General features: G+C 59.5%; 46 protein-coding genes and 1 pseudogene (2 of these 47 cut by a window edge). 21 read left to right on the plus strand and 26 right to left on the minus strand.

What is annotated here, in order from left to right; all coding sequences use genetic code 11:
• The 4 genes from R3C19_02420 to R3C19_02435 form a co-directional block, all read left to right on the plus strand.
• Nucleotides 1–1,091, plus strand: the 3' portion of a protein-coding gene (locus tag R3C19_02420) for a PQQ-dependent sugar dehydrogenase (GenBank protein ID MEZ6059195.1). The gene continues 130 nt to the left of window position 1, outside the view; 1,091 of the gene's 1,221 nt are visible here — the last part of the coding sequence; its start codon lies beyond the left edge, outside the window; the stop codon is at nt 1,089–1,091.
• A 21-nt stretch (nt 1,092–1,112) separates the two neighbouring features.
• Nucleotides 1,113–1,802 (plus strand): ABC transporter ATP-binding protein, encoded by a 690-nt coding sequence (locus R3C19_02425; GenBank protein ID MEZ6059196.1) that lies wholly within the window; start codon nt 1,113–1,115, stop codon nt 1,800–1,802.
• Complete coding sequence (locus R3C19_02430) at nt 1,799–3,142, plus strand: FtsX-like permease family protein (protein MEZ6059197.1); 1,344 nt, start codon at nt 1,799–1,801, stop codon at nt 3,140–3,142. The genes R3C19_02425 and R3C19_02430 overlap by 4 nt, the downstream gene beginning before the upstream one ends.
• Before the next feature lie 323 nt (nt 3,143–3,465).
• The gene (locus R3C19_02435) at nt 3,466–6,444 is read left to right on the plus strand and encodes a hypothetical protein (GenBank protein MEZ6059198.1); all 2,979 of its coding nucleotides are present in this window, start codon (nt 3,466–3,468) and stop codon (nt 6,442–6,444) included.
• Between the two features lie 49 nt (nt 6,445–6,493).
• Here R3C19_02435 and sufD read toward each other — a convergent pair whose 3' ends face one another.
• The 5 genes from sufD to R3C19_02460 form a co-directional block, all read right to left on the minus strand.
• The gene (gene sufD / locus R3C19_02440) at nt 6,494–7,828 is read right to left on the minus strand and encodes a Fe-S cluster assembly protein SufD (GenBank protein MEZ6059199.1); all 1,335 of its coding nucleotides are present in this window, start codon (nt 7,826–7,828) and stop codon (nt 6,494–6,496) included.
• 2 nt (nt 7,829–7,830) lie between these two features.
• Entirely contained in the window at nt 7,831–9,246 is a 1,416-nt protein-coding gene (gene sufB, locus R3C19_02445) for a Fe-S cluster assembly protein SufB (GenBank protein MEZ6059200.1), read from the minus strand.
• 81 nt (nt 9,247–9,327) lie between these two features.
• Entirely contained in the window at nt 9,328–10,137 is an 810-nt protein-coding gene (sufC, locus tag R3C19_02450) for a Fe-S cluster assembly ATPase SufC (GenBank protein MEZ6059201.1), read from the minus strand.
• Nucleotides 10,138–10,191: 54 nt separating this feature from the next.
• A complete protein-coding gene (gene nuoB / locus R3C19_02455) occupies nt 10,192–10,728 on the minus strand; it encodes an NADH-quinone oxidoreductase subunit NuoB (GenBank protein ID MEZ6059202.1) in 537 nt (178 codons plus the stop codon).
• 232 nt (nt 10,729–10,960) lie between these two features.
• Nucleotides 10,961–11,593, minus strand: a complete 633-nt coding sequence (locus tag R3C19_02460) for a MarR family transcriptional regulator (protein ID MEZ6059203.1) — start codon at nt 11,591–11,593, stop codon at nt 10,961–10,963.
• A gap of 682 nt (nt 11,594–12,275) precedes the next feature.
• Between R3C19_02460 and fhcD the strand changes: the two genes are divergently transcribed.
• The gene (gene fhcD, locus R3C19_02465; GenBank protein MEZ6059204.1) at nt 12,276–13,196 is read left to right on the plus strand and encodes a formylmethanofuran--tetrahydromethanopterin N-formyltransferase; all 921 of its coding nucleotides are present in this window, start codon (nt 12,276–12,278) and stop codon (nt 13,194–13,196) included.
• Between the two features lie 13 nt (nt 13,197–13,209).
• Here fhcD and R3C19_02470 read toward each other — a convergent pair whose 3' ends face one another.
• The 4 genes from R3C19_02470 to R3C19_02485 form a co-directional block, all read right to left on the minus strand.
• Nucleotides 13,210–14,178 carry a ThuA domain-containing protein gene (locus R3C19_02470; protein ID MEZ6059205.1) on the minus strand — a complete coding sequence of 323 codons (969 nt, stop codon included), beginning with the start codon at nt 14,176–14,178 and terminating at the stop codon, nt 13,210–13,212.
• A gap of 102 nt (nt 14,179–14,280) precedes the next feature.
• Nucleotides 14,281–14,427, minus strand: a complete 147-nt coding sequence (locus R3C19_02475) for a diacylglycerol kinase family protein (GenBank protein MEZ6059206.1) — start codon at nt 14,425–14,427, stop codon at nt 14,281–14,283.
• A gap of 67 nt (nt 14,428–14,494) precedes the next feature.
• A complete protein-coding gene (locus tag R3C19_02480) occupies nt 14,495–17,266 on the minus strand; it encodes a c-type cytochrome (protein ID MEZ6059207.1) in 2,772 nt (923 codons plus the stop codon).
• Between the two features lie 145 nt (nt 17,267–17,411).
• Nucleotides 17,412–18,353: a sugar phosphate isomerase/epimerase family protein gene (locus R3C19_02485; protein MEZ6059208.1), complete on the minus strand. Its 942-nt coding sequence runs from the start codon at nt 18,351–18,353 to the stop codon at nt 17,412–17,414.
• Between the two features lie 355 nt (nt 18,354–18,708).
• Between R3C19_02485 and R3C19_02490 the strand changes: the two genes are divergently transcribed.
• Nucleotides 18,709–19,413 (plus strand): hypothetical protein, encoded by a 705-nt coding sequence (locus R3C19_02490; GenBank protein MEZ6059209.1) that lies wholly within the window; start codon nt 18,709–18,711, stop codon nt 19,411–19,413.
• Between the two features lie 37 nt (nt 19,414–19,450).
• On the opposite strand, the gene R3C19_02495 is transcribed toward R3C19_02490, so the two are convergent.
• From R3C19_02495 to R3C19_02505, 3 genes are read right to left on the minus strand one after another with little or no spacing between them, the layout of a single operon-like run.
• Nucleotides 19,451–19,756 (minus strand): type II toxin-antitoxin system RelE/ParE family toxin, encoded by a 306-nt coding sequence (locus R3C19_02495; GenBank protein ID MEZ6059210.1) that lies wholly within the window; start codon nt 19,754–19,756, stop codon nt 19,451–19,453.
• Nucleotides 19,740–19,979 (minus strand): addiction module protein, encoded by a 240-nt coding sequence (locus tag R3C19_02500; GenBank protein ID MEZ6059211.1) that lies wholly within the window; start codon nt 19,977–19,979, stop codon nt 19,740–19,742. The genes R3C19_02495 and R3C19_02500 overlap by 17 nt, the downstream gene beginning before the upstream one ends.
• Nucleotides 19,980–20,034: 55 nt before the next feature.
• On the minus strand, nt 20,035–20,793 hold the full coding sequence (locus R3C19_02505; protein MEZ6059212.1) for an ion transporter: 759 nt from the start codon (nt 20,791–20,793) through the stop codon (nt 20,035–20,037).
• A gap of 121 nt (nt 20,794–20,914) precedes the next feature.
• Between R3C19_02505 and R3C19_02510 the strand changes: the two genes are divergently transcribed.
• The gene (locus R3C19_02510) at nt 20,915–21,418 is read left to right on the plus strand and encodes a tetratricopeptide repeat protein (GenBank protein ID MEZ6059213.1); all 504 of its coding nucleotides are present in this window, start codon (nt 20,915–20,917) and stop codon (nt 21,416–21,418) included.
• A gap of 66 nt (nt 21,419–21,484) precedes the next feature.
• On the opposite strand, the gene R3C19_02515 is transcribed toward R3C19_02510, so the two are convergent.
• Complete coding sequence (locus R3C19_02515) at nt 21,485–25,894, minus strand: DUF3418 domain-containing protein (GenBank protein ID MEZ6059214.1); 4,410 nt, start codon at nt 25,892–25,894, stop codon at nt 21,485–21,487.
• Between the two features lie 382 nt (nt 25,895–26,276).
• Between R3C19_02515 and R3C19_02520 the strand changes: the two genes are divergently transcribed.
• The 6 genes from R3C19_02520 (at nt 26,277) to R3C19_02545 (ending at nt 33,909) form a co-directional block, all read left to right on the plus strand.
• A complete protein-coding gene (locus R3C19_02520) occupies nt 26,277–27,194 on the plus strand; it encodes an NAD(P)-dependent oxidoreductase (protein MEZ6059215.1) in 918 nt (305 codons plus the stop codon).
• A gap of 319 nt (nt 27,195–27,513) precedes the next feature.
• Nucleotides 27,514–28,410: a 4-hydroxy-tetrahydrodipicolinate synthase gene (dapA, locus tag R3C19_02525; protein MEZ6059216.1), complete on the plus strand. Its 897-nt coding sequence runs from the start codon at nt 27,514–27,516 to the stop codon at nt 28,408–28,410.
• A gap of 268 nt (nt 28,411–28,678) precedes the next feature.
• The gene (locus R3C19_02530; protein MEZ6059217.1) at nt 28,679–29,452 is read left to right on the plus strand and encodes a sigma-70 family RNA polymerase sigma factor; all 774 of its coding nucleotides are present in this window, start codon (nt 28,679–28,681) and stop codon (nt 29,450–29,452) included.
• A gap of 200 nt (nt 29,453–29,652) precedes the next feature.
• Nucleotides 29,653–31,878, plus strand: coding sequence for a serine/threonine-protein kinase (locus R3C19_02535; GenBank protein ID MEZ6059218.1), 2,226 nt, complete (start codon nt 29,653–29,655; stop codon nt 31,876–31,878).
• Between the two features lie 90 nt (nt 31,879–31,968).
• Nucleotides 31,969–33,402: a sulfatase-like hydrolase/transferase gene (locus tag R3C19_02540; GenBank protein MEZ6059219.1), complete on the plus strand. Its 1,434-nt coding sequence runs from the start codon at nt 31,969–31,971 to the stop codon at nt 33,400–33,402.
• Between the two features lie 75 nt (nt 33,403–33,477).
• Nucleotides 33,478–33,909: a hypothetical protein gene (locus R3C19_02545; protein MEZ6059220.1), complete on the plus strand. Its 432-nt coding sequence runs from the start codon at nt 33,478–33,480 to the stop codon at nt 33,907–33,909.
• A 62-nt stretch (nt 33,910–33,971) separates the two neighbouring features.
• Here the strand turns inward: R3C19_02545 and R3C19_02550 are convergent, their stop codons facing one another.
• From R3C19_02550 to R3C19_02560, 3 genes are all read right to left on the minus strand, one after another.
• Nucleotides 33,972–34,805, minus strand: a complete 834-nt coding sequence (locus tag R3C19_02550; protein ID MEZ6059221.1) for a hypothetical protein — start codon at nt 34,803–34,805, stop codon at nt 33,972–33,974.
• Between the two features lie 70 nt (nt 34,806–34,875).
• The gene (locus R3C19_02555; GenBank protein ID MEZ6059222.1) at nt 34,876–35,754 is read right to left on the minus strand and encodes a hypothetical protein; all 879 of its coding nucleotides are present in this window, start codon (nt 35,752–35,754) and stop codon (nt 34,876–34,878) included.
• Nucleotides 35,755–35,930: 176 nt separating this feature from the next.
• Nucleotides 35,931–36,500: a hypothetical protein gene (locus R3C19_02560; GenBank protein ID MEZ6059223.1), complete on the minus strand. Its 570-nt coding sequence runs from the start codon at nt 36,498–36,500 to the stop codon at nt 35,931–35,933.
• A 271-nt stretch (nt 36,501–36,771) separates the two neighbouring features.
• On the opposite strand from R3C19_02560, the gene sppA reads away from it, so the two are divergent.
• Nucleotides 36,772–38,661: a signal peptide peptidase SppA gene (gene sppA, locus R3C19_02565; GenBank protein ID MEZ6059224.1), complete on the plus strand. Its 1,890-nt coding sequence runs from the start codon at nt 36,772–36,774 to the stop codon at nt 38,659–38,661.
• An 89-nt stretch (nt 38,662–38,750) separates the two neighbouring features.
• A complete protein-coding gene (locus R3C19_02570; protein ID MEZ6059225.1) occupies nt 38,751–39,896 on the plus strand; it encodes a glycosyltransferase family 2 protein in 1,146 nt (381 codons plus the stop codon).
• A 4-nt stretch (nt 39,897–39,900) separates the two neighbouring features.
• Here the strand turns inward: R3C19_02570 and R3C19_02575 are convergent.
• The 3 genes and pseudogenes from R3C19_02575 to R3C19_02585 all read right to left on the minus strand — a co-directional run bounded on the left by R3C19_02575 (nt 39,901) and on the right by R3C19_02585 (nt 41,984).
• A pseudogene (locus tag R3C19_02575) lies at nt 39,901–40,961 on the minus strand (membrane dipeptidase).
• Nucleotides 40,948–41,412: a DUF423 domain-containing protein gene (locus R3C19_02580; protein ID MEZ6059226.1), complete on the minus strand. Its 465-nt coding sequence runs from the start codon at nt 41,410–41,412 to the stop codon at nt 40,948–40,950. The pseudogene R3C19_02575 and the gene R3C19_02580 overlap by 14 nt, the downstream one beginning before the upstream one ends.
• Nucleotides 41,412–41,984 (minus strand): DJ-1/PfpI family protein, encoded by a 573-nt coding sequence (locus R3C19_02585; protein ID MEZ6059227.1) that lies wholly within the window; start codon nt 41,982–41,984, stop codon nt 41,412–41,414. The genes R3C19_02580 and R3C19_02585 overlap by 1 nt, the downstream gene beginning before the upstream one ends.
• A gap of 421 nt (nt 41,985–42,405) precedes the next feature.
• Here R3C19_02585 and R3C19_02590 point away from each other — a divergent pair, with 421 nt between their 5' ends.
• From R3C19_02590 to R3C19_02605, 4 genes are all read left to right on the plus strand, one after another.
• Nucleotides 42,406–43,518, plus strand: coding sequence for a peptidyl-prolyl cis-trans isomerase (locus tag R3C19_02590; GenBank protein MEZ6059228.1), 1,113 nt, complete (start codon nt 42,406–42,408; stop codon nt 43,516–43,518).
• A gap of 204 nt (nt 43,519–43,722) precedes the next feature.
• On the plus strand, nt 43,723–45,081 hold the full coding sequence (locus tag R3C19_02595; protein ID MEZ6059229.1) for an MFS transporter: 1,359 nt from the start codon (nt 43,723–43,725) through the stop codon (nt 45,079–45,081).
• A gap of 124 nt (nt 45,082–45,205) precedes the next feature.
• The gene (locus tag R3C19_02600) at nt 45,206–46,576 is read left to right on the plus strand and encodes a hypothetical protein (protein MEZ6059230.1); all 1,371 of its coding nucleotides are present in this window, start codon (nt 45,206–45,208) and stop codon (nt 46,574–46,576) included.
• A 184-nt stretch (nt 46,577–46,760) separates the two neighbouring features.
• Complete coding sequence (locus tag R3C19_02605; GenBank protein ID MEZ6059231.1) at nt 46,761–47,267, plus strand: hypothetical protein; 507 nt, start codon at nt 46,761–46,763, stop codon at nt 47,265–47,267.
• A gap of 6 nt (nt 47,268–47,273) precedes the next feature.
• Here R3C19_02605 and R3C19_02610 read toward each other — a convergent pair whose 3' ends face one another.
• Nucleotides 47,274–47,741, minus strand: a complete 468-nt coding sequence (locus R3C19_02610; GenBank protein ID MEZ6059232.1) for a hypothetical protein — start codon at nt 47,739–47,741, stop codon at nt 47,274–47,276.
• A gap of 175 nt (nt 47,742–47,916) precedes the next feature.
• On the minus strand, nt 47,917–49,536 hold the full coding sequence (gene ggt, locus R3C19_02615) for a gamma-glutamyltransferase (GenBank protein MEZ6059233.1): 1,620 nt from the start codon (nt 49,534–49,536) through the stop codon (nt 47,917–47,919).
• Nucleotides 49,537–49,720: 184 nt separating this feature from the next.
• On the opposite strand from ggt, the gene R3C19_02620 reads away from it, so the two are divergent.
• Nucleotides 49,721–50,500 (plus strand): DUF4058 family protein, encoded by a 780-nt coding sequence (locus R3C19_02620; GenBank protein ID MEZ6059234.1) that lies wholly within the window; start codon nt 49,721–49,723, stop codon nt 50,498–50,500.
• A gap of 175 nt (nt 50,501–50,675) precedes the next feature.
• Here the strand turns inward: R3C19_02620 and R3C19_02625 are convergent, their stop codons facing one another.
• The 5 genes from R3C19_02625 to R3C19_02645 form a co-directional block, all read right to left on the minus strand.
• Nucleotides 50,676–51,710, minus strand: coding sequence for a Gfo/Idh/MocA family oxidoreductase (locus R3C19_02625; protein ID MEZ6059235.1), 1,035 nt, complete (start codon nt 51,708–51,710; stop codon nt 50,676–50,678).
• Nucleotides 51,711–51,831: 121 nt separating this feature from the next.
• Entirely contained in the window at nt 51,832–52,662 is an 831-nt protein-coding gene (locus R3C19_02630) for an HAD-IIA family hydrolase (GenBank protein MEZ6059236.1), read from the minus strand.
• 297 nt (nt 52,663–52,959) lie between these two features.
• Entirely contained in the window at nt 52,960–54,396 is a 1,437-nt protein-coding gene (locus R3C19_02635) for an MFS transporter (GenBank protein ID MEZ6059237.1), read from the minus strand.
• Nucleotides 54,397–54,863: 467 nt separating this feature from the next.
• On the minus strand, nt 54,864–57,221 hold the full coding sequence (locus R3C19_02640) for a calcium-binding protein (GenBank protein MEZ6059238.1): 2,358 nt from the start codon (nt 57,219–57,221) through the stop codon (nt 54,864–54,866).
• 66 nt (nt 57,222–57,287) lie between these two features.
• Nucleotides 57,288–57,506: a hypothetical protein gene (locus tag R3C19_02645; GenBank protein ID MEZ6059239.1), complete on the minus strand. Its 219-nt coding sequence runs from the start codon at nt 57,504–57,506 to the stop codon at nt 57,288–57,290.
• 164 nt (nt 57,507–57,670) lie between these two features.
• On the opposite strand from R3C19_02645, the gene R3C19_02650 reads away from it, so the two are divergent.
• Nucleotide 57,671, plus strand: a 1-nt sliver of a protein-coding gene (locus R3C19_02650; GenBank protein ID MEZ6059240.1) for an AAA family ATPase. 3,170 nt of this gene lie beyond the right edge of the window; only 1 of the gene's 3,171 nt is visible here; the start codon is cut by the window's right edge — 1 of its three bases falls inside, at nt 57,671; the stop codon falls past the right edge of the window.

Below are 57,671 nucleotides of genomic sequence, written 5' to 3' on the forward strand. Positions count from 1 at the left end.
GTCCGATCGTCGTGACTCACGCCGGCGATGGTACCAATCGACTGTTTGTCGCCGAACAGGAAGGCACCATCAAAGTCATTCCCGGCGATCAGGATGTCGAGGAAGCAGACGTGTTCCTCAATATCCGAAAGAAGGTCGTCTACAAGGACAACCAGAACGAAGAAGGCCTGCTGGGTTTTGCATTCCATCCGAAATACAGCCAGAACGGCGAGTTCTTCCTGTACTACACAACCACGGACGCGGAACACACCTCCGTGATCTCGCGATTCCGAGTCTCAAAGGATGACCCCAATAAAGCCGACCCTGCCTCCGAAGAAGAAATCATGAGAATCCCGCAGCCGTTCTGGAATCACAACGGCGGCACCATCGTCTTTGGACCTGACGGGTACCTGTACGTGGGTCTCGGCGACGGCGGACTCGCCAACGATCCACAGGGCAACGGACAGAATCTGCTCACGCTGCTCGGTTCCATCCTGCGGATCGATGTTGACCACAAAGCCGATGGCAAAAACTACGCCATCCCCAAAGACAATCCGTTCATCGGAAAGCAGGTGCCCGCCGGACGTCAGGGGGAAACCAGACCTGCGCGACCGGAAATCTATGCCTATGGCCTGCGAAATGTCTGGCGAATGGCGTTCGACCGTGAAACCGGCAGGCTGTGGGCCGGCGATGTGGGACAAAACCTGTGGGAAGAAATCAACATCATCGAAAAGGGCGGCAACTACGGCTGGAATACCAGGGAAGCCACTCACTGGTTCCATCCCGACGGCAATGATGTCAATCGCACCGACCTGATTGATCCGATCTGGGAATACCACCACGATGTTGGCAAGTCCATCACCGGAGGCACCGTCTATCGCGGGCAGCGGGTCCCGGAACTATCGGGAAAGTATGTCTACGCCGACTATGTCACCGGCCGGTTCTGGGCACTGGAATATGATGAAAAGAGCGGGAAGGCAGTTGCCAATTATTCGCTGAAATCGCCGGGTGATCCGCTGCCTGTGATGAGTTTCGGCGAAGATGAAAAAGGTGACGTCTACTTCACAACGCCGTTCGGACAGTTGTACCGGTTCAAGTCGGGCAACGAATGATTCCTCACACCACGGTTCACGATGTCGCTGCTCCTTGAAAATGTCCGCAAGGCCTACCGCGAACCGGACGGCAACCGACTGCCGGTACTGGGTATCGAGCGGTACGAACTGACCCGCGGCGAACAGGCCGCGCTGGTGGGTTCCAGCGGTGGCGGCAAGACAACTCTGCTGAACGTGATCTCCGGGATTCTGCTGCCGGATGCAGGAAAGGTTGTTGTGGACGGCAGAGACATTTCTCGCCTGCCCGAAGTTGTCAGAGATCGCTTTCGGGCGGCGAAGATCGGATTTGTGTTCCAGACTTTTAACCTGCTGCCGGCGTTTTCCGCGCTGGAGAATGTTCTGCTGGGAATGTCTTTTTCCGGCCGCGGCGTCGACAGGGCGTTCGCGGTTTCCCTGCTGGAACGAGTCGGCCTGAAGAATCGTCTGCACCATCTTCCGCAGAGAATGTCCGTCGGCGAACAGCAGCGGGTTTCCGTCGCGCGGGCCATGGCAAACAAGCCCGTCCTGCTGCTGGCAGACGAACCGACCGCGAATGTCGATCCGGCCAATCAGGAACTGATCCTGAATCTGATCCGGGACACCTGCCGCGAAAACAGCGTTTCTCTGCTGATGGTAACGCATGCCATGGAAGTCGCCACCACCTTCGACCGGGTCGACCGCCTGGCCGACTTCAATAAGCCGGAAACGTCAGTTCCGGGAGTCACCGCATGAACCTGCTGACGATTGCCTGGAAAAGTGTGAAGCAAAGAAAGCTGGCGTCGCTGCTGACCGCGCTTAGCGTTGCACTGGGCGTCATGGCGATGGTGATCGTGCTGGTGTTCGCCAGCGCTGTTGACGGCAGCTTCAATCAGCGCGCGATCGGCTGGGACCTGATTATCGGGCCGCAGGGCAGTGAGCAGCAACTTGTGCTCAGCGCCGTGTATCGGATCCAGGGAGCAATCGGCAACCTGCCGTATGCCTACTGGGACGAAATCAAATCCGATCGACGCGTTGTCGCAGCCGTGCCGCTGGCATTCGGCGACGCGACGGAGCAGGGAGCGTTCCCGATTGTCGGCACGACGGGCGAGTATTTTCAGCATGACTACATGCCCGACACTCCCTTTCAGATCCGCGGCAAGCGAATCAACGGCCTGTACGATGCGATCATTGGCTCGGAAGTTGCGCGCGTCAATAACTGGGACGTCGGCACACAGTTTCAGATCCAGCATGGCGGCGGTGACAAGCATATTCACGATGACAAATTCACCGTCGTGGCGGTCATCAGACAGACGGGCACGCCGAATGATCGAACTGTCTTCATCAACCTGGAAGGTTTTCTGGCTCTGGACGGACATTCCAAACCGGTCGACGAGGTCCGTGACCGGATCCAGAAGTTCTATGCCGAAGATCCGACGCGCCGGGATGCGCTGCTCGCGCAACTGGACGACTATCGCGAGCATCTCGCGGAGGACGAAGCTGCCGGAGTCGACCACGGCCATGCTCATCATCACGAAACGCCCGAAGCCATGAAGGAAGTAACGGCGATTCTGGTAAAGATGCGGTCTCAGTTTGATACGGTCAGCTTCAACGCACAAATCAACGACGGATTCCGCGCGATGTCCGTCAACCCCATCATTCCCATCAGGCGGCTGATGGTGAATCTAGTGGGACCGATTCGAAACATTCTGATGGCGCTTACGGCGATGATCATCCTTGTCTCCGGGGTCAGTATCTTCGTGAGCATCTACAACAGCATGTCCGATCGTCGTCGAGAGATCGGCATCATGCGCGCTCTGGGTGCTCGCCGAGGCAGCGTGTTCGGAATCGTGCTGGCGGAATCCGCTGTGTTGTGCGTCTTCGGCGGTGTTGCCGGCTGGCTCGCTGGTCACGGGCTGGCGGTCGTGCTGGCTCCGTATGCCAGCACGCGTACCGGATTGCTGCTAAATCGATGGGCCGTCAATCCCTGGGAAGCCGTGCTGTTTCCGGTGTTGCTGGTGCTGGCGGTGTTGGTTGGCTTTCTGCCAGCGATGACCGCATACCGCACGAATGTCGCCGACGCACTGGGCAGTTGACTTCAGAAAAACCGGCAAAGACTGCCGCGGCGGGGCTCGTGTTGTCGTAAGTGCCTTTACTCAAAGCCGTTACAGCCAGCACCGACCCCCGACACGCTATTGACCATAAGTCGCCCGCGGACCTACACTGCCGCGCGTCGAAATCGGCCGGCAGCGCCGCCGTTTCGCGTCCCTTTCATCCTGCCAAAGACAGCCGTCTGTCGCTCCTGCGTCGGCTGCCAGCGCAAGTTCCCCTCTCCAATCCCTCCGCACGCTCCCGCCGCTTCTCTCAACCGTTCGGTCTTCAAATGCTGTTTGCGTCTCGCGTTCGGCGGTCCGCATGCATGGTGGTCATTTGGCTGGCCATCGTCTGTGGGTTTCTGCGCGCGGAAGATCCTGCAGTACTGCCGGTGCAGACCAACACGCAGTCGCCGGTGCGAATTACCGCTTATGTCGAAGAAGTCTGGGACTGGGGTGATGCAACCGTCCATGCATTTCGCGGCGGTGCGGACCTGGTTCACGGCGAAACAGCCCTGAGCGCTCAGAGCATTGTCGTCGTCGATGACAGCACAGCCGCGGGTCACCGGCTGCTGGTTTATGCCGAAGACAGCAGTTCACGGGCGGTACGATATCAGGACGCCGACGGTGTACAGAATTCCGCGATGCGACTGATCGAACTGCAGTCCCGGCAGGCTCCGGAAACGGTCTCACGGCAGCGTTCGTCCATTCGGCAGCCGAACGAACTGATGCGGCGGGCGCTCGAACGGCTTTATCCCGAGAGATTCCCGAAAACGTCGACGGTCAGCCTGCAGGTTGGGCAGGAACTATTCGTTCCTCCGCAGCAGCCCAGCAGCGGTTTTCAAACGCCCGGCTCGGCAACCCGCCGAATTCAGGTACGACCGCGATCCGCGACACCGCTGCAGTTCCAGACGTTTCCCTCGCGCGACACGATTCCGGAAGAGCAGGTTTACGTGATCACCGGCGGAGTCAATCTGCTGATCGATGATGTCACTCTTGACGTCGAAGGGCAGACGGTTCGGCTGGGAGTCATTGATCTGTCAGCAGACCGCATTGTGATCTGGACGCCGGCTCGCGAAGCCGACGGACTCGAATCAGGCGTGTCCGTGGTTCAGCCCTCCGGCACCCGGTTTCAGGTCTATCTGGAAGGCAACATCCTGATTCGGCAGAACGCGAACACAGTCACTGCTACTCACGCATTCTTTGACGCAACCAGCGACCGGGCACTGCTGCTGAATGCCGAACTGCGTGCCCAGGTACCGGAAACCGGGGCAGAGTTCCGAGTAAAGGCGGAGCGGCTGCGGCAGCTTTCCGCCGATCGCTTTCACGCTCAGAATGCCTGGACGACGACAAGTCCGTATGGAAAACCTGGGTACCGAATTCAGGCGTCCGACATCTTTGTCGAACCCGGCGCTTCGACTCCGTGGACCTGGACGAATCCGACAACCGGTCGTGTCGATGTCGGACAGCCGACCTGGATCACAGCGCTGAACACGAAATTCATGGTGGGTGATGTACCACTGCTGTACCTGCCGAAGGTCAGCGGACCGGCCGAAGATCCCAACATCCCGATTCGACGCGCGGCGGTTCGTCATGACCGCATCTTCGGCTACCAGATCAAGACCGTCTGGAATCTGACAAAGATCCTGGGCTCGAACGCACCACAGGGCATGCAGTGGGATCTGCTGGCTGACTATCTGTCCAGGCGCGGACCGGGAGTCGGCACGGCTGCCCGCTACAACGTGGCCACAATCACTGGCTCCATACTGGGTGACGGCACAATCTACTACCAATACGACGACGGTTTCGACAACCTGGGTCTCGACCGGCGGAAGCTGGCTCCGGCGGACAGGAACCGGGGCGAGATCACGTGGAAGCACCGCCAGCGATTCGCAGACAATGCTTCACTGTTCGGAGAAATCGGATTTCTGTCCGATCGAAACTACCTGGAACAGTATCACGAGATCCGCTTCGATGAAGAAAAGGACGTTGAGACAATCCTTGGAGTGCGAAAGGACAACGGCGCATTCAGCGGAACCGCGTGGCTGCAGCCTTCGCTGTATGACTTCGACACAGTCACGGAATGGCTGCCGCGAGCCGACCTGTACAGCTTTTCGCAGCCCGTCCTGGGCGGACTGGCATATTGGAGTTCCCACTCCAGTGCCGGCTATGCTCACCTGAACCCCGCCACGCCACCCACCGACCTGACCGATCCATTTACGGCGCTGGGCATGCCCTACGTTCGCGACGCCGAGGGAATTGTCGCGATGACGCGCCACCGGATCGACGCGCCGTTCATGCTGGGACCGATCAACATCAATCCATATGTGATGGGCGAAGCCGCTTTCTGGGACGAAGGGCTGACTGCTCAGGACGTTGACCGGTACGTCGTCAACGCCGGCGCAAAGGCTCAGATTTCCGCAACAAAACTGATGCCGTTTGTACGCAGCGATGTCTTCAACCTTAACGGACTGGCTCACAAGACCGAAAACTCCGTCGAATACTCCTTCGTCGATGCGTCGCGGAACCTGTCGGAAATCGCGCAGTACAATCAGATCGACGAAAACGCACAGGAGCGATTTCGGTACCGCTACACGACGCAGATATTTCCCGGACTGATTCCCGCGGAATTCGATCCCCGGTTTTACGCTGTTCGAACCGGTGCAGGGCTGTGGACCAGCGCTCCGTATCATGAACTTGTCGAGGATCAGCAGGTCATCCGGCTTCGGTCGCGCAACCGCCTGCAGACCAAAGTCGGACCGCCCGACAATCCGCGGATTCGTGACTGGATGATCTGGGAGGCCGGACTGTCGTACTTCCTGGACCCGAACCAGAGCAACTTCGGCGAGGACATCGGACTGCTGTATGGCAACTATCGATGGAACGTCAACGACCGCACAAGCCTGCTGACCGATGGAGTGTTCGACCTGTTCGAGAATGCACAGAACTACTGGAACGTAGGTGTCCTGAGCCAGAGAAGTACACGCGGCAGCGCATATGTGTCCTACCGCCACGTGGAGGCGCAGAACTATTTCAGAAGTGAAATCCTGACCGCCAGCTACAGCTATCAAATGAGTCCCAAGTGGGTTTCCACAGCGACCTACGCCTATGATGTGGCCGAATCACGTTCGCGAGGGTCGTCACTGACGCTCAGCCGTGTGGGGCTGGACTTCATTCTGCACTTCGGCCTGGGCTTCGACACGAGCAAGAACAATGTCGGCGTCGCGGTTTCGCTGGAACCGCGATTCGGCCCGCCGTCGCCGACGAATCTGAGCTACCTGCTGGGGCTGCAGGGACCATACTGACGGAACGGCACAGCGTGATTCGGAACGCAGCGATCGCGTTCAACATCGCTCACAGCGCGGTGACAGTTTCAATCCCCAGCTTGCCCTGCACGGTGCGGCTGAGCGTTTCCCGGACGACTTCGATTGGAATGCGGTCATAGATCTGCTGGAAGAAGCCTTCCACGATCATGTGCATCGCTTCCTTCTCGCGGATGCCGCGACTTTCGGCGTAGAAGATCTGTTCTCTGTCGACTCGCCCGGTGGTGGCACCGTGAGTGCATCGCACATCATCGGCCTCGATCTGCAGACCGGGAATGCTGTCGCAGCGGGCATCCCGGCTGAGCATCAGTGCGTCACTGCGCTGGTAGCCGTCAGTTTTCTGTGCCGCCGGATCGACTTTGATCATTCCCCTCCAGATTACGCGGGATTCGTCCCGCAGCACTTCCTTATACAGCAGGTCACTGTGCGTCCCCTGTTGTCGATGGTGCTGCTGTGTGTAATAGCTGATCTTCTGCCGATCGCTGGTGAATGTTACTCCGTTGACTTCCGCACTGGCTGCCCGGCCGTTCAGATTCACGTCCTGGTGGATGTGGCTGAGTCTGCTGCCGAGGCCAACGACGGTCCACTGCAGCGAACCGTTGCTGTCCACGTTGCCAGCCTGGTGAGCGAGATGCCAGGTCTTTTGATTCCAGTTCTGCAGCTGAACATAGCGCAGGTTGGCGTTTTTCCCGACAATCAGTTCCACACATCCGACATGCAGGCCGGCAGTGCTGTCACTGGCCGACGTTGTCTCTTCCAGCAATGTCGCCCGGGAATCGTCCTCCAGAATAACAAGCGTGTGGCTGAACTCCGCGACTCCATTCGTACCGTGAGCGATCAGGCTGTGCAGCGGCAGCAGCAGTTCGACGCCGGCAGGAACGTACAACAGCGTACCACTGGTCCAGAAGGCGGCGTGCCACGCGGAAAAGCGGTCGCAGTCCGGCCGGACGGCCTGCTTCATAAAGTAAGGCTCAAGAAGTTCACGATGCTCCGTCAATAGTGTCTGCAGATCACCAAACAGCACACCGCTGGCCGCGATTTCTTCGGACGCACCGGATCGCACAAATTCACCGTCCATATGAACGATGCTGCCGCCGTACTCAGTCTCATCCGCCAGAAGCGTATTAATTCCGGATTCATCGGCGACAGTCCTGACCGGCCGAAACTTCGACGCATTGAACGTCCGCAGATCCACGCGTTTGAATTCTTCCGGATCCAGTTCCCGTTCCAGCATTTCCTGATAGACGGTGAACGCTTCCCGACGGGCATCCGTGATCCACCCCGCTTCATCGCGCGCCGCCAGAAACTCCTCGAATACTTCGCGGCTGAACCCGACACGGTCGAAATTAACTGCTGCGACTGCCATGACTATCCCACCGACCCTTCCATCTGCAGTTCGATCAGCCGGTTCATTTCCACCGCGTATTCCATGGGAAGTTCCTTGACCAGCGGTTCAATGAAACCGGTCACAATCATGGCACTCGCTTCGGCTTCCGTCAGACCGCGACTCATCAGGTAGAACAACTGCTCCTCCGCGATCTTGCTGACGCTGGCTTCGTGTTCGATGGCCACGTCCTGTTCTTCCACTTCGATGTAGGGATACGTGTCGCTCTTGCTGGCCGGATCCAGAATCAGGGCATCGCAAACCACGTTGCTTTTGCTGTGGTGGGCACCGTCTTCCACTTTCACAAGCCCGCGATAACTGCTGCGGCCGCCGTCCTTGCTGATGCTCTTGCTGATAATGCGGCTGCTGGTATACGGAGCACAATGGACCATTTTCGCTCCGGCGTCCTGGTGCTGATTCCTGCCGGCAAACGCGATTGAAAGTGTCTCACCGCGAGCCCCCGGTTCCATCAGATAGATCGCGGGATACTTCATCGTCAGCTTGCTGCCCAGATTCCCGTCGACCCACTCCATCAGAGAATCGCCGTAGGCCATCGCCCGTTTGGTAACGAGGTTGTAGACGTTGGCGGACCAGTTCTGAATGGTCGTATAGCGGAACCGTCCGCCGCGTTTGACAATGATCTCGACAACGGCACTGTGGAGACTGTCGCTGCTGTAAGTCGGAGCCGTGCAGCCTTCGACGTAGTGAGCCGAAGCGCCTTCATCGACAATGATCAGTGTCCGTTCAAACTGCCCCATGTTCTGGCTGTTGATACGGAAATAGGCCTGCAGCGGAAACTCAATGCTGACGCCCGGCGGCACGTAGATGAATGACCCGCCGGACCAGACCGCGCTGTTCAGTGCGGCGAACTTGTTGTCTTCCGGGGGAATGATCGTCGCGAAGTATTCGCGAAAGATCTCGGGATGGTCGCGCAGTGCGGAGTCAGTGTCGGTAAACAAGACACCCTGTTTCGACAATTCCTCCAGCAGGCTGCCGTACACGACCTCCGATTCGTACTGAGCCTTAACGCCGGCCAGGTACTTCTTTTCAGCTTCCGGAATTCCCAGACGGTCATAAGTCTTGCGAATATCTTCGGGAACGTCATCCCAGCTTCGGCCCTGTTCCCTGGCGGCCTTCATGTAGTAATAGATGTCGTCAAACTTCAGATCACTCATGTCACCGCCCCACGTCGGCATCGGGCGGGATTCGAAGATCTCCAGAGAACGCAGCCGGAATTGGCGCATCCACGCCGGCTCGTTTTTCATCTCGGAAATCTGGCCGACGATTTCTGCATCAAGTCCTTTGCGGCTTTTGAACGCGTAGTTGTCGGTGGAATCGTGAAAGCCGTATTGGTATTCACCAACTCCCACGTCGCCTTTTGATGGTGCGTCAACAGACATGGCGGTGCTCAGTTTCGTCAGGGCGTAGGTTCAGAAGACGGCGGATCGCAGTGAGACGATCTCCGGAGAATGCGTCACCGGTCACACGGCAGCGGCGGCAGTTTTCGCCGTCTCGGCGGCAGCATCCGGATGTCGCTCCCGAACGGTTGCGTAACCGTTGGCATGAAGTTCATGGGCAAGGTCTGCGCCGCCGGTTTCCACAATGCGGCCACCCAGCATGACGTGAGTGAACTTCGGCGGATTAAATTCCAGCAGGCGTTCATGATGCGTAATAATCAACACGCCCATGTCCGGCCCGGACAGCTTGGATAGTCCTTCGCTGACAACCCGCACGGCGTCGCTGTCCAGACCACTGTCGGTTTCATCCAGAATGGCAAACTTCGGTTTCAGCATTGCCATCTGCAGGATTTCCATCCGCTTCTTTTCTCCTCCGGAGAATCCGTCGTTCAGATAGCGGCGGGCGAATTCCCTGTCCATGTTCAGTTCGTCCATGCGGTCGCGAATTTCTTTGCGGAACTCCCGCATGGGAATCAGCCCCTCACCTTCGCGGCGATCCGGATTGCGAACATTGCTGACGGCATGGCGAATGAAGTCAGCCACCTTGACGCCGGGAATCACGACCGGATACTGAAACGCCAGAAACAGCCCCATACGCGCACGTTCGTCGGCGGAGAACTCGGTGATGTTCGTTCCGTCGATTTCGACGGATCCGCCTGTAACCGCGTAGTTCGGATGTCCCGCCAGAGCGTAGGCCAGAGTGCTCTTGCCGGACCCGTTGGGCCCCATCAGCGCGTGAATTTCTCCGGGCCGGATTTCCATGTTCACGCCCTTCAGAATCGGCGTGTCAGCCACGGAAACATGCAGATCAGTGATTTTGAGCAGGCTGCTCATACAAACCGGTTCCCTTCCATCAGACTTGTCACAACGACCGTTGGCGCTTGCGAATCAGACGTTCAGCGCCGAGTAGCCCGTGTGATGTGGTACGGGCAACTGAGTTTCCCCGCGAGTCACCCTGCGGGCCTTGATCTTGTCCTGAATTCTCATCAGGCCTTCCAGCAGTGCTTCCGGCCGCGGAGGACATCCGGGGACGTAAACATCAACAGGAACCACCAGATCGACTCCCTTCACGACGTGATACCCGTACTTGAAATACGGCCCGCCGCCGACGGTGCAGGCTCCCATAGCAATCACGTACTTGGGATCCGGCATCTGTTCGTACAAACGTCGGACGCGACTGGCCATTTTGAATGTCACTGTTCCGGCGACGATCATCAGGTCGGCCTGACGAGGCGTCGCACGGAACGCACCGGCACCGAATCGATCGATGTCGTATTTACTGGCCCCTGTCGCCATCATTTCAATGGCACAGCACGCGAGCCCGAACGTCATTGGCCAAATGCTGGACTGCTGGCCCCAGTTCATGGCCTGCTCAATCGTTGTGGTAATGACGTTTTCTTCGAATCGTCCTTCAACCCATGTCATGCCGTTGGATCCTTGAGCGGAATGCGAATTCTGCGAAACCGGGCGGAACGCGCGAACCCAGTGACGAAAAGGCTGGCAGACGTCGCTGTCGCAGAAAAAATCGAACCGCAAACTCTATCAACACAACAACTTGTTTCAATCTTACCGCCCCGGTTCCGGTCGCTGGGGATCGCGGCCCGGAAGACGGGAAAGTCTCGTTCGACGTCAGCACGACGCCACTCCGTCAACCGCACTACACGGCCTCCGTCTGCACCTCGAACTCACAACAGTGATGGCCGTCACGGCACCGATGTTTGAATCGCACCGGAGCCCCCAGGACCTGTTCCAGCACCTGCCTCTCCACCTGGCAGATGGCCTCATCCACATCCGCCAGCAAAGGAAATGGGCAGTTGGTTTCCCGAAGGATGGGCAGAGATGTCGAATGGTCACTCTCCACGTTGAAACCGCTGGATTTCATCTCACCCGCAAGCTCGTCCAGGCGAACATCGATGGATTCTGTGTCTGTTAAACGCCGCCGAAACCGGTCGGCGAGCCTGTCTCTGACTTCTGAAAACAGCTGCTGCCGAATGGCTGAATCGTCGATTCCCGCAATCGTCTTCCACAGGACAACCGCAAGCTCCCGGTAGTCTTCACCCAGCGAATGCAGGCCCTTCGCCGTGACCTGATAGATATTTCTGGGGCGCCCGCGACGCTGTGACTGAACTCCGGATTCCAGAAGCCCGCTGCTTTCCAGCCGGGAAATTCGCTGGCGAATCGCTGTCCGTGTCACGCCCAGAACATCGCACAATTGCTGGACGTCCGCCTCACCATTGCGATGCAGCGTCTCCAGGATTGTGCGATCTCGCATGTCGAGCGACGGAACCATGACGCACCTGCCAAACGGACGTGTCCTCTGGAATTCACAACACCAGCGGTCGCCAACGCATGAATTCGACCGGAATCATACGGGGACAGACAATTTTGGCAAATCACAATGCCAAATATGTCCAAAAGTGAGACACCGACTCCAGCAAGGCGGAAACCGGCTGGCCCATACCAACACAACAGGCACCGACCGGTTCAAACCGACGGGCGGCGATTCCGCCAATGTACCGGAATTTCGTCCGGCGACACGGCGCACGGCGTGGAACCTGGGAATGCAGCGCCGTCGTTGCTCGACGCGAGCCGGAAGGAAAGCCATGCAGTGTTGCTTCGCGCGGCCGCATTGGCCGACATCTGGATTCAGAGCGGAACGCGTCCAACGTGAGTTATCGCGCTGTTCGCAGCGCATGTGCTCCTCCGCACGCCGAGCATTCGCACAACGATGGTTGTCGTCGACGTCACCTGCACACTTGCGATCCGGCGACCAATCTGCGAAATGATCCCTTCGCGGAAATCTCACAGATTGCAGGACTGCTCCCCTGGCACCAACTCCGTTGCTCACGTGGCGGCCTCATGGCAGGGAAAATCCCAGACTTGCTCCCGAAAACCCGGGTTCTGCGTGACCAAACGGAACCAACTCCTTCTTCCTTCTGAAAAGAAATAGCGTCGCAGGGAGACTTCGCGGCATGAGCGTTTCGGAACCCAGCACTGCAGCAACCTTGGACGCGGCACCTGTGATCGATGACACGTTTGCGGAAGCCTTCCCAATGACGGCCACGCGACTGGTCATCACGGCCGTCGATCACGAACTTGCTGCAACTGCCGCCCGGGAATTCTGCGGGAACGCGTCGAGCGTGATTGGTTGCGATGCCGAAGCGGGCATTGAGTGTCCGGTCGGGCCGGACGAAACACCCGATGGTCGCCCGGGAGTCAGCGTGCTGGCGTTCGCCTTCAATCGCAAGTCGCTGGAAAAAGCCGTTACCGCCCGTGTCGGTCAAAACGTGCTCACGTGTCCGACAACCGCCTGCTTTTCGGGACTTGTCGGTGAATCGAAGGAAGAACGCATCAAGGTCGGTGCCAATCTGCGATTCTTTGGTGACGGTTTCCAGATCTCCAAGAGACTCGGCGATCGGCGCTATTGGCGAATTCCGGTGATGGACGGTGAGTTCCTGTGTGATGACGTCTTCGGCACAGTGAAGGGCATTGGCGGAGGCAACCTGATCGTCTGCGGAAGGTCGCCTGCAGGAACACTGGCCGCGATGCGATCGGCCGTCAGCGACATCGCCGCGATTCCGGATGTCATTCTGCCGTTTCCGGCGGGAATCGTCCGCAGTGGGTCCAAGGTCGGGTCGAAATACGCCGCGCTGCGGGCCAGCACGAACCATGCGTTCTGCCCGACACTTCGCGGGCAGGTGGAGTCCGGACTGGCGGATGACGAGGCCGTCGTTTACGAACTCGTCATCGACGGACTTTCGGAAAGCGCTGTCGCCGCCGCCATGAAAACCGGACTGCAGCGTCTGTCGTCCTGTCCCGACATCGTGCGCGTGACCGCCGGGAATTACGGCGGAAAACTCGGGCCGCACCACTTTCATCTGCACCGGCTATAGCACAAATCGGAGACTACTTCTCAAACGTCCGGCTGCTGTTCCTGTCCGACGTCGGGAAGTCAGCCGGAATCGGTATCGTGACCTTTCCGGTCGCCGCCCATTCGGTACCGCGCAGCAGCGTCGTGATGAAGCCGACATCTTGCATCGAATAGTCGGCGTGTCCCATCGGCGTGTGGAAGACTCGTCCTCTGCCGAAGGTCACGGTCAGCATCATGGGTTCATGCCGGCCGGTACCGCCTTTTTCAGGATCACTGTAGGCTGTTGCCAGCAGATTCATGTTCGCAGCGGGGCCTCGCAGGGAGTCATAGAGTTCGTCCTTTGCGTGCAGCCATTCCGCAGGCATGCCCTTCGTGACGGGATGCTGACGATCGCGGACGACGATCGCAAACTCATGCTGGACTCCGTGATGCCCGCCGTTTCCGGCAGACGTATCCCGAATGAGATCACCGCGGTCATTTGTGTAGATATAAGGGCCGTCCTTTTCCGTTCTTCCGCCCCAGCCGCCGAGGCCGATCATCCGGTTGTACGCGGGCCAGTCGGGAAACGCGTTGTCTGCCGCATGGACGACAACGAATCCGCCGCCGTCACCGACAAATGTTTCGAAGGCTTCCTGTGTCGACTTTGGCCAGGCCGCCGCGCTATGGCCGAAGTTGGAAATCACGACGTCGTACTTCGAAAAGTCGGGGCGGTAGTCGGGGTCCGTCTGAGGTTTCTCTGTTGATGTGCCTGTCACGCCCTCCAGTGGATACTGTTCAACCAGGTCACCGCCGTTCCAGGTATACGCCGTACGAGCCACGTCAACGGTGAACAGCCCTGTTTGCTCAAGATACCGCTTCATCATGAACGTGGTCTTTGGCCACATGTCGTGATTGTTCTGTCCGTCGACGATCAGGGCTCTGATCGGATCGGCGGCGGTCGCGCACGGCATCGCGGTCGCAGTTATTGCGAATGTCAGAAACGTCAGAATTGTTTGCAGTTTCATGATTGCCTCCGAAGCAGATGAAGGAAACGAATGAAGAAAAACAGGACGGTCAACAGTACTGAATGAAGCATTCGCTGGCAAAGGGCCGGTCGAGTACCGCCTTCACTGGAAATACGGCACAAGCACGATCGCTCCGACAATGGCTGCCGTGACCGACGCCAGCAGGACGGCTCCGGCAGCAATATCCTTGGCTCTTCCCGCCAGAGTGTGGTGCTCGGGCGAAATCAAGAGCAGTCGATGAAGTCTCATGTTGAGCACACCCAACAGGACCTGAATGCACCGCCAACGGCCAGGCTTCCGTGCAATCTTTGCCGAGTTATTCCGACTTCAGAAACTCCAGCAGGTCTGCCATCTGCTGCACGGACACATCTTTCTCAATGCCTTCCGGCATCAAAGACTTGTTGGTTGCCTGAAGCTCATCGATGTCGCTCCGCAGAATTGTCTGTTCGCGGCCTTCCGGCTGACGCAGGACGATGGCCGATTCGGTGTCACCGACCAGCAGGCCGCTGAATGTCAGGCCGTCGGATGTCACAACGACGTACTCACTGAACTGCGGGTCGACGCGGCGGTTGGGATCCAGAATGTCGTACAGCAGGGCGTCGCGAGTCCGGTTTCGAGTGTCGCTGATGTCCGGGCCGACGTTGCTTCCGCGTCCGTTGATGCGATGGCACTTGATGCAGGTTTTCTCGAACACAGCGGCGCCTCGCTCGGCGGACGCGTCCATTGTCAGCGCGGTGGAGTATTCCTCGGCAACGGCCTTCCGATTGGCGGAAACGACGTCGCCGAAGACTTCAACGGCCAGCCGACGAATCGTGTCATCCCGATGCTGAAGCAACTGGACTCGCCGGTCGATATCGATGAATGATGACGAGATCGTTCCGGCGGCCATCGCTTTCAGCAAATCCAGCGTGGAATCGGTCCGCGCCATCAGCAGCGACAGCGCTTCCGACTTCACGGCCGGACCAGGCCCGTTCCAGTTCTCCAGCAGGACCGCGGCCGTTTCGGAGCTGAATCTTTCACGTGCCGCCTGGACGGCTGCGAGCTGAACGGCGGTCGGTTCGCCGGGCTGCAGAAGCTTTTTCAGCGCGGACGTCAGGACGTCGGGCGACTGGCTGGACAGCAGTGCGATCGCGGCAATGCGGTCACTCGCTGAACGCTGCCGGTCGGTCGCACATTCCGCCGCGGCATCGAGTGTAGCCAGGATATCCGGAACTGCGGCCGCTGCGCCATCCGGAGGATTCTCCAGCAATTTTGCCAGCGACTTCGCTGTCGCGTCGCCACGATTGCGAGGCAGCCCGCGGGCGAGCCCGGTCAGGATGGCAGTTCGTGCGGAAAGCTGGTCTTCGCTGCAGGATGCGGCAGCGTTCAGCGTTGTAGCAAGTTCGCCTGCATCGCCTCGCTGACCGACGACCGATGCCAGGTCGTGCAACAGTCCCGTACGATGGTCTTCCGGATCGGTCGGCGTAGTCTGTGGCGAACCCGATGATGCTGCAGGACCATTGTGCGAATCGCCGCTGACGAGAAACGCGATCAGTTCACCCGAACAGTCCTTCGCGGCGAGCAGCACTGATTGCCGCAGCCAGTGGTCCATTGGTTTCGAGACGATGGCTTTCAGCGCGTCGACAACTTCGGGCGTAACAGGTCCGCAGCATGCCAGGGCGGCCGCGTAACGAACAGCGGCGTTGTCGCTGGCAGCCCGGTCCAGCAGCGTGTCTGTAAGATGGGACTCCGATCCCATCGCATTCTTCTGCTCAGAATCTGTCACGCGGCCGGAATCTCGCCGCACGTCAGTCGGAACGATCCGCCAGATGCGGCCCTTGTCCTCGCCGGCTCGCCAGTCGATTCGAGCCGCGATGTCCGGGGGCAGGAACTTCGGGTGCTCGACCCACATGCGGTACATGTCGGCCACGTAGAGTGCTCCGTCGGGGCCGGTGCGCAGGCTGCCTGGCCGGAACCACGTATCCGTCGACGCCAGAAAATCGGCGTCGGGGCGAGCTCGGCGTGCGGTCAGAGCCGGGCTGTTCGGGATCGGTTCAATGATCGATCGCGTGACCAGATGCCCGACCGGTTCGCAGACGAACACGCTCCGCTGGAATTCGTCGTCCCAGAGCTCGCCGACGTAAGCAGTGACTCCGCAGGCCGATGTGTGGGTTCCCGCGTGAGACAAATAGTTGCTTTTCATCGCCACCAGCGGAAACACCTTCGTGTCGCCTCCCGACGGACCGACGTCAGTGTGCAGTGTGCCGATCGTGACATACGGATTCGATTTCGCGGCGGCCTGAGGAATCATCTCCATCATGATCGGATTGCGGTTCGTGCAGAAGAAGCGGTGACCGAAACGATCGACCGTGTTGCCGAACTGACCCAACCCGCTGACCGTTTCGAATTCCATCGTCGCCGGATTGAACTTCATGTCCTGGCGAGGCATCTTCACCGGTTCATCCGTTTCGAACCCCGGCCGGCGGCAGCGCACGTTTCCCGGAGCGTACGTGAGATAGATCCAGTTGTCGGATCCCCTCACGGGACAGCCGATCTGCATCTGCGGATGAGCGGGTTCGAAGCCGTCGAACCAGACTTCGCGCACGTCAGCCACGTTGTCGCCGTCGGTGTCCTTCAGAAACAGGATTTCCGTTTGTGCTCCCGCCAGAATCCCGTCCATCAGCGGCATGAAGCTGTGACAGAACTGCAACTTGTCGGCGAAGACGATGCGCTTGTCCATGCGGCCATCGCCGTCCGTGTCGTCCAGCATCACAATCTGCGAAAGCGGTTCGGCGCCTTCGATGGCGTTGCCGTCTTCATCGACCGGCCCGATCGGATAGTCGCCGTATTCGGCCACGAACATCCTTCCCCGCGGATCAAATTCGATCCAGACAGGATCCTTCACCAGCGGTTCGGCGGCGACGAGTTCGATGCGCGAACCCGGTTCGATCTGAAAGCAGGCCAGCGATTCTTCGGGCGACTTCGGCGGGTCCGGCTGCTGGTCAATCCAGTGCCGTCCGCCGCGTTCGGCGTTAACGGCATTCAGCAGGTCGGATGCGTCAGATTGCGGCAAAAGGCAGGCAAGCAGGAAAACAAGCGTCTGGATCATTGTCGGAACCGTTTCGCCAGGTCGTGAGATGTCGCCGGACTCAATCCTCTGGTTCTCGGAAGGCTGTCAGCATTCGGCGTCGCCCCACGGCTCTTCCTTCATAAACCCGAAACGTGGCACCGTACACTTCAACGGCCCGCGCGCCTTACGCAAACGCATTGCGCAGCATCGCCAGACTTTTTGGAATCGCCGTGCGCGGATCCTCGTGACCTTCAAATTCCAGCGACACATACCCGTGGTAATTGTGCTTCGCCAAGAGTTTGGCGATTCGCGGATAGTCCAGATCCAGAGAATACCACAGGCCTCCGCCGTAGTAGGTTTTCGCCTGCACCAGCACGGCGTCGTCGGCCATCATCTCCAGCCGATCGTACGGATCTTCCAGAAAGTTGCCGGTGTCCAAAGTCGTCTTCAGCCACGGTGATTCAATGGCTTTCACGATCCGCATCACGCCTTCCGGAGTGCGTCCGAGTCCCCAGTGATTTTCCAGACCCAGCGTGACTCCACATTTTTCGGCCGTCGCCAGGCAGTCCGTCAGTCCCTGAATCACCCAGCCGAACGCTTCTTCTTCGGTATGTCCTTCCAGCACCGGCTCGATGCCGCGATTGGCCATCAGTTCGTCGAAACTGCCGCTGGTGCCCCATCGACCGGTGTTGACTCGCATCGTCGGGATGCCCAGCTTGTAGGCCAGCTCGATACTGTTAATCGTCTTCACTGTGTTCTTCTTTCGCTCTTCCGGATCGGGACTAACCCAGCCCTGGTGAGTCGAAAAGCCGCACAGATCCATGCCGTTGACAAATGCCCGCTGCTTTAGCCGCTGCAGCGCTGAGTTATCCTTTTCCAGCATCTGCATCTCCAGGATTTCGACGCCGTCGAAGCCCCATTCGGCCGCCAGGTCAATGCACTTTTCGATCGGCCGCAGCTCTTCGTTTTCAAACTGCCAGAACGAATAGCTGGAAACGGCGAAGCGAGTCGCCCGCTTTGGAGCAGACGGTTTGCCTTCATCCGCTGCTGAAATGGCCGGACAACGAGACGCAACGAACCCGGCGGCGATCGATCCCAACGCAGTACGACGATTCAGACGTAACACTGTGGCGGCTCCCGGAATGAGTATGGTGCTGTTCAAACGACAGATTACCACGTGCCGTCTGCCGAACAAGCCGAGCGCCGCCGCTCCCCCGTCATTCCCGCGCACGCGGGAATGACGGAGCGCGTGGCGGCGCACTGGGTTCCTGCCGGCGCGGGACTGACGGGGAGAACGCGCATAGTGACAATGCCGCGGGAATAACAGGACGAACTTCGACGCAAAAATCACTCTGCCCATGACAGCGGTCTCCACCCGCGCCCGCGTCGCTGGATTGGTGTTGACCCCTCGCTTCGAATCGCCGTACTCTTTCTCGCGCCCTTGAAATTCCCGCCTTCGATCCCGCGACCGGACCGCGCAAATGCATCGCGTCGCACAGCTTTGTTTCATCGTCATCGTCCCGTTGCTGTGCGGTTGCACGGGAATCGGAACGTCTCGCTGGGCCATGGACGATCCGGTCTACGCCGAAAAATACGGGCAACCGTACTCCTCGAATGATGCGCAGAAAGTCACACGGATGATGAAGCAGTCCCTGGACGCTCGCTTCATTTCGGGCCGCAACGGAGGCTACGCGGGGCTCGGCGTGCTGGGAGCGGAACTCGGCGTGCTCCGGTTTCCGACGGCTTATTCGGAAATCCGCGGCGGACTGAAGGGTCAGTTGAATTCCGGCACCGGCACGGCAGGCCTGGACGTCTCCGCGCGGCTGCAGACACCAACGCGGCTGGCACCATTTATCGGCGTCGGCGGCTATCTGGGTGGCGGGTCCGATGTTTCTGCCGTCAGCGACGGGCGTGACAACGATCACGACGGATTCATTGACGAAGTCGGAGAAAAACGCAGCCAGGGGATCTTCACGCTCTATCCGGAAGCCGGTCTGCATTTCTGGATGACGCCCAAAAGCCGGCTGTCGCTGGTGGCTCAGGTCCATCTGGCACCGCAATCCGACGTCGACGATTTCGGCTACGTCGGCGTCCAGTGGTCCATCCTCGACGGACTCCACGGCCTGTGGAACAGCGAAGACGGCGACGGCGAATGGAGTCGGCTGCGCGATGACGAGCTGCCGTGAGTGTGTCCGCTGGCTCCGCATGTGCTGCAGACTGAGGTCAATCTCTTCTCAACCGCGCTGACCAGTAACCTGGTTCTCGGTTGCAGTGGGCTACCGCGATAATCTGAATAGACTCCTCGCGAATGCGATACACGATCACGTATGGAAATCGGCGCATCAGATAGTGGCGAGTCCCGTGCAGGAACGTCGGCCAGCGCGTTGGGAATTGGCCGATCTGTGCGATGCCGATGTCAAGTTCGTCCAAGAACTCGTCGGCCAGCTTTGAACTTCGCTCAGAATACCACAGCCGTGACGCACGCGATTCGACAATGGCTTCCGGATGCAGTTCAACAGGAAGCGTCATCGTCTGCGACGATCATCCTGCGTGCTTCGGACCAGGGAACCGGTTGCACTGAACCGTCGTCCAATTCCTGAATCCGTCTATGAATTTCGTCGCTCCATGCAGGAAGTACGTCGGATTTGTCAGCACGTTCCAGACTCTGAATCAGTCGAGCCGCCAGCGCCGCGCGTTCGGATTCCGAAAGGGCCAGCGCATCGTGGTACAGTTGTTCTGTAGACTGCATCATGAGCCCAGAATAGCGAACAGATCTCGGCCAGGGCAATCGGTCGATTGGATTTCGGCTACCTCGGGCAATTCCCGTTTGTGACTCGCTCAGGGGCATCTTCGGTTCCGGTTGGCGTCAATTCGAGTTCGCGAGCTTTCGAAAGAGCCGACGCCACCAGTCCAGCCGGAACCGACACGATTCCCAGACCAATCAACAGCACAAAGAAGGTGAAAACCCGCCCGCCGACGGTAACCGGATAGACGTCGCCGTATCCGACCGTCGTCAGCGTTGCGACCGCCCACCACATGCTGTGAAACACCGATGCAAAGACGTCCGGCTGAGCCTCGTGTTCGAAGTAGTAGATGCCGACGGATGACAGGTACATCAACATCGCTGTCACGCACAGAAACAGCACAATCTCCTCACGAGCGATCAGCAGCGCCCGATGAAACCGGCGAATCGCCTTGCTGTAACGCACCAGCTTCAGGATTCTGAACAGCCGAAGTAATCGAAACACACGAACGGATCTGAGATCGACACCGAATGACAGATAAAACGGAAGAATGGCGATCAGATCGATGATGCCAAAGAAGCTCGTCACAAACCGTAGCCGGTGATCTGCCACGGCGAGTCGGAGGACATACTCAACAGTAAAGACTGCCACGAACACAACCTCGCAGCCCTGCAGAATGGAGTACGTCTGAGATGAAAGATTCGGCAGCGTTTCAATCGAAAACGTGAACAGAGAAGCGACGATGAGTCCCTGAATCGTGAGGTCAAACAGGCGTCCGGGCCTTGTGTCGGAACGTTCGATGATGTCCTTGATGGTTTTCAAAGTCAGGGTCCTCAGAGCGGTATGACCTTCACGGCCGCGTGTCGAATTGTAAGAGTGCAGCTTGATCCCTTGTGCGTCGTGAAGGAGTGGAACGCTTGGCGGTACATCCGGAGCATCTTAGATGAAGAAGGCGTTTGGATTCGTCGTTCTGTCAATGACGATCATTCTTCCAGTCGGGTGTACCGTGGAACGACCGCTGACACTCGTTGTCTACAGGTACGATCCGGTTGACCAGCATTCAACCATCGTCGGTGACCGCGATCGCGTTGCCGCGCTCGTTTGGAACCGAATCACGTCTGGTGAGTACGAACAGGCATTGTGGGACGCGAACGCTGCGATCGCCGACATCGGCAACGAAGCTGAGCCCGACAAGAGTCTGCTGGCGGAACTCAATCTTCAGACTGGAATTGCAAGCTGGAAACTCAATCGTCGTGCTGACGCCATTGCCTGCTATTCGAAGGCGATCGACGTCATGCCGGATTGTTGGGAGGCACACTTTCATCGTTGGATCACTCTCGAAGCGGTCGGCGATTCCGAGGCCGCTGAGCGGGACCGGGCGCGCGGCATGCAGTTGAAGCCGTCAGTGTTTTCTAAGCGATACTCTCCGGACGGCGGGGTGATCTGACCCCAGGCATGGCCTGCGAACTGAGGTCGCGCAGCGCGGATGCAGGCATCTGGGCAGGGACGATGTTCACGTCACCTTCAGCCAGTGTTCGTCGAGCTTCTCACCCGACACAGTGATGGCGGTGCCGAGTTTTGGGGCGAACAGGCCGATGCGGTATTCTTCCAGCATCCAGCGATAGTGGTCCAGCATCGGATCACGGCGATTCTGCCGTTTGTGTTGCTCGCGGCGTTCTTCGTAGCGTTGCTGGTACGGAATGAACTGTGACTGCAGTTCGAGTTCCGTCTTCAGGCCGCCGGAAGCCAGTCGCTGCAGTCGCTGGCGAATTCCGGCGAGGTATCGCGGGTACTGGATCAGCCACGGCCAGGGTGTCGTCGCCAGAAAGTCGGAACGCATCAGTTCGCTGAACTGCTGCTGCAGCGCGTCGACAGGGACTTTCCAGCCGGGGTTCTTCGCGGCGTCCAGTTGCCGACGAGTCACGTGGTAGTGTTCAAAAATCTGCGGAATCAGTTGGATGAATTCCTGAGCCACCGTGCCCAGCAGCTTGCGGCCGTTGTCCAGAGTCTGTTCGAAGGCAGCTTTGTTGCGAGGCAGTTCCTTTGCGGACAGGTACGCTCGTTCGGCCATCAGTTGTTGCAGTTGTGCGACGACGTTCAAACCACGAATCGACGACGCTTTGATCCGCAGGTCGTTGAGTTTCGGCAGGTTTTCGACCTGCTGCCGGATGCGTTTTTCGTCGGACAGCAGGATGAGCCGGCGAAGACCTCGCTTCATTGTGGCCTGAGATTCCGCAGCGGTCTGGCACAGTGTCAGTGAAACCGAAGTGTCATCATCGCGCAGAGCGGGGAAGGATTTGATGACCATCCCCGCTCGTTCAATGTCGATGCTTGCCGGAACGTCGCCGAACTCCCACGACTTGAATTCCTTACGATGCCATCGGACTTCTTCCGGAGACGGGCCGGTTTGTGTCGTGACGGTGTGAACTTTCTGAGCAAGCTGCTGGCGCACTGCATCGACGCTGCGCCCTTCGGCGAGTGGTTTCCGGTCGGTGCTGATGACGTTGATGTTGAATCTCAGGTGATCGGGCAGTGACGACAGGTCGAAGCTGTTTGGATCAATTCGTTCGCCGGCGATCCGAGACAGCAGATCGGCAACCGTTGTCAGCAGATTGCCGGTGCCGAATTTCAGGTAGCCGCAGACCTTCTTCGCGGTGTCCGGAGCGGGCACGAATTTGGTTCGCAGCGTCTTCGGCAGCGAACGAATCAGCGCGACGACTTTCTCTTCCACCAGTCCCGGCACCAGCCAGCTTAGGCGATTGTCATCAAGCTGCGGCAGCGCGTCCGCCGGCACGGTCACGGTGACTCCGTCGGCGCTGGTTCCGTGCCCAAGCTGGTAAGTCAGCGGCAGCGTCATCGCTCCGATCTGAATCGTCGGCGGAAAGTCCGCGTGGCTGTCGTCTCGCTGCTCCTGATGCGTGAACTGATTGATGTCGAACTTCAGCAGCCCGGGATTCGTCCTGTGAGTTTTCTGATACCACTTCCGCAGCCGGACGCGGTCCGCGATGTCGGCGGGAATCTGCTGCGCGTAGATTTCGAACAGCATGTCGTCGGTCGGCAGCAGGTCGTGCTGGCGAGTTCGAGCCTGCAGGTCCTTCACTTCGTCCAGGACTCGAAGGTTGTGTCGCAGGAACGGGAAGTCCTTGGACCACGGCGTGTTTGAGATTTGAGATTTGAAATTTGAAATTTGAAGTTTCGGACTTGAGATTTGAGACTGACTGCGGCCCGGCACCAGTCTCGATCGGCTTCCCAGCAGCAGCTCTTTTTCTTCGTCGTCATAGTCCGACCGGCGTTCGTCTTCGGTCCGTCCGAACAGCAGGCCGAGTTCCACCAGGCCGTGCTGAATCAGCAGTTCCCGCGACTTCACCGGGTCGACCTTCGCATACGTCACCTTACGCCGCGGAACGATGGGCAGGCCCCACAGTGAGACTTTTTCGAACGCCATCACGTTGCCCGCGTCGGAGTCCCAGTGCGGTTCGCTGTATTCTCGCGTGACCAGATGCATGGCCAGCGGTTCGATCCATTCCGGCTGAACTCGCGCGATTGTGCGAGCGTAGCGTTTCGTCGTTTCGACCAGTTCGCCGGCGACGAACCATTTGGGGCTCTTCGAAAACAACGCCGAACCCGGCCAGATCGCCAGCTTGTTGCCTCCGGCTCCGGTGTATTCACCGTCGGCGGACTTGTACGCGAGGTTCGCCAGCAGTCCGGTCATGAGTGCTCGGTGAATCGCCGCGAAGTCGTTTTTGCGGTCTTTGGTGTGATGCAACGAGGCCGCTTTCTTCAGCGCGTTGTCGCCGCTTTCGGACAGCAGGTCTCGCAACTGTCGATGCACGTCAATCCATTCACGCATCCGCATCCATGAGATGAAATTCTGGCGACACCATTTCTTCAACTGGCCGCCGGAAAGTTTCTTCTTCTGTTCGTGCCACGCGTCCCACAGGTTGACGTAGGTCAGGAAGTCGCTGTCTGCGTGATTGAACTTCGCGTGAGCTTCGTCGGCGGCCTGCTGTTTGTCGATCGGTCGTTCCCGCGGATCCTGAGTCTCCAGCGCCGCGGCGATGACCAGAACTTCCGGCACGGCGTGTTCGTCAATCGCCGCCAGAATCATGCGGCTGATGCGCGGATCAACCGGCAGTCGAGCCATTTGTCGGCCGATTGTGGTGAGAACTACGTCGTTGCTGCTGTGATTGTCCCTTCTCGCCTCGAAAGGGAGAGGGTCAGGGGGAGGGGTCTTGTGTTTCGCGTGACGTGTTTCTGAAGATTCACCGCCAGAGCGTGGCTCCCTCATCCGGCCTCCGGCCACCTTCTCCCCGTCGGGGGAGAAGGAACGCGATGCGATTGCTCTCGACTCTCGACCCTCAACCCTCAACTCTTCCTCGATCGCCCCCAGTTCTTCGAGCGTCTTGTAACCCTCTTTCACCGTCGTCGGTCGCGGCGGATCGAGAAACGGGAAATCTTCCAGCCGCCCGAGCTGCAGGTGCAGCGTGCGAAGGATCACGGCGGCAAGATTCGTGCGCTGAATTTCCGGCGACGTGAACGCTTCGCGCGCGAGGAAGTCTTCTTCACTGTAAAGCCGGATGCAGATGCCCGGAGCGATTCGTCCGCACCGGCCGGCTCGCTGATTGGCGGACGCCTGCGACACCGCTTCGATCGGCAGCCGCTGCATTCGCGACCGAGCCGAATACCGACTGATACGAGCCGTACCGGTGTCGACCACGTAACGAATTCCGGGGACCGTCAGTGATGATTCCGCCACGTTGGTCGCCAGCACGATGCGGCGATGCTGGTACGACTGAAACACCTTCGCCTGATCGGCCATCGACAGTCGTCCGAACAGCGGCACGATCTGAGTCGGGTGCTGGTGAGTGTCACCGGGGTATTTGCGTCCGCTGAGTTTTCTGTCGGCTTCCCGGATATCTCGTTCGGTTGGCAGGAAAACGAGAATGTGACCGCTGCCGTTTTCAGCGAGTTCGTCGATCGCGTCGGAAACGCCGTCCAGCCAGTCGCGGTCGGCCCTCACCCCGATGTTTCTGCTGGACGCAGAAACATCTCCCTCTCCCGCTCTGCGGGCGAGGGGACGCAGGTGCGATGCACTGCTATCGGCGGGATCGGAGTCCCATCGTACATCATCGTCCAGCGGTCGGTATCGAATTTCGACCGGGTACGTTCGTCCTTCGACCAGCAGCACCGGAGCCGGCGCTTCCGGTGTTCCGAAGTGCTCAGCAAACCGTTCGGCGTCGATTGTCGCGGACGTGATGATGATTCGCAGATCGGGGCGTTTCGGCAGTAGTCGTTTCAGGTAGCCCAGCAGGAAGTCGATGTTCAGCGACCGTTCGTGAGCTTCGTCGACGATGATCGTGTCATACTGTTCCAGAAGGCGGTCGGACTGAGTTTCCGCCAGCATGATTCCGTCGGTCATCAGGCGAATGAGCGTGTTCGGCCCGGACGAATCATTGAAGCGAATTCGGTAGCCGACCTGTTTTCCGAGTTCGCAGTTCAGTTCTTCCGCCAGGCGAGTCGCAATCGACCGCGCGGCGATGCGGCGCGGCTGAGTGTGCCCGATGACTCCGCCGACGCCTCGGCCGAGTTCCAGGGCAATCTTCGGCAACTGAGTCGACTTGCCGGAACCTGTTTCGCCGCAGACGACGATGACCTGATGATCTCGGATCGCGTCAGCGATTTCCGTTCGTCGTTCGACGACAGGCAGGTCGGACGGGTACGTAATTTTCGGAACGCCGGCGGCGCGCCGTTGGCGCAGTTGTGACGACGCTTCAAGCTGCCGGGTGAACTTCGCGAGATTTCGATCAAACGGCTTCCCTGCCCGTTCGGCGTTCTTCATCGACCGCAGCAAGCGGCGCAGCGAGTGCTGGTCGGCATTCATCGCCGAAGGAATCGCATCGTGAAATTTCGTGAGTGCTGACATGAGACTGGATTCGTTTAGCCCGCGGTCGCAGACCAAGCGGTCATATTCTCAGCGGGCGGCACGCATTTTCCCCTCGCCCGTGAAGCGGGAGAGGGAGATTCTTCTGCGTCCAGCAGAAGAATCGGGGAGAGGGCCGACCGCGCACCACGAGCGGTTGCGCCGCCAGACCTCCCGGCGTTGAAGCAGCTGAACGCCGCCTCAACGGCGACCCTCCCGCGGCGCGTGAGGGTGTTGAGATCGGACGTGACGTGACAAATTGAACGCCAATGCGTTTCACTCGCACCGTGGCATGCGACGCACTTTACTCACGGCGAGGTGTGCGACATCATGCGGCCCCTCGCAAGACCCGACTCACAGACACTTCAAACGCGGGAAGATTACGATGGCAGCTCCGACGATTGAACCAGGAAAGACTCGCATTGGCTGGATTGGCACCGGAGTCATGGGCTCCAGCATGTGCGGGCATCTGATAAAGGCGGGTTTTTCCGCCACTGTTTACAGCCGCACGAAAGCGAAAGCTCAGCCACTTCTGGACAGCGGCGCGACGTGGGCAGGTTCGCCGAAAGCTGTCGCTGAGAACTCGGACGTCGTGTTTTCCATCGTCGGTTTTCCTCACGACGTGCGCGAAGTGCTGCTGGGAAATGACGGAGCACTCACCGGAGCCGCTGCCGGAAGCGTCCTTGTCGACATGACCACCAGCCAGCCGTCTCTGGCCGTTGAAATCTACGACGCAGCGAAAGCGAAAGGAGTTGCCAGCGTGGACGCTCCTGTGTCCGGCGGCGATGTCGGCGCAAAGAACGCCGCTCTGTCAATCATGATCGGCGGCGACAAGGATGTCGTCGACGCCCTGCAGCCGTGCTGGAACGCGATGGGAAAAACGATCGTCCATCAGGGCTCGGCCGGAGCGGGTCAGCACACGAAAATGGTCAACCAGACTCTGATCGCCACGGGAATGATCGGAGTCTGCGAAGCGTTGCTGTACGGACACAAAGCGGGACTGGATCTTCCCACGGTTCTGCAATCGGTCGGCAGCGGCGCGGCGGGAAGCTGGTCGCTGAGCAATCTCGGGCCGCGAATTATCGACAACAACTTCGACCCGGGCTTCTTCGTCGAGCACTTCATCAAGGACATGGGGATTGCTCTGGACGAATCAAGACGCATGGGCCTGTCGATGCCGGGCCTGGCGCTGGCTCATCAGCTTTATCTGTCTGTGCAGGCTCAGGGACACGGCCGGGACGGAACGCATGCTCTGCAGTTGGCACTGGCCAGTATGGCGAACGTGGACTGGAAGGGGCGGTAGCCTGACAGCCGAGCATTGCCTTCGTCGTTCCCGTACCCGCGCCCCGTCATTCCCGCGCAGGCGGGAACCCAGTATGCGAGGCTGGGTTCCCGCCTCCGCGGGAATGACGGGGATGTAGGTGCCGACGGCCCGGCGGCAACTCGAACGTGAGTTGCGTGTTCGGGTTCCGTCCCGCCGCCGAAACCTACTGGGTTCCCGCCTGCGCGGGAATGACGGGTGCGGGAATGACGGGGCGTCGACGGCGTGCGAATTGCGACTCATTCGCGCAGACGATAGCCTTCGCCGTTTCTGTCCCCTCACCCTGGCAATTGAAGACACGATGACGCGCAGAGGCGAAATGTTTTCCGGGCTGGCAGTGGCTCTCGTCACACCGATGAATCCGGATGAGTCCCTGAACGAAGACATGCTGCGGCAGCTTGTCGATTTCCACGTCGAGTCCGGGACGGACTGTCTGGTTCCCGTGGGCACGACCGGCGAAAGTCCGACCCTGTCTCACGAGGAACACGACCGCGTCATCCGCATCGTTTGCGAACACGCGGCGGGTCGAATCAAAGTCATGGCGGGAACCGGCTCCAACAGCACGGCCGAAGCCATTCGGCTGACGAAGCAGGCGAAATCCGTGGGAGCTGATGGAGCCCTGCTGGTGGCTCCGTATTACAACAAGCCGACTCAGGAAGGCTTCTTTCAGCACTACAAAGCCGTCGCGGACGCCGTCAGCATTCCGCAGGTGGTTTACAATATTCCCGGCCGTTCGGCGAAGAACATTGAGCCGGACACAATCTGCCGCATTGCCGAAGCTTGTCCGAATGTCGTGGCGGTGAAGGAATCCACCGGGTCGATGGATCAGGCGTCGCAGATTCTTTCCGCGTCCGATCTGACCGTTCTTTCCGGCGACGACAGCCTGACTCTGCCGCTGATGGCTCTGGGAGGCAGCGGAGTCATTTCTGTCGCCGGGAACATCGTTCCGCAGGACGTCAGGGCAATGGTCACGGCATTCATGAACGGACACGTCGCGGAGGCTCAGCGGTGGCACCACAAGCTGTTCCCGCTGTGCCGTGACATGCTGGGTCTGTCGACGAATCCGATCCCGGTGAAAGCTGCGATGGCTCTGGTCGGCAAAGACTGCGGGCCGGTGCGTCTGCCGATGACAGCACTCAGTCCCGGCGAACTGGACAAGCTGCAACTGACGCTGAAGAACTACGGGCTGATTTCATAATCGTTCAGGACGGCTGCGTCTCTTCGAGCGTACGCTGCCAGCGAGCCGCAATCGCCGTGAACGCCGCCGTTTCGGTATCGTCCAGCCGCATATTCCCATGCCGCTCTGAAAAACCGGATGAGCCTTCTTCTTGGTCGCGACTTGCTGATTGCCGGAGCATTCATCGCCGGTCCGTTCTATCCACGGCGGCCGGTGAAGCGATAGAGTGTGCTGAGGTTCATCATCGGAAGTCGCAACACGGTCAATAGTGCCGCCCCGGACGAGTCGCATGAGCCGCATGGGAGACTCAAGTCAGCCGCAAAACCAACTGCCGTCGGACAACCCGGCCGCGGGCGCACGGTTTCAGACGACACAGTGGACCGTGGTGCTCGCGGCCGGGCGGGCGGGGCAGGGCGATTCGCAGGAAGCCCTGGCCGAACTTTGCCGGACGTATTGGTATCCCGTCTATGCGTACATTCGGCGGCGCATCGGTGACATTCACGAATCTCAGGATCTGACCCAGGCTTTCTTTGAGCAACTCCTTGAAAAAGCCACGATCAGTTCCGCTGATCCGGAGCGGGGCCGCTTCCGGTCGTTCCTGCTGACGGCCTGCAAGCGATTTCTGATCAACGAATGGCAGAAGGCTCGTGCGGAAAAACGCGGCGGCGGTCAACGACCGCTGTCTCTGGATTTTGATTCCGCGGAATCACGGTATTCCATCGTCGCCGTTGACAACGTGACGCCGGAGCGGCTGTTCGAGCGGCAATGGGCGATGACATTACTGAGTCAGGTGCTGGGAACTCTGAAGGACGAATACGCGGCTCGCGGAAAGTCTGAACACTTTGAAGCCCTGAAGACGTTTCTGTCCGGTCGCAGGTCGACGGACGCATACGCCGCGGCGGCAGAATCACTCGGTCTGTCTGACGGAGCCGTCAAGGTGGCCGCTCACCGGATGCGGCAGCGATACCGTGAGCTGATTCGTTCCAGAATCGCCGACACGGTCGAAGACCCGGAAGACGTCGACAGCGAGATTCACGGCCTGTTCGCCGCGCTGGGACGTTGAGCCTGCGTGAGCGGCCGCGTCAGTCACGAACTCAGCCCTTCGACGTATTCGCGGTGCGGGATGCGCGCGAGGTCGGGCTAAACGTTCTGCTCGTCGAATCGACGAAAAATCTCCGAATTCGTCTGTAATCTTTCGTCTTGTTTCCTGAAGAGCTTACCGGAGATCACAATATCGTCGAATCTGTTGCTTAAGGAATCACTATGGCCCCGTCGTCGCGTTGCCCCGAATGCGGTGCGGAAATCCCGGAATCCACTCCCGAAGGTCTGTGCCCGAAATGCCTGATGGGAGCGGCTCTGGATGACAGCGATCAACCGCTGGAAAACAGCCCGTTCGCCGAGACAACGCCGCAGCCGGCTGCGTTTGTCCCGCCGTCACCGAGGCATCTGGCGCCGCTGTTTCCTCAGTTGGAGATTCTGCAACTGATCGGCCACGGCGGCATGGGAGCCGTCTATAAGGCTCGCCAGAGAAAGCTGGATCGGCTGGTAGCGCTGAAGATCATTCGGCCGGAGTCGGCTCACGATCCTGCGTTTGCGGAACGATTCAACCGGGAAGCACGCACACTGGCGCGACTCAGTCACCCGAACATCGTCGCTGTCCACGATTTCGGAGAGGTTTCAACAGGCGCTGACCCAGGTTCTCCCGTCGAGCCCCAGGCGCTGCCGCAGGCTGACGACGCCGACGGTAACGCTGCAACGGCGGCTCGCCGGGAGCCTCCGTCGACAGCACAGGACGGTTCGACTCTGTATTTCTTCGTGATGGAATTCGTGGACGGACCCAACCTGCGACAGCTCATGCAGTCCGGTTCAACGCGGAAGGCAAACGCCGTGACACCGGAACAGGCGATGACCATTGTTCCCCAGGTCTGTGACGCGCTGCAGTACGCTCACCAGGAACGTGTGGTTCACCGCGATATCAAACCGGAAAACATACTCGTCGACTCGCGCGGCCGAGTGAAGATCGCCGACTTCGGGCTCGCCAAGCTGGCAACCAGCGCTCCCGAACACTTCACGCTGACGGGTACTCACCAGGTCATGGGGACGCCTCGCTACATGGCTCCGGAACAAATGGCGGGGTCACGAGCGGTCGATCATCGAGCCGACATCTATTCGCTGGGTGTCGTGCTGTACGAAATGCTGACCGGCGAACTTCCCATGGGATCGTTTGAGCCTCCGTCACAGCGTGCCGCCGTCGACGTGCGTGTCGACAATGTGGTGCTGAAGGCACTGGCCTCAGATCCGGATCGGCGCTACCAGCATGCCGGTGAGTTCGCGTCGGAACTGGTCGCGGTTGCTCCGCAGGCGGCCTCGCAGCTGAGCATGGCGTCGCCGTATCCCCAGCCATGGCCGGGCCCGTCGACAATACTGGACAATGCTGTGGAAGCAGCGGTCAACAGTGTGCGCGAAGGACAGATTCGTCGCCTGGCACGGCACCGGAATGCTCCTGCGGTCCTGGCAATGCTGATGTCGGCCGGAATCATTGCTGCGACCGTTCTGCTGTTCCTGCCATTCGGACTCAACATGAATCGTCTGCCGATGAACGTCGGCGAACCGGCGCTTTCCATTGGGCTGGTCAGTCTGATTCTGCTGCTGACGCTGTTCAGCATTGGTACGCTGCGAGATCAGCCAGCCGGTCGTCCGTGGGCCATTTTGCTGGGAGGGGCCATCCTGTTGCCGATGGGGATTGCCGCTCGTGGTCGCGTCGCCCTGGCGCTGGAAGGCAGCCTGCCTCACGCTTCGGAAGCGGAATGGTGGCTGATCGCCGTGTTCGGCTTCATTGTCGTCCTGCTGTTCTCGGGAGCCTGGGATCTGCGGAACTGGCTGAACCGGCCGATTGCAACGGAAGCACTCCAGCCGCCGCAAAGACTGGCATCGTCCCGCACATCGGACGTGACGCAGGGGCGTGACGGCGTCTCACTGGAGATCGCCCGGATCGAAAGCGAGGGACTTCCCGATGTCTGCATGGTCTGCGGCGATCCGGCACCCGAACGAGTCAGCAAGAAGTTTTCGTATCAGTCCGATTCGGCTCAGATGCTGACAGCTGCAGGAATCTTCCTGGGTCTCATCCCGGGACTTATCGTCGCCGCGATGACACATCATCAACTGCGAGTCTCCTGTCCGATGTGTGCGCGACACACAAACCACTGGAGCGGTTTCGCCTGGTTCGCCGGCGCCGGCTGGTTGCTGATTCCGGCACTGGCGGGATGCGGCTGGGGGCTGGGACTTCTGGCCGATACCAACAGCTATGCCGGCGCGACGACCGCCGCCATCAGTCTGGGAGTTGCCGGAATTGCCGTCTATGTGATCCAACTGATTCGCACCGGCACGTCACTGGTCCGGTGCGAACGCATCACAGGTGACCGAATCGACTTTGGACGTGTGTCTTCGCGGTTCGCCCGCGCCGTTCGAAGCACGAAGCACGGCGCATGATCTGTACGTTTGTTGTTCCCGCGCCGTCCGCCTAAGCTGCCGTCCCCACTGTGTCCCCGGAACAGCAATCGCAGCAGAGAACCCGGCACGATGACCGACACTCGTCCGAACATCATCTTTATTATCACCGATCAGCAGCGATTCGACACGATCCGCGAGCTGGGTTTTGATTATATGGAAACTCCGCACCTGGATCGCCTGGTGCGCGAAGGCACCACATTCACCAACGCACATATTTCCGCGCCAAGCTGCGCTCCTTCGCGGGCCAGTCTGTTCACCGGCTACTTCCCGCACACCACCGGCATTCTGAAAAACGCGGACGCCTGGAATCACGGCTGGATCGAACTACTGGCCGACAGCGGATACCGCTGCATCAATATCGGAAAAATGCACACCTATCCCTATCACACAACCATGGGCTTCCACGAACGCTACGTCGTCGAAAACAAGGACCGCTACATGGAAGAGCGGTTTTACTACGACGAATGGGACAAGGCGCTGCACGCGCGCGGGCTGGTGAAACAGCAGAGGGAACTGTATCGCAAGCGCAGTGACTACCGGGACAGCCTGGGAGCCTTCCTGTGGGAACTGGATGAGGATATGCAGTCGGACAACTTTGTCGGCAATATGGCGACGTGGTGGATTGACACGAAGCCAGTCCCCGATCAGCCGCTGTTCCTGCAGATTGGCTTCCCCGGACCGCATCCGCCGTACGACCCAACTCCTGCGGAAGCCGCCAGATACATGGACAAGACGCTGCCACTGCTGGCAGTGACGCAGGAAGAACTCGACAGTCAGCCGCGAGCATTCAAGGTGCTGCAGCAGCACAACTACGACATTGACCATGACAGCGTCGTGCATAAGGGCGAACCGACGCGTGAAGAACGGCACAAACAGCGAGCCTACTATCTGGCCAATGTCACAATGATCGACACAAAGGTCGGTGAGATTCTGCAGTCGCTGGAACGCCGCGGGTATCTCGATAACGCAGTGGTCATCTTCACCAGCGATCACGGCGACTGTCTGACGGACCACGGTCACAGCCAGAAATGGACGATGTACGATATCATCACCAGAATGCCGGTTATTGTCTGGAGCCCTGGTCGCTTTGAAGCCGGACGCCGCATCGACGGACTCTGCCAGCAGATGGATATTGGTCCGGCCATACTGGAACTTGGGGGCGTTGATGTGCCGAAAACCATGGAAGCCGAATCACTGCTGCCTGCCCTGGAAGGTCGCGACTGGACGCCGCGGAAATATGTCTATGCCGAGCACGGGCAGGACCATATTCTGGACGGCACGGACTTTATGACAATGGTCCGCAGTGACACCTGGAAGCTGGTCCATTTCATTGATGAAGACGAAGGTCAGCTCTTCGATCTGGCCAACGACCCGGATGAGATGAAAAACCTTTGGCGCAGTGCGCAGCATTCCGTACAGAAGCAGGCATTACTGGCGGAACTTCGTGAGTGGCGCTGTCGCAGCACGGTGCGGACCGCTCAATGGGCGGCACGGTTTCGATAGCACGTGCGAGTACCGTCGTTTCACGTGGAATCGGCAACGACCATCGCCGGTTCCCGCAGGTGAGGAGAACGGAACGTGAGTGAACGGCTGCACGGCGTGATCTTCGAAGCCGATGAGGCGACTGCGGCTGATTTCTTTTGTGAACTGCCGCCCGTCACCTTCCTGCGGCTGGTCCCGCTGGAATCGAGCGGCCTGTGGGCGATTTTTACGGAGGGATGGCCGGGCGACAATGACGTGCTGGACGACATCGCGATTAAGTGCTCTCGACAGTTCGGAAAGGTGGTTCGCTACGCCTACGACAGCCGCGTCGATTTTTTCAGCGATCTCTACGAACACGGAGTCCTGACGCAGTCCCAAATGCCAAAGGAGAGAGGAGTTCCCCTGCTGGCGAAGTACCCGTTTCCGTCAAACGCCAAAGAACCGGGGCTGGACGAGCAAATCGACTCGGCATATCGCAGCGGATACGACCGGGCTTTGCTGAGTACATGGTGGCGGCCGTCGTCTTGATCCACCCGGCGGACGGTGTGCGTCTCGCCGACGGTCAAAGTTAATTCGGGCGAAAGCATCTACTACGCAATCCGAAACTCCGTTCGGTTGCCTTCCGCGTCCATGACTCCCAGCCGTACGAATTGACCTTCATCGACAGAGACGACGGCGGTGGGCTGATCCGGGTCGGGCATAATGGACTCCCGATGTTCGCGGATGCCGGGGCACAGGAAGTCGTTGCAGGTCGAACTTCGCTTTTCGCGAGGCATCGCGCAGCCGGCATTCGTTTGATACAGACAGGCGTCGTTCTGAGATGCTTCCGGAATGCGGTCGATGTAGTCGTCAATCATTTCCTCGGCCGTTAGTTCCGGTTCGTTGACAAGTCGCCACGCCAGGAATTCCGGCAGCAGGTAGGCGTGCAGATGACCCATGCGGCAGCACCAGCCTCGGCAGGTGGAACACGCATTGATGACGGCTCGTGAGTCGTAGTCGTGATCGCGCGGTTCGTAGCGGCTAAGCAGATCACCGTTGTGATAGGGATTCGCCGCGAGCTGTGCGGCCTCCGCGAAGTGTTCTTCAAGCGTCCGTCGGAACGCGGCAATGCGTTCCGGCGGCTGCGGGGCCTGGTCATAATCGATACCGGGAACCACGATCAGTCGCAGATCGCCCGATTCGGTCTGCTTCAGGACGTCGGGAAACTGCTCACGAAGTTTCCGGCGGGCGCCATCGACAAGTGCGGCCTGTTCGTCGCGTTCCTTTTGTTTCTGCTTTGCGATCTGCCGCTGCAGCCAGGGGCCGCGACACTTCAGGTCGCCGCAGATGTTTTCATGGATCTCGTGGACCGTGGAAAGCTGGTTGCCGCAGGAAGGACAGTACCTAACGGGGCCGGGAGGCTTGTAGTGGGGAACTAACGGCATCGCTGAATACCTTCTCCGAGTTTCGAAGTGCTTACGTCGTGAGTTCCGGCTCAAACCCGAGAACGCGACTTCAGGCACTGGCAGGCTCTGGTGGTTCGTCCGCGTCGAGCGTGATTTCGGTTCGGTTGCCATCGGAATCCATCGTGCCGAAACGGACAAATCCGTCGCCGTCGTACGCTGCGGCAACAGTTGGCTGATCGGGGTTTTCAGCAAGGGATGCCATGTGCGGACGAAAGCCAATGCACAGGAAATCGTTGCACGTGCCGCTTCGCAACTCTCGCGGAAGAGCACAGCCGGTGGTGGTGTGGTACAGGCAGGAATCGTTGAGCGACTGTGCCGGGATGCGGTCAATGTAGTCGCCGATCATTGCCGCGGGGTCGGCATCCGGCTCGTGAACCAGCCGCCACGCAAGGAATTCGGCAGTGATGAAGGCGTGCTGGTAGCCCATTCGACAACAGCGGCCTCGGCACGTTCCACACGCGTTCATGATGGCCAGCGAAGACTGGTCGCGGTCACGAGGTTCGTAGCTGCAAAGCAGGTTCTCCACGCGGAACGCGTCGTTGACCAATTCAAGGGCATCCGACATCAGCTGTTCCAGCATTTCTCGGAACGCGGCGATTCGCTCTGCCGACTGCGGCGCGAGTTCGGATTCGAAGTCCGGCACAACAATCAGGCGCAGTTCGCCGGCTTCGGTTCGCTGATAAGCGTCGGGAGCCGTCCGGCGCAGTTGTTCGAGTGCAGCTTCAGCAAGCGCCGCCTGCGTCGCCCGGGTTTTTTCCTGTTCATGGGCGTTCTTTCGCTGCAGCCATGGGCCGCGGCATTTCAGGTCGCTGCAGATGTTTTCACGCTGTTCGTGAAACGTGACCAGCTCCTTGCCGCAGGCCGGGCAGCAGGGAAGTTTTTGGTGCGAATTGTGACGAGCAATGAATTCGGGCAGCGCTGCAGACATGAATCATCCTCCCGGGCCGATCGAAGAGCACAGGACGACGCCTGGCACGGCGATCCGGAAGATTCTCGTCAGAATGCTGCCGAAGTTGCGTCCGAACCCGAGGGAATTGTCGGCAATGCGGCTGACCGGCGGAACGTGCGGTTCATTCGGAAAGCACGTTCCACGCAGTGAGGAAATCAGTCGCCGTCGAACGAGGCGCCAAGTTCGTCGATCGCCTTATGTTCCGCGGCGCTGACCGGCAGCAGTCCGAGGAATCCGCCAGCCGCCTCCGCCACGTCCCTTGCCGCAGCGACCGTCTGCCGTTTCAGTGCGGCGAACGTGTCCGGCGGGACAACATCCTTCAGAGCGTGGATGTAGTCTTTCCATGCCTTCAACAGCGATTCCGGCGGTCGCTGGTGCAGCCACCAGTCCAGCACATGCCACGCCTCGGAATCCGGATCGAGCCCCGCCTGTTTCGCGGCATGATGAACGGCTTCCTTTTCCTTTTCGACGACGGAACCGGTCGCCCAGGCAACATGCACCGTGGGAAACAAATTCAGTGCCTGGACGGTCTGCGGCCGGATCCCCGCATCCAACAATTCATCCAGAACGCTGCCGTCCATGATATGCGTGTTGGCCTTCAATTCCTCACGATCAGCTTCACGTCGCCATTTCTCCTTGAGCTTCTGTTTCAGCTCTTCATCAACGCGGTGGAAAAACTCTTCTTCCAGTGCCGATTCGCGACGTCGAAATGCGTCAGTTGTCATCGTTGCTCCCCTTCACAAGCAGACCCATCAGAATTCTACGCTTCGAAATCTATCAATCCGACCGATGCCGTAAACTAATCACTTTGGAATGCGCATTCCGCCGAACACAACACTTGCCAAACTCGGGAGTCCCGATTGCGTTTCGACCTTTAATTGCGAAGATTGACAGCGGACATTCGAATTGACTGGCGAAAGTCGTTGCCCGCGCGGCGAATCGACGGCAGTTTCCGTGAACGAACTCAGGATTTTGAACCGGAACAAGGTGACCACAATGCTCGGCAGGACTCCATTTCTGACGCTGTTTCTGATGTGTGCGATGTCTTCCGGAACGGTGTTTGCGCAGGCCACGACGGCCACTGCGCCGTCGCAGGATAACAGCAAGCGGTCAGCCGTCGCGACGAAAGCTGTGATTCCCGTTTTTGAATTATCCGGTCCCGTAACGGAAAAAGCCGTCGCCGACGATTTCCCGTTCAGCTTCGGTTCGACGGGTGAATCGCTGAAAAGTCTGACGGACCGCCTGTCGAAGGTTATCGACGATGACGATGTGCCGGCGATCGTGCTCTTCGCCGACAGTGCTCAAGTCGGCCGGGCTCAGCAGCAGGAACTTCGCCGCGTGCTGGCCGCGATCCGGGCCGCGGGCAAGCAGATCCATGTTCATTCCGAACTGTTTACGACCGGCGAATTCGTCCTGATGTCCGGTGCGTCCGAAATCAGCATGGTGCCGACGGGCTACATGTTCATCACCGGACTTTACGGCGAACAGATGTTCCTGCGTGGTCTGCTGGACAAGCTCGGCGTCACGCCGGATTACTTCACCTGCGGCGATTTCAAGACCGCCGCTGAAATGTTTATGCGGAAAGAACCGAGTGCTCAGTCGAAGGAAATGAGCGACTGGCTGTACGGCGGGATCTTCGATGAACTAATAGCCGACGTCGCCCGAGGACGTGGTGTGGAGAAAGACGTCGCCAGGGCATGGATTGACGAAGGCGTGTTTACCGCCGAACGAGCCATCGAAAAAGGCATCATCGACGTCGTCGAGCACCGTCAGGACTTCGAAGAGCGACTGAAGAAACTTTACGGCGACGATCTGAAGTTCGACCGAAAATACGGGAAAAAGAAGGGCACAGAAATCGACCTGTCGTCGCCTTTCGGCATCCTGAATTTTTACGCCGAGCTACTGTCGCCGCCGTCGACAAAAGCCAGCACCAAACCCGGCGTTGCGATCGTCTACCTGGAAGGCAGCATCCTGCCGGGAAGCAGCCAGGGCAATCCGTTTCTGGCCGACGCGGCTGCGTTCAGTGATTCCATTCGCAAGGCTCTGGACGAAGCGGCCAACGATGACGCGGTCAAAGCGGTTGTGTTTCGCGTGAATTCGCCGGGAGGTTCGGCCGTTGCCAGTGAAATCATCCTGAACGCGACGAGGCGGATCGCTGCAAAGAAGCCGTTTGTCGTTTCGATGGGTGACGTGGCCGGCAGCGGAGGCTACTACGTGGCCTGCGGAGCAGACACCATCTTCGTCGACCCTTCGACAATCACGGGCTCCATCGGAGTCGTCGCCGGCAAGTTCGCGACGACAGGACTGTGGGACAAGGTCGGCATAAACTGGTCCCCGATCTCCCACGGAAAGAACGCCGCGATCCTGAGCAGCGCAGATGTGTTTTCCGATTCCGAACGAGCGGCGATGCAGAGCTACATGGACGAGGTCTACGAAGTGTTCAAGGGACACGTCGTGAAGGCTCGCGGCGATCGCCTGAAAAAGGACATCGACGAACTGGCCGGGGGGCGTGTCTACACCGGCCGTCAGGCAATCGAACTGGGGCTCGCGGACAAACTCGGCGGACTTTCCGATGCCGTGGCATTCGCCGCGAAGGAAGCCAGCCTGGAGGAAGGCTACGACGTCCGCATCGTGCCTCGCCCGAAGAATTTCATGGAACTTCTGATGAGCGACCTGACTGGCCCCAAAGACGACGGCCGGCACCTGCAAATGAACCTGCCCGCGGGATTCAGCGAAAGTCAGCCGCTGATCGACACGGTCCTGCCACTGCTGAACGGCATCGATCCTCAACGAGTCGCCGCCATCAAACAGGCGCTGCTGCAGATGTCGATTCTGCAGAAGGAACGCGTGAGCCTGATGATGCCGGTGATGAGTTTCGCCCCGTAGCCAGCGTAACCTGTCGGTGGACTCGCGGTGCTTCAGAAGTCTCGCTCAGAATGTCTACGTTCCGGCGAGTCCGGCAATGAGGTGTCACTTTGTTGGTCTACGCAGGCTGGATTCTGTTCGCGCTGATTGCCGTGTGGACGGTTCCTCCCGTGCTGTGGATGCTGTCGCGCGAACTTCAGCCTGCGTCGCCGGATAACGGCGAGACGCTGCCGTCCGTGAGTGTCATCATGCCCGCTCGCAACGAACAGGCGGCAATCGAATCCTCACTGCGGTCCGTGCTGAACAGCGCGGGCGTGACGTTCGAACTGATCGTTGTCAACGACCGCAGCACGGATCGCACCGGTGACATCATCGATTCCATCGCGGCAACGAACGAGCACGTGAAGGCGGTTCACATCAGCGAACTCCCGTCCGGTTGGCTGGGGAAGAATCACGCCATGCACATTGCGGCCCGACGAGCGACGGGGGACCTGCTGCTGTTCACTGACGGCGACGTGATGTACGAACCGACGGCCTTGCTGACCGCCGTTCGATATTTCAGTCAACGCGGCCTGAAACACCTGTGCCTGCTGCCGAGGATGCTGCCGGGTAGTTTTCTGGAAAACAGCGTCGTCGCGTTTTTCGGGCTTTCGTACGCGATCGGTCAGCAGGTGCATCTGGTGCGCACCTGGTGGCCGTTTGCGTATGCCGGAGTCGGAGCGTTCAACCTGGTCGACGCGAATTTCTACCGCAGCTTCGGCGGCCATGAACGAATTGCGATGGATGTGCTGGACGATGTGAAGCTCGGGAAGCTCGTCAAACGCCACAGTGGTCGCGCCGACTTTCTGGCGGCTCCGAAATTGCTGTCGCTGCGCTGGCAGCCGTCGTTGTGGGGAGTCGTCACGGGGCTGGAAAAGAACGGTTTTGCCGCACTGAACTATTCCGTGCCGTCGATTCTGCTGGTGACCGTGCTGTTCTTCATCACGATGGTGTCACCCTTCGTTGTGCCGTGGCTTGTGCCGCTGCGCGATGGGTCCGGGTTTGTGGCGTGCGCAGCTCTGTGGCACGTGCTTTACGGAGTAACGGCCGTTCGAGTCGGCGGGTCGGCTCTGCTGTTCCTGTTCTTTCCGTTCGGTGCGTGGATGCTGGCATTCACGTTCTGGCGGTCGGCCTGGATCACTCTGCGGCAGGGCGGCGTTCGCTGGCGAGACAGCTTCTATCCGCTGTCCGAACTGCGGCCGGGCATTTATCGATGACGAATCACGACCACGCTCGGCGGAAGAAGTTCAGCCAGTTCTCGTGCATGATGCCCGCGATCTGTTCGTCGGTGTAGTTGCGCTGGCTGAGGATGTCCGCGATGCGGTGGAGATCGGCGATCGTGTCGAGGTCGTGCGGAGTCTGTTCCTTGCCGAAGCCGCCGTCCAGATCCGTGCCGATGCCGCAGTGACGCGTCGTTCCCGCCAGTTGGCAGATGTGATCGATGTGATTGACGGCATCTTCCAGGCCGACGGTGGCCGGGTCCGACTGGCCTCGCACCCAGCCTGGGCGAATCATCCACGAATCGAGAGCCAGGCCGATGACGGCGTCGCGTTTCACCAGAGCCTAATCTGATCGTCGTCAAGCTGCCTGTCACCGGGCACGAGTGAACGGCAGTTGTGGTGGCTGGCCAGAACCGGGCCGGTGTAGATGTCCAGAGCCTGCCAGAAGCACTCGTCTGACAAATGTGTCGCGTCCAGCAGCATGCCGACGCGATCCATCTCGCGCAGCAGTTCCGGCCCTTTCTCCTTCAATCCGCCGGGACTGCCTGTGCCGTGTCCGTAGTCATCGGGGCCATAATGCGCCGGCCCCAGGATTCGAAGGCCCGCTTCGTACCAGCGTTCGACGTACGATGGATCCGGGATCGCCCAGCTTCCTTCCATGCTGAGAATGAAACCGATGGGCTCTGTGGCCGACCCGTTTCGGGCGGTCCACTTTTCAATGTGAACATCCAGCGCCGCGGCATCGGGCAATTCGCGCATGTGACCGAGCCGCGACATCTCACGGTAGTAGGCCAGTTGTCCCTGCATCGCCGCGAAGGCCGCATGGCGCGAACGATAGAACGTCCGCGGCGATTCCTTCCGTTCGAAGCGAGGCAGCAGAGTGGCGATGACGACACCGATGTTTCCCTGCCGAAGCGCCGGCAGCGACACCGTCGCATCACCGGGAACGCAGCCGGGAAACTGTCGTTCGAATTCGCGGATCTGCTCAACCGGCCACAGCAGGTCGCGGTTCCATTCCAATGCGTTCCAGGCCAGGTCCAGGTGAGCGTCAAAGATCATCATGTGTGTCGTCTTTCCATGCCGCCATCGCCAGCAGCAGCCATCCAATCATCAGCAGTGTTCCGCCGAACGGAGCCACCAGTCCCCACCGGACACCGCCGAATTTCGGTCCGCAGATGACCAGCACGTACAGCGCGCCGGAAAACAGCACGATGCCGCCGGCGAAACTCCATGCCGCGGCGCTAAGCAGCTTCGACGGACGGCGCTTCATCCACAGCCCGGCGCCAAACATCGCCAGCGCGTGCCACATGTGATAGCGAACTGCCGTGCGGAAATCTTCCAGGTACTTGTATGCGGCCGGCAGTTCCATGCCCGAAACGGTCTTCGGGTCGACGTCGGCGTACTTCTTCGTGAGATACCCGCTGTCGGACAGCCCGTGAGCTCCGAAGGCGCCAAGAAGAACGGCCAGAGACCCGAACGCCGCGGCCAGCAATAAACAAGTCCGCGCCTTCATTAACGCACGCCCAGCAATTTTAGGAACTCACGGCAAAACGCGGGGTGAGCGGGCCATGTGGGAGCCGTGACCAGGTTTCCGTCGACCACAGCATCGTCGATCGGAATTTCCCGGTACGTTCCGCCAGCGAGCGTTACTTCCGGTCGACATGCCGGATAGGCGGTGCAGGAACGTCCGGAAAGAATTCCGGCTGCGGCCAGAATCTGCAGTCCGTGACAAATCGCCGCGATGGGTTTCTTTGCCGCGTCGAATTCCCGGACCAGTTCGGTCACGCGTTCGTTCAGTCGCAGGTATTCCGGAGCACGACCGCCGGGAATCAACAGGCCGTCATAGGCGTCCGATCGCACCGCGTCGAAATCGGCATTCAGCGTGAAATTATGGCCCGGCTTTTCGGTGTAGGTCTGATCGCCTTCAAAGTCGTGAATGGCAGTACGGATCCGGTCGCCGTGCCGCTTATCCGGACAAACGGCACTCACTTCGACACCGCACGTCAGGAGCGTCTGGAACGGGACCATGATTTCGTAGTCTTCGACAAAATCACCTGCCAGCAGCAGGACGCGTTTGTTTGTCATTGCTTCATTCCTGGTCCGGAAGCCCACCGTCGGGCAGGGCAGGCCGCGGTCGGCGAGAGTTGGTGCCGTCGCGGGAAGTGAGGTTTCCGGCGGTTGGGGCGGAAATTGTGGTGGGCGGTCCGGCCCTGGTCAAATGCGTGGCGCGATTCACTGCGGAACACGAAAACCGGTGGATTTCGCCGATTGGACGGGCACACGATCGGAACTGGCCGATTCCTTGAGAAATCCAAGCATTTTCCGGGCTCACCGGTCATTTTCCGGGCTTGTGGCCTGTCGCGGAACGCCGGTATATTCTGGCGGTTTGGCCTGCCCATCGGCGGAAATCCGTCATTGCCGGGATGCGTCCGAAGTGCTTCGATCCTTCCGAAATACGCAGAAAAGACTCCGTCTGCGCGGCCGTCTTGTTCTCCTGCTTGGCGGCATGGCCATGCTGCTGTCGGGCTGTGAAGGACGGACTCTGGTTGACGACAACCCGGTCTTTGCCGCCGCGCCGCCGCGCAGATCACTGGTCAACGAGTCGACACTGGCCGCCACTGAACCTTCGTCCGTCTCGCTGGTTGCCAGGGACATTCAACTGACGTCGTCGGGATCGTCGACTCCAGTGCTGGAGGGCAATACGGTTGTGGCGGAAGTCAACGGCAAGCCGGTCTTCGTCGATGATCTGATCGGCAGTGCCAGACTTGCGATGGAAGCGGATCCGCGCCTGACGGATCCACAACGGCAGCAGATCATGGCCGATGAAGTTCGCCGTCGGCTGCCCGCTCACATCGAACAGGAAATCGTGCTGCAGGCTCTGAACCGCAAGATTCCCGAAGACCGCCGAAAGTCCATCCGCGAAGCGATGGAACCGGACTTCGAGAAGCTCATTGAAAGTATCATGCAGGAACGACAGCTTCTGACCGATGAGCAGTTGAACAACGCTCTGGCCGAACAGGGACTGTCCATTCCGCTGTTGAAGGAAAGCTTCTTCCGGGCGCAGATGGTGCGGGGATTTGTTGACACACTGGCGGACGATAACATCCCGAAGACCATCGATCGCGGTGAGCTGGTCCGCTACTACCAGCAGCATAAGGACGAGTACACGCCTCAGGAACGCATCCGCTGGCAGGAGATTGTGGTGCGTTTCAACGGCAATCGGCAGCAGGCGCAACAGAAGATGGCGGAAGTCGTTAACCAGCTGAATGCCGGTGCCGATTTCGGAAAGCTGGCCGTGAAGTATTCCGAAAGCCTCAGCGCAAAGACGCAGGGCGACATGGGCTGGCTGCAGAAGGGTTCGCTGACCGACGACGAAGTTGAGGCCATGCTGTTCGAGCAACCGCCCGGCGGTATGACGAAAGTCTTTGTCCGTGACGATCGCTTTGAGGTGTTTCGCGTTGCCGAACACCAGTACGCTCACACGATCCCGTTTGAGGAAGTGCAGCAGGAAATTGAGCAACTGCTGAAACAGCGAGCCACCGAGGACGCTCGCCGCAAAGTGATTTCCGACCTGCGCGAAAAGGCGACCATCGAAACCATCTTCGACAATGCCGTCTGAGCCGCTGCATCAGCCGTATTGACTGCACCAGCGTCCGTCGGCGCATCAGCCGACAATGGTCGATTCGCCGACATTTCCGCGAGCCTGTCCCTGAAGTGCGTGTCCGAATCGAAGACGCGTGCGCGCATGCACGCCGGGGCGGCATCGCTGTGACGGCCGCTGACGTTGTTTGGCCCGCATCGAATCGCTGGCAAAGGTTCTGACATGTCCCGGACGCTGGCGGCAATTCGAAGTGTGGCGCGACGCTATGTCGATCTGCCCGCGGCCGTCCACGTGCTGTGCTTTGGCACGTTTCTGAACCGCGCCGGTTCGTTTGTGCTGCTGTTCCTGACGATCTATGTCAGCGAACATCTGAAGTTCGGCGTCAGTTTCGCCACAGTCTGCGTGGGCGCTTTCGGAGCGGGGTCGATTGTTTCGTCACTTGTCGGCGGGTACCTGGCCGATACCTTCGGCCGCAGGCGCATCATGCTGCTGTCGATGTTCGGCGGCGCGGGAATGCTGGTGCTGCTGGGTCAGTTGACAGAACGCTGGTCGTTTCTGGCGGCGATGTTCGGATTTGCAATGCTGTCCGAACTGTATCGCCCCGCCGCGTCGGCGATGATCGGCGATGTCGTTGAGCCACTGCGACGTCCGTATGCGTTCGGGCTGCTGTATATCTCAGTCAATCTGGGATTTGCGTTCGCTCCGCCAATCGGTGGATTGCTGGCTGGATATTCCCTGTTTCAACTGCTGTTCCTGCTCGACGCCCTGACGGCCGCCGTGTTTGGTCTGGTGATCGTGTTCTACATTCGCGAGACGCTGCCGGCGCCCGATATCGCTGCGACGAGCGAACCTGCGTCGGACACTTCGTCACCGGGTACTGCCGTGCCGGACATCCCCGCGACCGGCACGAGATCGTCGGAGGCCGCGATGACATCCGGCCTCAGCCATCCCATGAGTCCGGCGTGGGTCCGTTCAACGCGCGAGATACTCAGCGATACACCGTTCGTGATGCTGTGTCTTGCAACGCTGCTGACAACCAGTGTCTTCGTCCAGGCATTTTCAACTCTTCCCATGTACCTTCGCCAGTTGGGATATTCGGAGACAGAATTCGGTTTCATGATTTCCGTCAACGGCATCATGATCGTCGTGCTGCAGTTGCCGCTGACCCACCTGCTGAGTCGGTTCAATCGCATTGCCGTGATCATGGCGGGTGAATTGCTGCTGGCTGTCGGTTTTGGCCTGACGGGGTTCGCTTCGACGAAATCCGCGGTGATCGCCTGCATCATCGTGTGGACGCTCGGCGAGATTGCTCAGGCCGCGTTCAAGCAGTCGGTGGTCTCGGACATGTCTCCGAAGGAATATCGGGGCCGGTACATGGGAGTCTTCGGCATGTGCCATGCTGTGGGGCTGACGATCGGAGCTCCGCTGGGCGGAGAAATCTACGCGCGTCACGGTGCTCAGGTGCTGTGGCCGGGCTGTTCCCTGGTCGTGCTGGCTTCCGTGGCGATTTACAGCATCGTCTACGCAGCCCTTTCGCGCGGACCCGTGAAGCCGGTGGTCCCGGAACCTGGTGTTCAATGAGCGGCAGAGCACGGCTCTTCCGTCCGTACGCGTTCGGACCGGGAACGGAACTCACGCAGACTCACATCTGCTACCCTTCCGTTTTCCCGGTTTCCGTCATTCGGTCGAGAACACGTCGCCTCTGATGAAGCCTTCATCCCTGATTCCACCAGCCCTGCTGGCCGCAACAGCGGTGCTGGTGCTGTTGGTTCTGTCGCTGACCGGCCGCATGTCGCCGCTCGTTGAACCAGACAGTCAGACGTATCTGAATTTTGATTTCTCGTCCCTGACGGCGGCGCTGACACAGATCCGGACGTTTGGTTACCCGCTGTTCCTGAAGACGATTGGCTCGGTCGAGAGAGTTCCGTTTTTTCAGTGGCTGGTTCATTCCGTCGCATGCGGACTGTTCTATGTCGGCCTGGTGAGGGTCGGGTATCGGTCAGCAGTCGCCTTTGCGTGTTCAGCAACGCTGCTGTTGTCTCGCGCTGTCTTTGAATGGGTCAACCACGTAACCGCGGACGGACTCGCAGCGGCAATGGCCATTGCCTCCGCCGGCGCTCTGCTGGCTGTGCTAAGCCGAACGAAGACGGTTGCCGGCTGGCCGGGACTGGTCGCGTTCACGTTTCTCGCCTATCAGATCCGTCCGGCTTACCTGTTTCTGATTCCCCTGTGGCCGATCGCCGGTTTCTGGCTGGATACGTTTCTGCTGCGGCGCGACAACGGCCTGGCGACCCGGCTGTTCCGAGCATCCGGTTACGCAGCGGCAACGGTTCTTCCATTCCTGGCGTTCTGCACTTTGCGACTTCTGGTCGTGGGCCACTGGGGCCTGGTGTCGTTCGGCGGGTACAACGTTGTCGGAATTTCCGCGCAGTTTCTGGATGCCGAACTTGTCCGGGAGCTTCCGGAGGAATTGCAGCCGCTGGCAGAACGGATCGTCGACGGACGTTCGCGGCTGACAGATTATCGACCGGCCGACAGCTACGAAGCGATGGAGGAAATGTTCAATCCAACCGTCTGGACGCTGACTGTTCCCGCCGCGCGCGAGTTGTGTGCGGATGATCCGGTGGCTGTGAACCAGTTGCTCAGCCAACTGGCAGGAACAGTGATCCGTCGGCGTCCCGCCCGATATTTGCAGTGGCTGCTGTGGAACGCCAATCATGCTCGACAGCAGCTGCTTCCGCTGGTCGTTTTCGATCGAGGCTCCATCGTTGTGTTATCGCTTTTCGCGGCGGTTCTGCTGAGTTCGCTGATTCGCGGAGAGGCCAGTGATCGCGTGACGGCGCAGGCAGGTGCTTCCCCGCAACAACTTCATATCGAGCGTCACGTGCTGTTGTGGCTGGCGGTCGGCTTTGTTGTGGCCAAGACCCTGCTGGTGATTTTGGTGGAGCCTGCGATCGGTCGATATCTGGTCGCTGCGGGGATGTTCGTGCCGGCAGCGATCGCCATTTGGGTGGTTCATTTCGTCGAACAGCGGTTGCCAGTGAGTCAGCCGCCGACAAATTGCCCCACAGCGTGACAGACCGCACAGGAGCCGCAAGAGTGTGACAACTAGCGCGCCACCAGGACGCAGGCTGCCAGGAATGTCCACCGAGCAGGCTCGCTCCCTTCGCGGTATCGGGTTTGCTTCGCTGGCAATGCGACACTTGGTAGAGTGTCAAAGCGATCGCTGAGTCGCGCGTCTCTTACGAAGGCTGTTACCCATGAGAATATTCCGAAACGTTTCCTTTTCCGGGATCACACTGGTCGTCACGTTTCCGGTGATCGCGGCAATCGCGATGCTGTGGTGGAGCGGTGGTGGTCAGACTTCGGCAACGGTCGCCGCTCAGGTGGACCCCGGAATTGTCCAGCCGCCGCTGAAGGCGGACGTCGCAAAGTTCATGCGACAAAAGCTGGCGACCATGAACCTGACGATGGAGGGCGTGTCGACGGACGACTTCGAAATGGTTCGTGACGGTGCTCTGAAACTCATCGAACTCAGCAAGCAGGCCGCGTGGAAGCAACACGCCAACGCGGCCTATATCCAGGACACTGCGGACCTTGTCGAAGTCGCGGAGTTCCTGGTGCGAATGGCCGCGGCGCAGGATCAGCAGGGAGTTGCCATGGGCTATGCGAAACTCAGCCTGAGCTGTACCACCTGCCATCAGCACGTCCGCGGGCCGAAACTGGCAGTCCTTCAGCGCGACGACAATGCAATCGCAGGTCGGTAAACGACACTAACGCTTCGATTCGTAGTCCCGGATGTAGTCGTGGCAGGCCACGCACGTTGCCGTCAGATTCTGCTGCATGTACGCCATGCCTTCCGGGCTCTTCTTCTTCGCCTGCTCTTCCAGCCGGGCCGAGACTCTCAGGAATTCGGTGCGGAAATGTTCGTAGACATCGGAATCCGCATCGTCCTGCTTCGGAGCAAACCCGGCCGGCGGTTCCAGGCTCATCAGCTTCAGCGCGCTGGCGGATCGTTCGACTCGTGAAAAGTCGTGTGTGACCACGCCTTCCAGAACTCGCTGAGCATGTACCAGTTTGGCCTGCATCAGCGGTTTCACCGGCTGGGCGTCAGCGTTCTTGTCGTCCGGCGACACTGGAATCTGCTGAACCTGCCCGCCCGCGATGCTCCACATCGTCCCGGCGACGACAAATAAGGCTCCCGCGAAAATCGTCATCATACGGCTGCTGAATACATGCATTTTCGAATCCTCCGTGCAGACCTGAAACGTGACAGAACGAGACAGAATGTTCTCAGACGCAAATGCGGTTCCGCAACCATGACCGGCCGGGGAAAAGCACTTTGACCTGCAAAAAACCACTGATCTCCCGCACGGCATGCCTGGCCGGACGTGATGCGGCAGGATCATCGACCGGTCAGTAGCCCGCAGCCATGCCGTCCTTGCGTGATTCTGACGCACCAAAATAGATGTCGCGGTCGGCGTCGTATCGGATTCCCTGATACCCGCCAAAGATGCCCGGTGCCGGCTGCAGAGTGTGGCCGCGTCCCAGCAAGGTCCGGCGCGTTTCGTCACTGAAGCCTTCTTCCAGCGCCACCGTGCCGCCGTCCGTCATGACTTCGCCGGTGGGTTCGGAAGAACCGCTGTGAACCATCCGCGGAGCGTCGCCGGCTTCCTGAGTATTCATGCCAAAGTCGATCATGTTGATGATGATCTGAACGTGACCCTGCGGCTGAGTCGCTCCGCCCATGACTCCGAAACTCAGAAAAGGCTTGCCGGCCTTTGTGACGAACGCCGGAATGATCGTGTGAAACGGCCGCTTCTGCGGAGCATACGTGTTGAAGCGACCTTCCGTCAGGTCAAACAACTGACCGCGATCCTGTAAACAAAATCCCAGCCCGTCGGGACACATGCCGCTGCCGAATCCCCTGTAGTTGCTCTGAATCAGCGACACCATGTTGCGATCCTTGTCAGCAACCGTCAGATAGATCGTGTCGCCTTCTTCCACCGAATGCGGCAAGCCGACCGCGTACTGCTTCGCAGCCCGGCCGCCGTTGATCAGCGTGCGGCGCTCGTCGGCATATTCCTTCGAAATCAGCCGATTCACCGGCACGTCGGCAAAGTGCATGTCTGCGTACAGACGAGCACGGTCTTCAAACGCCAGCTTCTTCGCTTCGATCAGCCAGTGCAGGTGATCCGCACTGCCGAACCCGGCGGATTTCAGATCATAGCCTTCCAGCACATTCAGCATCTGCAAAGCGGCAATCCCCTGGCCGTTGGGAGGCAGTTCCCAGACATCGTAGCCGCGATAGCTCGTCGACACGGGCTCAACCCATTCGGAAGTGTGCGCGGCCATGTCTTCGTACGACAGAAAGCCGCCGTTGCGTTCCATGTAATCGCCGATCGTGCGAGCGATGCTGCCCTTGTAGAATTCGTCTCGACCATTCTCCACGATTGCCATCAGCGTTCCGGCCAGACGCGGATTCCGAAAGATGTCGCCGGTTTGCGGACCATTGCCGTCCGGGAAATACGTTTCATTGAAACCCGGATATTGCCCGAATGTCGCCTTGCCGCCGCGCCAGCCGGACGCGATGACTTCGGACACGGGAAATCCTTCTTCGGCATATTGGATCGTCGGAGCCAGCACATCCTTCATGGGCAGTCTGCCAAACTTCGCATGCAGTTCGAACCATCCGTCGACACAGCCTGGAACCGTCACCGGCAGCGGGCCGTACGGCGGAATGTATTCAAGCCCGCGCTTCCGGAACTCCTCCAGCGTAAGGCCTGCGGGAGACCGGCCGCTGGCATTCAGCCCGTACAGTTTCTGCGTCTTCGCGTCCCACACGATGGCGAACAGATCGCCGCCGATGCCGCAACTGATCGGTTCGGTCAGACCGAGACAGGCGTTGGCCGCAATAGCCGCGTCAACGGCGGAGCCGCCCTGCTTGAGAATATCGATCGCCACCATCGTCGCCAGAGGCTGACTGGTCGCCGCCATGCCGTGTCTGGCAATCACTTCCGATCGAGTGGCAAACATCCGGCCGGTGGGGCGGTCACCGGCAGCGCAGGCGTGTAAGCAGCAAGAACAATGGCACATGTCAGCAGGGATCTCATGGGCTTGTCTTTCCTTTCGCGGGGACACTTCAGGCTGTCGGCCATTCGACCGCTGACGCTAGAATACCGGCGTCAAACGCTGAAGCAATCGTCACGGAGCCCTCTGCATGAAGTCACCGTTTCCGGGCATGGACCCGTTTCTGGAAGGTCAGGAATGGCAGGACTTTCACAATCGCCTGAATGTGGCCATTGCCGAAGCAATCAGTCCCGCCCTCGAACCCGACTATTTCGTCAGAACTGAGCGCCGTGTGTACCTTGAGCACGTTGGTCCGGATCCGGATACGTTTCGCGTTGCCGATGTTGCTGTCATCGCGCGTGACTCTGACCTCCCGACCGGCATGCGTGTCGATGGTTCGCCCGTATCGGTTCCCGCTGTCTGTACGTTGCCTCAGCCGGAAGAACGCCGCGAGACGTATCTCGTGATTCGCGACCGCGAGTCGCTGGAGGTTGTCACTGTCATCGAGACGCTGTCGCCTTCAAACAAGCGGCGCGGCGGCAACGGACGAACTGAGTACCTGAATCGGCGCGATGACGTCCTTGGCAGTCGTTCGCACCTGGTCGAACTGGACCTGTTGCGCGGCGGCGAGCGCCTGCCCGTCGTTGAACCGCTGCCTGCTGCCGACTACTTCTGCATCGTCAGTCGAACATACAGTCGACCACGGACGGAACTCGATGCCTGGACGCTGAAACAGCAGTTGCCAACCGTATTGATTCCACTGAAGCTCGGCGATGACGACGTACCACTCGCCCTTCAGCAAGTCATGGACTCCGTCTACAGTCGCGCCCGTTATGATTTTTCCATCGACTATCAGAAGGGACTTGAACCCGCGCCGACCGCGGACGACGACGCATGGATCCGGCAGCGAATCGCAGAGCACTCGGCGTAAGAACTCTGAAACGCGAACCGCTGGGGCAATCCCGACGGAGCCATCTGCATAAAGTCACGGCCTCCCCGCTTTGTCCCATCGACAGCGGCAGACATCCGCTGCCACCGCCGAACTTCGACCATCGGGTCAAGAAGCCGCCAATTGCAGAAGGGTCAATTCGGCGGCAGGAGCGGAGCTATTCTGCCGCGATGACTGCCGCGACTTTCTTCGCCGCTTCGGCGCGAGCCTTTGCTTTCACGTCGGCGACCTTCACGGGCACGAAGCCCTGACGTTTGCTTTCGTCAGCCGCTTCCATGAACGCATACAGGTCAATGGTTTCCTCGTCGGCAACCGGTGACTGGCCGGTCTGGAAGAATTTCACGATCTCCACCAGCAGCGGCGCGTAACCGTCGTAGCCGCCGACGCTGGCTGTCGCTTTCGAACCGAACGCGGTTCCGCCGTAGCCACCACTTCCCGCGCGAATTCCGCGGAACGTACCGATACGGCCGTCGCTCCAGGTACCCGTGACCTGTTCGAAGCCGTCCGTCTGAGTCCGCACGACGGTTTCCACTCCCGGCCCCATCGCCGTAAACAGCGTTTCCACGCCGTGAATCCCGTACCAGAACAAATCCGGGTGAGTCTTCTCCAGCGAAGCCGGGGAATACGCGTCACAGCCCAGCACGTCGCCGATCGACCCGTTGCGAATTGCCTGAACGCCGCTGGAAAACCTCAGCGACGACGAAGAAAACACGGGCGTTTCGTAATGTTTCGCCAGCTCGTAAATTGCGATGCAGTCCGTCAGCGATGCGGCAATCGGTTTATCGACGAAACACGGCTTGCCCGCCTTCAGCACGGGAATCACCTGTTCCAGATGAGGCCGGCCGTCATTGGTTTCCAGCAGCACCGCGTCGACCTGCTGAATCATGGCGTCCAGATCATCACAGATTTCAACACCCAGCGCTGTGATCTCCTCGGTGTACTTCGGCACTCGCGACACGCTGCTTTCGATGTCCGGCGATCCTTTCGGATACACCAGGACGACTCGGCAGCCCGGCACATGCTTTGGATCGTCGACATTGTTCAGCAGTTTGGCGAACGCGATGCAGTGCGACGTATCCAGCCCGATCATGCCGACGCGAATCGTTTTCGACGAATCGCCGCCCGGTTTCTCATCGGCTTTCATCGCCGGCGAAATCACCGCGACAAGTGCCGTCGCAAAAATACTGACCATGAACAAACGAGTTTCGCAGAAAATCATCTTACGCTCCCAACCAGAACAGGGTTCCCGCCGACAATGTGCGTGAAGAGTAGCCGGCAATCTCGTCCCGCTCCAGTCGGCAGGCGGTCAGTCGTCAGGCCACGGCTTCGATCGGTTCGCGAGTTTTGGTTCCGGCGTACTGCAGATGCTCGACGGACAGATGCGAAAGTGTCAGCAGATCGGCGATGGAGTCCACGACGTAATCCGGCCTGTAGGCAAAGTTCGGCAGATCCGCCCGCGACGTCGACCCTGTAAGTGCCAGCACAGTGCGATATCCCAACTGAACGCCGCCAAGAATATCGGTGTCCATTGTGTCACCGATCATCACGGTGTTTGCTGCTTCCAGTCCCAGTTCCTTGCGTGCTGCGCGCATCATCACGGGGCTGGGTTTTCCGACGCTGAACGCTTTCACTCCGGTCGCCGCTTCCAGTAGCGCTACGATGGCTCCGCAACCCGGGCGCGTCCCGGTCTGTGTCGGACAACTCGGGTCCAGATTTGTCGCAATCAGTTTCGCTCCGTTCAGGACCAACTGAACCGCTTGTTCCACGAGTTCGAAGGACAGAGTGCGGCCTTCACCGACAACTACATAGTCGGGATTGCTGTCGACCAGCGAATATCCGTTGTTATGCAGGGCGTTCAGCAGACCGCTTTCACCAATCACAAAGGCCGTTCCGTTTGGCAACTGACGAGCAAGAAACCGGGCAGTCGCCATCGCGCACGTGAAAACGTGTGATTCCTCAATCGGCATCCCCAATCGCTTCAGCTTCGTCGCCACGTCGCGCCGCGTACGCTGGCTGTTGTTGGTGAGAAACAAGAAGGGAATCCGGTCTGTCAATAGCCGCACGACGAACTCCCGTGCCCCTGGAATCAGCTCGGAACCACGATAGATGACCCCATCCATGTCGATCAGAAAACCACACCCCATTGCACCATTCCCTGTTGAATAAACCACGCAGATACAAGCGGCAACTCCGCCGCCGCCTTTGGATGCTCAACCGCCATGGCAAGTCGCGTGCCGTGTCTGCGGGATTCTCGCGAGAACGCAATAATCACCGGCGAACGTCCCAGTGAGCGCTCCGGTCGCCAAATCCGACACCGGTGATTTGTGAAGATTCCACACGACAGAATCAGCTTCCTGAATCGCCGGCAGCAGCAAACTCGCGCGAAACTGCTGCAGGGTTGAGCAGCGGCGGTTCTGCCCGATCGCTATTCGGCCCGATCGCTATTCAGGAAGTTCCTCACCCCGAGTTTCTCTGGCCAGCAGCGTCACCGCGATGCCGACGGCAAACAACGGAGCCAGGTACAGCGCTGACTGATTCGGGCTCCATTCCAGCAGCCCGGAAACCAGAATTACGGCGGCAGATCCGATCCGTCCGGCATTGAAGCAGAATCCCGTCCCGGTACCTCGAATGCGCGTCGGGAACAGTTCCGGAAAATACACCGCGTAGCCGGCGTGCATGCCAAGCGTCAGAAATCCAAACACGGGCAGAAACATGACCAGCACGGATCGGGAGTAGTCGCCGGGGATCAGCACAAGAAACAACGTCAGCGCCGTCGCAAACGCGCCGATGTGGTAGAGCAGGAAGGCTCCCCGACGCCCCAGCCGGTTTGAGATCGACCCAAACAGGACCAGCCCCAGACCGCCACCCAGAACCATCGTCAGGAACATCCCGACCATTTCCTGCTGCTTGATTTCACCCTTGTGCTGTTCAAGAACTTCGGTCCGCAATTGCTTCTGTGAATCGTCAGCCGCGGACCAGTCGACGTCGGCAAGTCCCGCGGCCATCAGGAATCCGGACTCCGACTTTCGTTTCAGAGCATCCTTGCCATAGATGTGGCAGCCCCAGAACGTCGTCAGGCCAATCGTTGCCAGCGCCACGGCGACCGTTGTGTTTCGCAGATTCTGAGCGTTGAACAGGTCAGCAATCACGCCCGTCGCCTGAGTCGCATCTTCGGCCTCGCGCTGCTTGGCCTTAGTCCACTGTTCAGGCTCGCGCAGTTTCCAGCGAATGAACACCGTCAGCAGCGCGGGGACCACGCCAATGACAAAGCCCAGTCGCCAGGTGTTGTCTCCCAGCACCTGAGCACCAATGATGAAATAGCCGACCGCGACGGCCATCAGCGTTCCGAATACGCTGGATGCGTGGAAGATGGAACTCATCACGGAGCGCGACCGTTTCGGCATCACTTCGGCCACCATCGCGCTGGCGACCGCCCATTCGCCGCCGACTCCCATCGCCACCAGAAATCGCAGCACGACCATCTGCCACGGTGCATTCGCGATCGCCGTCACACATGTGAACACCGAGTAGAACAGAATGGTGACGATCATCGTCTTCGAACGGCCGATGCGGTCGCTGACCATTCCGAACAGAATCCCGCCGAACGCGCCGCCAAGCAGGAATGACGCGAGCGAGTAATTGTTCCACGAGTTCTTCAGTTCGACCGTGAAGTCGTCGCCCAGAAGCTGCGGCATGGCGTCGTTCATGCTGGCAACGAACACCTGTCCTTCAAACACATCAAACACCCAGCCCAGCGACGCTATCAGCAGCACCAGCCACTGGTACGACGAAATCTGCTCAAACCACATCGCCTGCTGTTCGCCGGTCGGAACTTCCGGATGATTACCGCCGTTACCCGTCGCGATTTCGCCGCTCATCGAATGCCTCAGTTCGTGGTTCGGTGTGCTGGTGCTGAGTCCGCAGTCTAAACGCGGTCACGTTGAAACTGCAGTCCCGCCGGGCAGGGCAACTCGGCAAACGGACCAAAAGGCGCTGTTCCGTCTCACGGCGACAAAAAGCGCGCCAGCAAGGTTCATTCATGATGCCGAAGAAGGGAAGACCGGGTTCGAACTCGAATTGTCCGCCACTGCGGATGGTCCCCGACCTCGTCACGCGAATAACGATTCCGGACCGGCAGACTCACCCTGCTGCGCGAACACCTCGCCGAGCGCAAAAAGAACAGCAGCAGCCGGAATCCCCCGCGACGAGGGTGAATCCCGGACTGCTGCTGTCGCACCGCTGAGTGCATCCCGTGATGTCTTTCGCTTTCGAGCCCGGTTATCAGCTTGCGACGAATACCCCGCAACATGACCGCGGCTCGGTCAGCCGAAAAGACAACGTCCGCTCAATTGAAGCCAAGTTCAAGATTCAGCAACTGATCCAGATCGGGGCCGCCGAACCCAATATCGAAGCCGTCACCGCCGTCCAACAGATCCCGGCCAAGACCGCCGAACAGCCAGTCGTTGCCGGCGTCTCCAAACAGGCTGTCGTCGCCGAGTCCGCCGAACAGAATATCGCGGCCGTCGCCGCCGAACAGAACATCGTTCCCGTCGCGACCAAAGATGACGTCGTCGTCTGCTCCTCCGGACAGAATGTCATCGCCGTTGCTGCCGATGATGATGTCAACGCCGTCACCACCTTCCGCGACGAACACTATTCCCGTCCGGCTTGATGACCCCCGAATCACATCCCGGCCCGCGCCGCCGTCGACGTCGATTACCTGCAGATCCGCGATTCCCTGGACATCTTCAACGGCGATGTGACCGTCGCCGCCCTGTTCGTTGACGTCAAGAATCTCCGTGGTGCCGATGTCCAGCGTGAAAGAAATCAGATTCGTCCGGTCAAACTGCACGCGGGAACCATTTGCGGCTATGCGGAAATCGTCTCCCGCGCCGTCAGCTCCGTTGACCTGAACGGTGTCGGTTCCGGCTCCGCCTTCCATCAGGTCGCTGTTGTCGCCGTTGTTCCAGATCAGCAGATCGTCGCCATCGTCGCCGTACATGAAGTCATCGCCCTTGCCGCCGACGATCACATCGTCACCGGCACCGCCGCGAAGAATGTCGGCTCCGTCGCCGCCGATCAGCAGGTCATTGCCGTCACCACCGTCGAAGTCGAGAGCGATCAGCCCCGCCAGACCCGTCGTCGCGGCGATCGTGTCGTCGCCGGCCAAACCGTTCACGTCCAGCGTTTCCGACGTGCCGATGTTCAGCCGGAACGGGATGAGATTGGTCCGGTCGAAACGCACCCGCGATCCGTTCGGGCGGACGCTGAATTCATCACCCGCACCGTCAGCACCATTGACCTGAACGATGTCGTTTCCGGCGCCGCCTTCCATCAGGTCGTTGTTGTCGCCGTTGTTCCAGATCAGCAGATCGTCGCCGTCCTGACCGAACATGCGGTCGTCGCCTTTGCCGCCGATCAGTGTGTCGTTTCCGGCGCCTCCCTGCATGTTGTCATTGCCGTCCAGTCCGATCAGCGTGTCGTCGCCATTGCCTCCGCGAAGAATGTCGTTGCCGTCGCCGCCGGTGATCGTGTCGTTGTCGTCACCGCCATCCAGATCCAGAACGATCAGGCCGGCCAGACCCGCCGACGCCGTGATGACGTCGTCGCCGCCCAGGCTGTTGACGTCCAGCCGTTCCGTCGTACCAACGTCCAGCGTAAACGGAATCAGGTTCGTGCGGTCGAACTGAACCCGGCTGCCATTGGGAGCAATGCTGAACTCATCACCGGCCGTTGTCGCTCCGTTGACGCGAACCGTGTCGTTTCCGTCGCCGCCTTCCATGAAGTCGCTGTTGTCGCCGTTATTCCAGATCAGCACGTCGTCGCCGGCGTCGCCGTACATGAAGTCATCGCCCTTGCCGCCGACGATCGTGTCATTGCCGGCACCGCCGCGAAGGATGTCCGCTGCATCTGATCCGAACAGGCGGTCATTTCCGTCGCCGCCGTCGAAGTCGAGCGATATCAGGCTGCCGACGGAACCCAGTGCGCGAATCGTGTCATCACCGGCCAGGCCGTTGACGTCCAGCGTTTCTGTTGTGCCGATGTCCAGCCGGAACGGGATCAGATTCGTGCGGTCGAACCGGACACGGCTGCCGTTGTCGCGAACCAGAAAGTTGTCTCCGGCTCCGTCTGCACCGTTGACCTGAACGACATCATTTCCGGTACCGCCTTCCATGAAGTCGCTGTTGTCGCCGTTGTTCCAGATCAGCAGGTCATCGCCGTCTTCGCCGAGCATCAAATCGTCGCCCTTGCGGCCGATAAGCGTGTCATTGCCGGCGCCTCCGCGCAGCGTGTCGACTCCGTTGCTGCCGGTCAGAACGTCGTCGCCGTCACCGCCGTCGACGTCCACACCCGGACCGACAACGGAAACGTCGATGGTGATGATGTCGTCGCCGGCGTTCCCGTCGACATCGACAAGGTGCGTGTTTGCCAGAGTCGGCACGTCACCGCCGATCGCGACCGTTCCGTTGTTGACCAGCAGGTTTCCGCCGGCATCGGCCGAAACGTCGATCGTGTCACCCTGGCTGTCGCTGCTGACGGCCAGTACGCCGGTGGCCGCGTCAAAGGTCGCTGCAACCGTCAGCAGCACGCGTGATTCGAGCGATTCGCCGGTCACCTGAGAAATCGGTCGTCGGCTTCGGCGACGATTCGTCCGGCGAAAGTTGCAGTTTGAGAACAGGTTTCGAAGATGAATTCGTCGCATGGGGGGTTGCCTCCAATAGCGGGTGGAACACAATGGTTCGGTCCGACGTGGTCCAAACCGGCGAACTCAACCGTCAGCCTTCTCATCCGACTGTGACTCACCGCCGGAGGTGATCGTTTCTGCCAGCAGAAAGGCCAGAAACTCATGCAGTTCGTCCAGATTGCCGAACGCCTTGTTCCGCCCGGATGCGATGTGTTCAACGCGTCCGGCAAACCGGTCGGCGACCGGATCGGTCTCAGGACCGAACTGAATAACGAAGGCTTTTTGGTATTGCTCGCGACTCATGGCAGGAACGTTACGGAGGCGTTCTGAGCGAGTCCCAGGCAACTTCTAAGCGTTTTCTAAGAAGCGTTTTGACGAAGCGTTTTTCCGGTGCCGGGTTGAGCGACCGGGTGCCGACCGTGTGGAATACACGCAGGTGAAGCTTTTTTTCACAGCAAACAGCGACAG

The sequence above is a fragment of the Planctomycetaceae bacterium genome, from assembly GCA_041398785.1.
Classification (GTDB): Bacteria; Planctomycetota; Planctomycetia; order Planctomycetales; family Planctomycetaceae; genus JAWKUA01.

What these genes read in the sequence shown, in the direction of transcription:
- R3C19_02480 (MEZ6059207.1), bottom strand. Translation starts at nt 17,266, where the DNA reads ATGATCCAGACGCTTGTTTTCCTGCTTGCCTGCCTTTTGCCGCAATCT.
- R3C19_02550 (MEZ6059221.1), bottom strand. Translation starts at nt 34,805, where the DNA reads ATGCCGTTAGTTCCCCACTACAAGCCTCCCGGCCCCGTTAGGTACTGT.
- R3C19_02470 (MEZ6059205.1), bottom strand. Translation starts at nt 14,178, where the DNA reads ATGAAACTGCAAACAATTCTGACGTTTCTGACATTCGCAATAACTGCG.
- ggt (MEZ6059233.1), bottom strand. Translation starts at nt 49,536, where the DNA reads ATGTTTGCCACTCGATCGGAAGTGATTGCCAGACACGGCATGGCGGCG.
- sppA (MEZ6059224.1), top strand. Translation starts at nt 36,772, where the DNA reads ATGCTCGGCAGGACTCCATTTCTGACGCTGTTTCTGATGTGTGCGATG.
- R3C19_02600 (MEZ6059230.1), top strand. Translation starts at nt 45,206, where the DNA reads ATGAAGCCTTCATCCCTGATTCCACCAGCCCTGCTGGCCGCAACAGCG.
- R3C19_02620 (MEZ6059234.1), top strand. Translation starts at nt 49,721, where the DNA reads ATGAAGTCACCGTTTCCGGGCATGGACCCGTTTCTGGAAGGTCAGGAA.
- R3C19_02585 (MEZ6059227.1), bottom strand. Translation starts at nt 41,984, where the DNA reads ATGACAAACAAACGCGTCCTGCTGCTGGCAGGTGATTTTGTCGAAGAC.
- sufC (MEZ6059201.1), bottom strand. Translation starts at nt 10,137, where the DNA reads ATGAGCAGCCTGCTCAAAATCACTGATCTGCATGTTTCCGTGGCTGAC.
- R3C19_02425 (MEZ6059196.1), top strand. Translation starts at nt 1,113, where the DNA reads ATGTCGCTGCTCCTTGAAAATGTCCGCAAGGCCTACCGCGAACCGGAC.
- fhcD (MEZ6059204.1), top strand. Translation starts at nt 12,276, where the DNA reads ATGAGCGTTTCGGAACCCAGCACTGCAGCAACCTTGGACGCGGCACCT.
- R3C19_02475 (MEZ6059206.1), bottom strand. Translation starts at nt 14,427, where the DNA reads ATGAGACTTCATCGACTGCTCTTGATTTCGCCCGAGCACCACACTCTG.
- R3C19_02625 (MEZ6059235.1), bottom strand. Translation starts at nt 51,710, where the DNA reads ATGGTCAGTATTTTTGCGACGGCACTTGTCGCGGTGATTTCGCCGGCG.
- R3C19_02495 (MEZ6059210.1), bottom strand. Translation starts at nt 19,756, where the DNA reads ATGACGCTTCCTGTTGAACTGCATCCGGAAGCCATTGTCGAATCGCGT.
- R3C19_02580 (MEZ6059226.1), bottom strand. Translation starts at nt 41,412, where the DNA reads ATGAAGGCGCGGACTTGTTTATTGCTGGCCGCGGCGTTCGGGTCTCTG.
- R3C19_02510 (MEZ6059213.1), top strand. Translation starts at nt 20,915, where the DNA reads ATGAAGAAGGCGTTTGGATTCGTCGTTCTGTCAATGACGATCATTCTT.
- R3C19_02630 (MEZ6059236.1), bottom strand. Translation starts at nt 52,662, where the DNA reads ATGGGGTGTGGTTTTCTGATCGACATGGATGGGGTCATCTATCGTGGT.
- R3C19_02540 (MEZ6059219.1), top strand. Translation starts at nt 31,969, where the DNA reads ATGACCGACACTCGTCCGAACATCATCTTTATTATCACCGATCAGCAG.
- R3C19_02590 (MEZ6059228.1), top strand. Translation starts at nt 42,406, where the DNA reads ATGGCCATGCTGCTGTCGGGCTGTGAAGGACGGACTCTGGTTGACGAC.
- R3C19_02515 (MEZ6059214.1), bottom strand. Translation starts at nt 25,894, where the DNA reads ATGTCAGCACTCACGAAATTTCACGATGCGATTCCTTCGGCGATGAAT.
- R3C19_02645 (MEZ6059239.1), bottom strand. Translation starts at nt 57,506, where the DNA reads ATGAGTCGCGAGCAATACCAAAAAGCCTTCGTTATTCAGTTCGGTCCT.
- R3C19_02500 (MEZ6059211.1), bottom strand. Translation starts at nt 19,979, where the DNA reads ATGATGCAGTCTACAGAACAACTGTACCACGATGCGCTGGCCCTTTCG.
- R3C19_02520 (MEZ6059215.1), top strand. Translation starts at nt 26,277, where the DNA reads ATGGCAGCTCCGACGATTGAACCAGGAAAGACTCGCATTGGCTGGATT.
- sufD (MEZ6059199.1), bottom strand. Translation starts at nt 7,828, where the DNA reads ATGGCAGTCGCAGCAGTTAATTTCGACCGTGTCGGGTTCAGCCGCGAA.
- R3C19_02530 (MEZ6059217.1), top strand. Translation starts at nt 28,679, where the DNA reads ATGAGCCGCATGGGAGACTCAAGTCAGCCGCAAAACCAACTGCCGTCG.
- R3C19_02560 (MEZ6059223.1), bottom strand. Translation starts at nt 36,500, where the DNA reads ATGACAACTGACGCATTTCGACGTCGCGAATCGGCACTGGAAGAAGAG.
- R3C19_02435 (MEZ6059198.1), top strand. Translation starts at nt 3,466, where the DNA reads ATGGTGGTCATTTGGCTGGCCATCGTCTGTGGGTTTCTGCGCGCGGAA.
- R3C19_02535 (MEZ6059218.1), top strand. Translation starts at nt 29,653, where the DNA reads ATGGCCCCGTCGTCGCGTTGCCCCGAATGCGGTGCGGAAATCCCGGAA.
- nuoB (MEZ6059202.1), bottom strand. Translation starts at nt 10,728, where the DNA reads ATGACATGGGTTGAAGGACGATTCGAAGAAAACGTCATTACCACAACG.
- R3C19_02595 (MEZ6059229.1), top strand. Translation starts at nt 43,723, where the DNA reads ATGTCCCGGACGCTGGCGGCAATTCGAAGTGTGGCGCGACGCTATGTC.
- R3C19_02555 (MEZ6059222.1), bottom strand. Translation starts at nt 35,754, where the DNA reads ATGTCTGCAGCGCTGCCCGAATTCATTGCTCGTCACAATTCGCACCAA.
- sufB (MEZ6059200.1), bottom strand. Translation starts at nt 9,246, where the DNA reads ATGTCTGTTGACGCACCATCAAAAGGCGACGTGGGAGTTGGTGAATAC.
- R3C19_02490 (MEZ6059209.1), top strand. Translation starts at nt 18,709, where the DNA reads ATGCATCGCGTCGCACAGCTTTGTTTCATCGTCATCGTCCCGTTGCTG.
- R3C19_02635 (MEZ6059237.1), bottom strand. Translation starts at nt 54,396, where the DNA reads ATGAGCGGCGAAATCGCGACGGGTAACGGCGGTAATCATCCGGAAGTT.
- R3C19_02460 (MEZ6059203.1), bottom strand. Translation starts at nt 11,593, where the DNA reads ATGGTTCCGTCGCTCGACATGCGAGATCGCACAATCCTGGAGACGCTG.
- dapA (MEZ6059216.1), top strand. Translation starts at nt 27,514, where the DNA reads ATGACGCGCAGAGGCGAAATGTTTTCCGGGCTGGCAGTGGCTCTCGTC.
- R3C19_02610 (MEZ6059232.1), bottom strand. Translation starts at nt 47,741, where the DNA reads ATGCATGTATTCAGCAGCCGTATGATGACGATTTTCGCGGGAGCCTTA.
- R3C19_02640 (MEZ6059238.1), bottom strand. Translation starts at nt 57,221, where the DNA reads ATGCGACGAATTCATCTTCGAAACCTGTTCTCAAACTGCAACTTTCGC.
- R3C19_02430 (MEZ6059197.1), top strand. Translation starts at nt 1,799, where the DNA reads ATGAACCTGCTGACGATTGCCTGGAAAAGTGTGAAGCAAAGAAAGCTG.
- R3C19_02605 (MEZ6059231.1), top strand. Translation starts at nt 46,761, where the DNA reads ATGAGAATATTCCGAAACGTTTCCTTTTCCGGGATCACACTGGTCGTC.